This window comes from Hymenobacter cellulosivorans (assembly GCF_022919135.1).
In the GTDB taxonomy this organism is placed as follows: domain Bacteria; phylum Bacteroidota; class Bacteroidia; order Cytophagales; family Hymenobacteraceae; genus Hymenobacter; species Hymenobacter cellulosivorans.
This window is the reverse complement of the sequence record NZ_CP095049.1, coordinates 1665318-1722988: the sequence shown is the minus strand read 5'-3', so window position 1 is coordinate 1722988 and position 57671 is coordinate 1665318. Positions and strand designations below refer to the sequence as shown.

Annotated in this window: 55 protein-coding genes and 1 pseudogene (2 of these 56 cut by a window edge); 22 read left to right on the top strand and 34 right to left on the bottom strand. The window is 55.9% G+C overall.

Annotated elements, in window-relative coordinates:
- Both MUN80_RS07420 and gldB read right to left on the bottom strand, forming a co-directional pair.
- Nucleotides 1-936: the 5' portion of a glycosyltransferase family 4 protein gene (locus MUN80_RS07420; protein WP_244721742.1), read on the bottom strand. Its footprint begins 267 nt before the window's first position; only the first 936 of its 1203 coding nucleotides appear in the window; the start codon lies at nt 934-936; its stop codon lies off the left edge, out of view.
- 102 nt (nt 937-1038) lie between these two features.
- Nucleotides 1039-2058 (bottom strand): gliding motility lipoprotein GldB, encoded by a 1020-nt coding sequence (gldB, locus tag MUN80_RS07415; protein WP_244721739.1) that lies wholly within the window; start codon nt 2056-2058, stop codon nt 1039-1041.
- Between the two features lie 85 nt (nt 2059-2143).
- Between gldB and MUN80_RS07410 the strand changes: the two genes are divergently transcribed.
- A complete protein-coding gene (locus MUN80_RS07410; RefSeq protein ID WP_244721736.1) occupies nt 2144-2812 on the top strand; it encodes a porin family protein in 669 nt (222 codons plus the stop codon).
- 166 nt (nt 2813-2978) lie between these two features.
- Here the strand turns inward: MUN80_RS07410 and MUN80_RS07405 are convergent, their stop codons facing one another.
- From MUN80_RS07405 to MUN80_RS07395, 3 genes are all read right to left on the bottom strand, one after another.
- Nucleotides 2979-4589 (bottom strand): Rne/Rng family ribonuclease, encoded by a 1611-nt coding sequence (locus tag MUN80_RS07405; RefSeq protein WP_244721727.1) that lies wholly within the window; start codon nt 4587-4589, stop codon nt 2979-2981.
- Nucleotides 4590-4912: 323 nt separating this feature from the next.
- A complete protein-coding gene (locus tag MUN80_RS07400; protein WP_244721724.1) occupies nt 4913-5773 on the bottom strand; it encodes a tetratricopeptide repeat protein in 861 nt (286 codons plus the stop codon).
- Between the two features lie 113 nt (nt 5774-5886).
- Nucleotides 5887-6192 (bottom strand): HU family DNA-binding protein, encoded by a 306-nt coding sequence (locus MUN80_RS07395; protein WP_100338688.1) that lies wholly within the window; start codon nt 6190-6192, stop codon nt 5887-5889.
- 194 nt (nt 6193-6386) lie between these two features.
- On the opposite strand from MUN80_RS07395, the gene mutY reads away from it, so the two are divergent.
- From mutY to MUN80_RS07365, 6 genes are all read left to right on the top strand, one after another.
- Nucleotides 6387-7478: an A/G-specific adenine glycosylase gene (gene mutY, locus MUN80_RS07390; protein ID WP_244721721.1), complete on the top strand. Its 1092-nt coding sequence runs from the start codon at nt 6387-6389 to the stop codon at nt 7476-7478.
- Nucleotides 7479-7573: 95 nt separating this feature from the next.
- Nucleotides 7574-8005 (top strand): single-stranded DNA-binding protein, encoded by a 432-nt coding sequence (locus MUN80_RS07385; RefSeq protein ID WP_244721718.1) that lies wholly within the window; start codon nt 7574-7576, stop codon nt 8003-8005.
- A gap of 168 nt (nt 8006-8173) precedes the next feature.
- On the top strand, nt 8174-8770 hold the full coding sequence (gldD, locus tag MUN80_RS07380; RefSeq protein WP_244721715.1) for a gliding motility lipoprotein GldD: 597 nt from the start codon (nt 8174-8176) through the stop codon (nt 8768-8770).
- A gap of 105 nt (nt 8771-8875) precedes the next feature.
- The gene (recG, locus tag MUN80_RS07375; RefSeq protein ID WP_244721712.1) at nt 8876-10969 is read left to right on the top strand and encodes an ATP-dependent DNA helicase RecG; all 2094 of its coding nucleotides are present in this window, start codon (nt 8876-8878) and stop codon (nt 10967-10969) included.
- A 681-nt stretch (nt 10970-11650) separates the two neighbouring features.
- The gene (locus tag MUN80_RS07370) at nt 11651-13102 is read left to right on the top strand and encodes a hypothetical protein (protein WP_244721700.1); all 1452 of its coding nucleotides are present in this window, start codon (nt 11651-11653) and stop codon (nt 13100-13102) included.
- Nucleotides 13103-13316: 214 nt separating this feature from the next.
- Nucleotides 13317-14765, top strand: a complete 1449-nt coding sequence (locus MUN80_RS07365; RefSeq protein ID WP_244721698.1) for a T9SS type A sorting domain-containing protein — start codon at nt 13317-13319, stop codon at nt 14763-14765.
- A 99-nt stretch (nt 14766-14864) separates the two neighbouring features.
- Here the strand turns inward: MUN80_RS07365 and MUN80_RS07360 are convergent, their stop codons facing one another.
- The 7 genes from MUN80_RS07360 to MUN80_RS07330 form a co-directional block, all read right to left on the bottom strand.
- Nucleotides 14865-16652 carry an acyl-CoA dehydrogenase FadE gene (locus MUN80_RS07360; protein ID WP_244721696.1) on the bottom strand — a complete coding sequence of 596 codons (1788 nt, stop codon included), beginning with the start codon at nt 16650-16652 and terminating at the stop codon, nt 14865-14867.
- Nucleotides 16653-16848: 196 nt separating this feature from the next.
- Nucleotides 16849-17172: a 50S ribosome-binding protein YggL gene (locus tag MUN80_RS07355; RefSeq protein ID WP_244721694.1), complete on the bottom strand. Its 324-nt coding sequence runs from the start codon at nt 17170-17172 to the stop codon at nt 16849-16851.
- Nucleotides 17173-17285: 113 nt separating this feature from the next.
- Entirely contained in the window at nt 17286-18464 is a 1179-nt protein-coding gene (locus tag MUN80_RS07350) for an acetyl-CoA C-acyltransferase (protein ID WP_244721691.1), read from the bottom strand.
- A 46-nt stretch (nt 18465-18510) separates the two neighbouring features.
- Complete coding sequence (locus MUN80_RS07345; RefSeq protein ID WP_262922048.1) at nt 18511-18879, bottom strand: four helix bundle protein; 369 nt, start codon at nt 18877-18879, stop codon at nt 18511-18513.
- Nucleotides 18880-18920: 41 nt separating this feature from the next.
- On the bottom strand, nt 18921-21329 hold the full coding sequence (locus MUN80_RS07340; RefSeq protein ID WP_244721686.1) for a 3-hydroxyacyl-CoA dehydrogenase/enoyl-CoA hydratase family protein: 2409 nt from the start codon (nt 21327-21329) through the stop codon (nt 18921-18923).
- Between the two features lie 143 nt (nt 21330-21472).
- A complete protein-coding gene (locus tag MUN80_RS07335; RefSeq protein ID WP_100338677.1) occupies nt 21473-21949 on the bottom strand; it encodes a MarR family winged helix-turn-helix transcriptional regulator in 477 nt (158 codons plus the stop codon).
- 145 nt (nt 21950-22094) lie between these two features.
- Complete coding sequence (locus tag MUN80_RS07330; RefSeq protein ID WP_244721683.1) at nt 22095-23873, bottom strand: AMP-dependent synthetase/ligase; 1779 nt, start codon at nt 23871-23873, stop codon at nt 22095-22097.
- A 232-nt stretch (nt 23874-24105) separates the two neighbouring features.
- On the opposite strand from MUN80_RS07330, the gene MUN80_RS07325 reads away from it, so the two are divergent.
- The 5 genes and pseudogenes from MUN80_RS07325 (at nt 24106) to MUN80_RS07305 (ending at nt 27534) form a co-directional block, all read left to right on the top strand.
- The gene (locus tag MUN80_RS07325) at nt 24106-25254 is read left to right on the top strand and encodes a formimidoylglutamase (RefSeq protein ID WP_244721681.1); all 1149 of its coding nucleotides are present in this window, start codon (nt 24106-24108) and stop codon (nt 25252-25254) included.
- Nucleotides 25255-25434: 180 nt separating this feature from the next.
- A complete protein-coding gene (locus MUN80_RS07320) occupies nt 25435-25668 on the top strand; it encodes a cytochrome b5 domain-containing protein (protein WP_244721678.1) in 234 nt (77 codons plus the stop codon).
- Between the two features lie 48 nt (nt 25669-25716).
- A pseudogene (murQ, locus tag MUN80_RS07315) lies at nt 25717-26516 on the top strand (N-acetylmuramic acid 6-phosphate etherase).
- Between the two features lie 22 nt (nt 26517-26538).
- The gene (locus MUN80_RS07310) at nt 26539-26802 is read left to right on the top strand and encodes a hypothetical protein (RefSeq protein ID WP_244721675.1); all 264 of its coding nucleotides are present in this window, start codon (nt 26539-26541) and stop codon (nt 26800-26802) included.
- 165 nt (nt 26803-26967) lie between these two features.
- On the top strand, nt 26968-27534 hold the full coding sequence (locus MUN80_RS07305) for a hypothetical protein (protein WP_244721672.1): 567 nt from the start codon (nt 26968-26970) through the stop codon (nt 27532-27534).
- An 80-nt stretch (nt 27535-27614) separates the two neighbouring features.
- Here MUN80_RS07305 and MUN80_RS07300 read toward each other — a convergent pair whose 3' ends face one another.
- From MUN80_RS07300 to era, 3 genes are all read right to left on the bottom strand, one after another.
- Nucleotides 27615-27893: a hypothetical protein gene (locus MUN80_RS07300; protein WP_244721669.1), complete on the bottom strand. Its 279-nt coding sequence runs from the start codon at nt 27891-27893 to the stop codon at nt 27615-27617.
- A 169-nt stretch (nt 27894-28062) separates the two neighbouring features.
- A complete protein-coding gene (gene der / locus MUN80_RS07295) occupies nt 28063-29385 on the bottom strand; it encodes a ribosome biogenesis GTPase Der (RefSeq protein WP_244721665.1) in 1323 nt (440 codons plus the stop codon).
- Between the two features lie 161 nt (nt 29386-29546).
- Entirely contained in the window at nt 29547-30446 is a 900-nt protein-coding gene (era, locus tag MUN80_RS07290) for a GTPase Era (RefSeq protein WP_244721657.1), read from the bottom strand.
- A gap of 197 nt (nt 30447-30643) precedes the next feature.
- Here era and hemH point away from each other — a divergent pair, with 197 nt between their 5' ends.
- Nucleotides 30644-31687 (top strand): ferrochelatase, encoded by a 1044-nt coding sequence (hemH, locus tag MUN80_RS07285; RefSeq protein WP_244721655.1) that lies wholly within the window; start codon nt 30644-30646, stop codon nt 31685-31687.
- A gap of 138 nt (nt 31688-31825) precedes the next feature.
- Here hemH and MUN80_RS07280 read toward each other — a convergent pair whose 3' ends face one another.
- The 4 genes from MUN80_RS07280 to glmM all read right to left on the bottom strand — a co-directional run bounded on the left by MUN80_RS07280 (nt 31826) and on the right by glmM (nt 35971).
- The gene (locus MUN80_RS07280) at nt 31826-32344 is read right to left on the bottom strand and encodes a PRC-barrel domain-containing protein (RefSeq protein WP_244721654.1); all 519 of its coding nucleotides are present in this window, start codon (nt 32342-32344) and stop codon (nt 31826-31828) included.
- A 54-nt stretch (nt 32345-32398) separates the two neighbouring features.
- Nucleotides 32399-33061: a hypothetical protein gene (locus MUN80_RS07275; RefSeq protein ID WP_244721653.1), complete on the bottom strand. Its 663-nt coding sequence runs from the start codon at nt 33059-33061 to the stop codon at nt 32399-32401.
- Nucleotides 33062-33275: 214 nt separating this feature from the next.
- Nucleotides 33276-34418, bottom strand: coding sequence for a cysteine desulfurase family protein (locus MUN80_RS07270; protein WP_244724845.1), 1143 nt, complete (start codon nt 34416-34418; stop codon nt 33276-33278).
- Nucleotides 34419-34576: 158 nt separating this feature from the next.
- Entirely contained in the window at nt 34577-35971 is a 1395-nt protein-coding gene (gene glmM / locus MUN80_RS07265) for a phosphoglucosamine mutase (protein ID WP_244721652.1), read from the bottom strand.
- A 144-nt stretch (nt 35972-36115) separates the two neighbouring features.
- Between glmM and mazG the strand changes: the two genes are divergently transcribed.
- The 9 genes from mazG (at nt 36116) to MUN80_RS07220 (ending at nt 44284) form a co-directional block, all read left to right on the top strand.
- Nucleotides 36116-36961: a nucleoside triphosphate pyrophosphohydrolase gene (gene mazG / locus MUN80_RS07260; protein ID WP_244721651.1), complete on the top strand. Its 846-nt coding sequence runs from the start codon at nt 36116-36118 to the stop codon at nt 36959-36961.
- A 267-nt stretch (nt 36962-37228) separates the two neighbouring features.
- On the top strand, nt 37229-38101 hold the full coding sequence (locus tag MUN80_RS07255; protein ID WP_244721650.1) for a MotA/TolQ/ExbB proton channel family protein: 873 nt from the start codon (nt 37229-37231) through the stop codon (nt 38099-38101).
- Nucleotides 38102-38169: 68 nt separating this feature from the next.
- Entirely contained in the window at nt 38170-38793 is a 624-nt protein-coding gene (locus MUN80_RS07250; RefSeq protein WP_262922047.1) for an ExbD/TolR family protein, read from the top strand.
- A 13-nt stretch (nt 38794-38806) separates the two neighbouring features.
- Nucleotides 38807-39328, top strand: a complete 522-nt coding sequence (locus MUN80_RS07245; RefSeq protein ID WP_244721644.1) for an ExbD/TolR family protein — start codon at nt 38807-38809, stop codon at nt 39326-39328.
- Nucleotides 39325-39690, top strand: a complete 366-nt coding sequence (locus MUN80_RS07240; RefSeq protein WP_244721643.1) for a hypothetical protein — start codon at nt 39325-39327, stop codon at nt 39688-39690. Before MUN80_RS07245 ends, MUN80_RS07240 begins: the two co-directional genes overlap by 4 nt.
- On the top strand, nt 39690-40154 hold the full coding sequence (locus MUN80_RS07235; protein ID WP_244721642.1) for an energy transducer TonB: 465 nt from the start codon (nt 39690-39692) through the stop codon (nt 40152-40154). Before MUN80_RS07240 ends, MUN80_RS07235 begins: the two co-directional genes overlap by 1 nt.
- A gap of 226 nt (nt 40155-40380) precedes the next feature.
- Nucleotides 40381-41202 (top strand): energy transducer TonB, encoded by an 822-nt coding sequence (locus tag MUN80_RS07230; protein WP_244721641.1) that lies wholly within the window; start codon nt 40381-40383, stop codon nt 41200-41202.
- A 507-nt stretch (nt 41203-41709) separates the two neighbouring features.
- Entirely contained in the window at nt 41710-42630 is a 921-nt protein-coding gene (locus MUN80_RS07225; protein ID WP_244721639.1) for a PstS family phosphate ABC transporter substrate-binding protein, read from the top strand.
- 52 nt (nt 42631-42682) lie between these two features.
- Nucleotides 42683-44284, top strand: a complete 1602-nt coding sequence (locus MUN80_RS07220; RefSeq protein ID WP_244721637.1) for a tetratricopeptide repeat protein — start codon at nt 42683-42685, stop codon at nt 44282-44284.
- A 67-nt stretch (nt 44285-44351) separates the two neighbouring features.
- Here the strand turns inward: MUN80_RS07220 and MUN80_RS07215 are convergent, their stop codons facing one another.
- The 15 genes from MUN80_RS07215 to MUN80_RS07145 all read right to left on the bottom strand — a co-directional run.
- Nucleotides 44352-45416 carry an RluA family pseudouridine synthase gene (locus tag MUN80_RS07215; protein ID WP_244721635.1) on the bottom strand — a complete coding sequence of 355 codons (1065 nt, stop codon included), beginning with the start codon at nt 45414-45416 and terminating at the stop codon, nt 44352-44354.
- An 80-nt stretch (nt 45417-45496) separates the two neighbouring features.
- Entirely contained in the window at nt 45497-46120 is a 624-nt protein-coding gene (locus MUN80_RS07210) for an OmpH/Skp family outer membrane protein (protein WP_244721633.1), read from the bottom strand.
- Nucleotides 46121-46169: 49 nt separating this feature from the next.
- Nucleotides 46170-46859 (bottom strand): OmpH/Skp family outer membrane protein, encoded by a 690-nt coding sequence (locus MUN80_RS07205; protein ID WP_244721631.1) that lies wholly within the window; start codon nt 46857-46859, stop codon nt 46170-46172.
- 44 nt (nt 46860-46903) lie between these two features.
- Nucleotides 46904-49420, bottom strand: a complete 2517-nt coding sequence (gene bamA, locus MUN80_RS07200) for an outer membrane protein assembly factor BamA (RefSeq protein WP_244721629.1) — start codon at nt 49418-49420, stop codon at nt 46904-46906.
- Between the two features lie 9 nt (nt 49421-49429).
- The gene (gene uppS, locus MUN80_RS07195) at nt 49430-50176 is read right to left on the bottom strand and encodes an undecaprenyl pyrophosphate synthase (RefSeq protein ID WP_244721626.1); all 747 of its coding nucleotides are present in this window, start codon (nt 50174-50176) and stop codon (nt 49430-49432) included.
- A gap of 69 nt (nt 50177-50245) precedes the next feature.
- On the bottom strand, nt 50246-50995 hold the full coding sequence (gene porG / locus MUN80_RS07190; protein WP_262922046.1) for a type IX secretion system protein PorG: 750 nt from the start codon (nt 50993-50995) through the stop codon (nt 50246-50248).
- Between the two features lie 42 nt (nt 50996-51037).
- Complete coding sequence (locus MUN80_RS07185) at nt 51038-51679, bottom strand: DUF6089 family protein (RefSeq protein ID WP_244724844.1); 642 nt, start codon at nt 51677-51679, stop codon at nt 51038-51040.
- A complete protein-coding gene (locus tag MUN80_RS07180) occupies nt 51607-51945 on the bottom strand; it encodes a hypothetical protein (protein ID WP_244721620.1) in 339 nt (112 codons plus the stop codon). Before MUN80_RS07180 ends, MUN80_RS07185 begins: the two co-directional genes overlap by 73 nt.
- A gap of 128 nt (nt 51946-52073) precedes the next feature.
- Nucleotides 52074-52967 (bottom strand): NAD kinase, encoded by an 894-nt coding sequence (locus tag MUN80_RS07175; RefSeq protein ID WP_244721617.1) that lies wholly within the window; start codon nt 52965-52967, stop codon nt 52074-52076.
- A 37-nt stretch (nt 52968-53004) separates the two neighbouring features.
- Nucleotides 53005-54423 (bottom strand): BamA/TamA family outer membrane protein, encoded by a 1419-nt coding sequence (locus tag MUN80_RS07170; RefSeq protein ID WP_244721614.1) that lies wholly within the window; start codon nt 54421-54423, stop codon nt 53005-53007.
- A 130-nt stretch (nt 54424-54553) separates the two neighbouring features.
- Entirely contained in the window at nt 54554-55222 is a 669-nt protein-coding gene (locus MUN80_RS07165) for a CBS domain-containing protein (protein ID WP_244721612.1), read from the bottom strand.
- A gap of 92 nt (nt 55223-55314) precedes the next feature.
- Nucleotides 55315-56094: an alpha/beta fold hydrolase gene (locus MUN80_RS07160; RefSeq protein ID WP_244721609.1), complete on the bottom strand. Its 780-nt coding sequence runs from the start codon at nt 56092-56094 to the stop codon at nt 55315-55317.
- The gene (locus MUN80_RS07155; RefSeq protein ID WP_244721606.1) at nt 56078-56719 is read right to left on the bottom strand and encodes an anthranilate synthase component II; all 642 of its coding nucleotides are present in this window, start codon (nt 56717-56719) and stop codon (nt 56078-56080) included. The genes MUN80_RS07160 and MUN80_RS07155 overlap by 17 nt, the downstream gene beginning before the upstream one ends.
- Before the next feature lie 103 nt (nt 56720-56822).
- On the bottom strand, nt 56823-57344 hold the full coding sequence (locus MUN80_RS07150; RefSeq protein ID WP_244721603.1) for a CvpA family protein: 522 nt from the start codon (nt 57342-57344) through the stop codon (nt 56823-56825).
- 96 nt (nt 57345-57440) lie between these two features.
- A protein-coding gene (locus tag MUN80_RS07145; RefSeq protein WP_135396193.1) for a GatB/YqeY domain-containing protein crosses the window boundary here: on the bottom strand, nt 57441-57671 show its final stretch. The gene runs 234 nt beyond the window's last position; the window shows 231 of its 465 coding nt (coding positions 235-465); the start codon falls outside the window, past its right edge — the gene reads right to left on this strand; the stop codon is at nt 57441-57443.

Genomic DNA, 57671 nt, shown 5'->3' with positions numbered 1-57671 from the left:
TTTGGCTGGGGAGTTGGCATCCAACACGGGCAGATCGAGAAAGGATACCACGGAAATATCGGCCAGCTTAAACCAGCTAAACACGGCGTGCCGGGGCTGAGGTGGCACCAGCCGAATAGCCGGGCAGCGCCGAGCAGCGGCCCGCACCAGGGGCTCGTGAAACCCCAGACCCATAAATAGCCATGCCACGCCGGGCTGCGCCAGAGCCAGGGCCTCGGCGGCGGCTACCAACGTCGGAATATCATTGGCCCGCCCGAAGGTGCCCGCGTAGAGAATAACCTGCTTACCCTCCAGCCCGGACTCGGCACGCAGCTTGGCTACATTCTCGGGAGTGGCCAGCGCGGCCAAATCCAAATCAGTACCGTTTAGCACCGTCGTGATTTTGCTGGGCGCAATACCCCGGTTTTCGACGTAGCGCGTCATATCCGGCGACAAAGGCAGAATGTGGCGGGCACTGTGGTACAGGCTTTTTTCGAGGGCAAACAACCGGTTTTGGGCCCAGCGCGTGGGCACAGCTCCCATAGCAATAGGAAAGGACGGCCACAGATCCTGCACCTCAAACACCCACGGCACACCGCGCCGCTTGGCTACTTGGGCCGCAGCCCAAGCAGCTGTTAGGGGCGTGGAAATGCCCCAGATAACGTCGGGCCGCTCCAACTTCAGGCCTTCCCGCACGGCGTAAGCAGCATACTGCCCAAATGACAGCACCCGCCGGGCTACACCCATCTTGTTTTCGTAGGGCACCTCAGCGGCCCGCATTTCTACGCCCTCCGGCAACCACGGATACGCCTGCGTCAGGCGCTGGGCCTCCCAGGTGCGGGTGGTAATAAGCGTAACGCGGTGCGACTTCGCTAGGTGGGCCAGCAAAGAGTAATGGCGGCTCGTTGCCGGACAGTCAGGATTAGTGTGGTACTGGCTGAAAACGGCAATGTGCACGGCAGAAATGATGAGTGGTGAATGCTGAAGGCTGAATTATGGAGGGGAGTGCTACTATAAAATCGGTCTTCCCATTCACCATGTAGGCTACAGCATTTAAAATTACTTTCGCTTCGGCCGGTAGCGCGACTCATTCAGGATGCGCTGCGGGTCTTTCTGGGCCATGAGCTGGGCCAGGGTCACGTTGGGGTGGTCGGCCATGTACTTGCGCACGATCTGCCAGCCGACCCAGGCCCCTACCCGACCGGGGCAGGTTTTGTCGATTTCGGGCACGTTGGGCCGCTCCCCAATATACTTCTGGATGGTAAACGGGCTGGTGTTATAGAGCAGGTTCTTCTCAATGAAGTGCGCCCAGACCTTGCCTTCGTTGAATTGCAGGTTGGCCATTTCCGGTCCTGTAAAGCCAATGAGCAACGTATCGGCAGTGCAGGGCAGCACTTTCTCGGCGAAGTACAGCGACTTACCAAACTGCACCATCTCGCTGAGCATAGTCTGGTCGGTGAGCTTTTTCTGGTTGTACTTGCTGGAAATGGCCAGCGCCGCTGTGGGAATCAGGTAAGCCGGCTCATAGCGGCGCAGAATGTACTCGGGCACGTTGGGCCGGTAGCTGGCTTTGGGGCCGGCAAAAAAGTCGATGCTAAGCACCATCAGGCTGTCATTCACAAACAAATCCTGGCTCAGCCCGCTCACAAAAGTCTTGACCGGCGGCACCTGGAAAGTTGGGAAATAGTAGCGCACGTGCTGAAATAACTGCTTCAGTTGCCCCTGCAACGACTGTGTGTCCTTAAACGCAGCTTCCGATTCCTGCCCTAGCTTCTGCAGGCCCGCGTTGGTCGACAAGCTTACCAGCTTTTGGGCCAGGATATCTTCCGACGGAAACTGCTTGCGCCCCAGAAAATACGTCGTAAACTGCGGCTGTTGCCGCAGAAACTGCTTGGCTTCAGCCACGGTCCTAATCTTGAAGAACGGTTGCTCCAGCCGCTCTAGCTGCACGGTTACGGGCACTTTGGCCACTTCCGGGTCGGCTGAGCAGGTTTCGTTGGACGTGCAGCTGCTGAGCAGCAGGCCAGAGCTCAGAAAACTGAACAGTAAACGGCGTAGGTAGGCAGGAATGTAAGTCACGCTTCTATCTTTAGGGCGAAAATAGCCAAAACGAAACGCCACTAGGCTGTCTTTCGTCTAAAGCCTGACTCTTTTCCTCTTTCTTATGAAAAAATTGCTTCTCGCACTGCTGACGTTGGGTGCGTCGGCGGGCACGGCCTCGGCGCAAGTTGAAATTGGCTTAAAACTTTCTCCTTCCATCACTTACTTGCGCACCGACTCGCCTTCGGCCCTAAACTTCCGCAACGACAAGAGTAAGCTCAGCCTCGGCGGCGGCCTGGTGGTTGACTACTTTTTCGGCCAAAACTACGCCTTTAGTAGCGGGCTAATGCTGACGGGCAAAGGTGGTACCATCCGCTACTACGATGCCAATACCAGGAATGATGAGACGCAGAAAATCAGTCTGCAATACCTGGAAGTGCCCATTACGGTGAAGTTGTTCACCAACGATGTAGCCACCGACACCAAGCTGTACTTCCAGCTGGGCGGTTCAGCCGGCGCGCTGATTGCGGGCCGTATCAATGACGGGAAGCGTTACATCGCGCCCGGCGCCAAGGAAAGCGAGTCGATTAAGCACTTCATCGTACCGGACGCCGCCGTTATTATCGGCGCCGGTGCCGAGTATCAGGTTGGCCAAAGCACCAAGGTCTTCGGCGGCCTATCCTACCACCGCGGCCTAGTCAACATCGATAAGTATTTCGACAAAGACTATGGCTTCCAAGATGTCACGCTGAAAAACAACGAATTCGCCCTGGATTTAGGCTTGAAGTTTTAGCTAATGTGCTAAAAGGCGGGTCATTGCGAGCAGGGCGAAGCCATCCGCCCTCTGCGAAGTACGCCTGACCTTTTATCAGAAAGCCCTAAAGAGAAAAAGCCCCCGCTGCTCAATCCAGAACAGCGGGGGCTTTCTTCTTATCAGGAAGGTTTTCGCAGAAAAACCGTCAATCAGTAATTTCTTCCACCTCCCGGTCCTGGAGGCGGCTCATGGCGGCGGCGGGGGAATGTATTTCGATTTCCTCACCCCGCTCATCCTCGATGCGGTAGTCAGTCAAGCCCAAGGAAGTATCCTTCATGATCTTGACCCACTTATAATACTTCAAATACCACTTCATCTGCTTCGACACCAATCCCTTGGTGTAATAAGCGTGCAGGAAGGGGTGCACGTACAGCGTGATGCCCGACTGATTTTGGGTAACCAGCAGGTCCTCAATGCTGTTGTCGATTTCGTCCGTTACGAGGATAGAGGCCGAAATCTTGCCCGTGCCGCCACAGGTGGGGCACACTTCACCGGTTACAATGTTCTCGGCGGGGCGTACGCGCTGCCGCGTAATCTGCAGCAGCCCGAATTTGGTAATCGGTAGGATCGTGAAGCGCGCTTTGTCGTTCTTCATGATGTCCTTCACGGCATCTTCCACCTTCTTGCGACTCTCGGGGCTCTTCATGTCGATAAAGTCGACGACGATGATGCCGCCCATGTCGCGCAGGCGCAGCTGCCGCGCTACCTCCTTGGCCGCCAGCATGTTGATCATGAGGGCCGTAGCCTCCTGGTCACTTTCCTGGTTGCTCTTGTTACCCGAGTTGACGTCGATAACGTGCAGGGCTTCGGTGTGTTCAATCACCAGGTAGCCACCGCCGGGAACCGTTACGGTCTTGCCAAACAGTGTTTTAAGCTGCTTTTCAATGCCCACGTGCTCAAACACTTTCACCTTACCGGTGTGGAGCTTGAGCAGACCGAGCTTGTCGGGCGCAATTTTCTGGAGGTAGCTGCGCATCTCCTCGTACATCGGCGCCGAATCCACTGTAATGGAGTCGAAGCTTTCGTTGAGCATATCGCGCAGCATGGAGCTGGTGCGGCCCAGCTCGCCCAGCACCTTGTCATTCGGCTTAGCCGAGCGCAAAGACTTGAAGAGCTGTTCCCAGTTGGCCGTCATGCTCTGCATATCCCGGTCGAGCTCAGCCACCTCCCGGCCTTCGGCCACAGTGCGGATAATCACGCCGAAATTGTCGGGCTTGATGGAGGCAATGAGCCGCTTGAGCCGCTCCCGCTCCGTCTTGCTGACGATTTTCTTGGATACGCTAATGGTATTCGAAAAAGGAACCAGTACCAGGTAGCGGCCCGCCATGGAAATATCCATGCTCAGGCGGGGCCCCTTGGTCGAAATCGGCTCCTTCACAATCTGAACCAGCAGCTGCTGGCCCTTCTTGAAGACGTCGGCGGCCTTGCCGACTTTGTCGAGCTGCCCGTCGAACTGGAAGTTCTTGAGCGCCCCGACGGTAATTTTCTGCGATTGTACGCCTCTGCTCCACTTCAGCAGCGAAGGGAAGTTCTCCCCTAAGTCGCCGTAGTGCAGAAACGCGTCTTTTTGATACCCGATATCGATGAACGCGGCGTTCAGACCGGGCATAACTTTCTTGACCGTGCCTAGGAAGATGTCACCAACGGAATAGTTGGTGTCGTTGCGGTCAAAGTGGTATTCAATGAGCCGCTTATCCTGGAGCAGGGCAATCCGTTCTCCTTCCTGAGTAGAATTAATGACTAATTCGTTACTCAATGGGTCAGATAAGTTAAGAGAGCACCAAGTTTAGCCGCAGCCCTATCCCCCGAAACCGGCAAAGGGAAGCCAGTGCACAAGGCACCAGCTTCCCTTCTTAGCCACGGGAAAAGCGAACTTTTAGCCACTCTCGAGATACTCTACGTGAGAGATAGACGGCTCAGCCTAACAGGGTTAGTTGGCCGCCAGCAAACCCGAAAAGGGCTTACTTCTTCTTGTGACGGTTCTTGCGCAGACGCTTCTTCCGCTTGTGAGTGGCAATCTTATGACGCTTTCTCTTTTTACCGCAGGGCATGTTGATGAGGTTAGGGTTGTAAAAAAACTTAATTCAATTTTTGCAATTGCTCGTCCACCGAAGCCGTAAAGCCGGGGTCCGTGCTCAAGCTTTTGGCCTTGGTGAAGGCCTTACGGGCATCTTCTTTGGCGCCGGTCAGGGCCAAAGATACGCCCAAGTAGAACTGTCCGTTGGCGTTTTCCGGATTTACCACCGTCAACTCCCGGAACCGCTCCACTGCTTTGTCGTTCTGATTACTCCGCAACGAAAGGATACCCAGGTTATAGATAGCCTCTTCGTTTTTGGGGTCAGCAGCCAGCACTTCGCGCAGCAGGCTCACGCCCGCTACGGGGTTGTCGCTGGCCATCAGGGCCATACCCAGGTTGGTTTTGGCCTTGAGGTTGTCCGGGTTGTTTTTCAACACCCGCTCGTACAGCTCCCGGGTTTTAGCGCCCAACGACTTGGCGCGCTCCTCGGTCGTTGCGAAGCTGAAAGCTTCGTAGTACGCATCGGCGGCACGCTGCAAGGTTTGTTCGCCGGGCCGGGCCACGGCAATCTGCTCGAGGTAGTAGCCGGCACTGTCGAATTTCTCGACGGCGCGGTACTTGGCGGCCAGATCGGTGGCTAGCCGCAGCTTCGCTCCCGGGTCACGCTCGGCCGAGTACTTGGCCAGCAAGCCGCTGATTTCGCGGCGCTGCTCCGGAGCTACCGCCATGTGCGGCTGCTCTGGGGTAGCACCGGCTGGCACACTGCCTTCTACGGAAGCCGTAGAGGGAGCGGCCGCGCCGTTGTCGCGGTTGGCAGTACGGGCCGCCGTCTGCTGGTTCAGCTCGTTTTTGCCTTCCTTGGGTTTTACAATTCCCTTCGGCAGCAAAAACAGGCCGGCCACCAGCACCAGGGCGACGGCCAAAACAAGAAGTTGATGCGAAGAAGGACGTGCAGCCATGTGGAAAAAGCAGGCCGCCGGGCTCCCAAACTTGGAATCCCCGGCGGCTCGGCCGGCAATGTTACGAAGAAAGAAAATTAGGCCTGAGCCGTCTCTTTGATCTTCTTGCTGTTTTTGATCTTACCGATGAAGGTCTTCGACGGCTTGAAGCTCGGGATGAAGTGCTCGTCGATGATGATCGAAGTGTTTTTTGAGATGTTACGAGCGACTTTCTTTGCCCGCTTCTTGTTTACGAAGCTACCGAAGCCACGCACGTAGATATTGTTGCCATCGGCCATCGAATCCTTTACCACTTTGAAAAATGCTTCAACGGTAGCCGATACGTCGGTCTTCTCAATGCCGGTCTTGTCGGCGATTTCGGCGATTACTTCTGCTTTAGTCACGCTGGTATGTGTACTAAGGTGTGAAAAATGTATGCTGGGCAAAACTCCCGATTCAACACGTAAGCCCTTGCCCGGTAGGCTGTTCGCTTAAGAATTCGGGCCACAAAGGTAGCCCCCTTTTTTGGTTTTGCAATACTTTTTACGCAATCCATTTAGCGTCCCATTTGTTCTTCAAACCTCTATATATCAAATCTTTGCCTCTTTCCGTTCTCGCCCCTGCCCACCCCTATTTTGCCCAGGCTCTCTTGGAATGGTACCCGCGCCACCGCCGCGACCTGCCCTGGCGACACACCCGCGACCCCTATTTCATCTGGCTCTCAGAGGTTATTCTGCAGCAAACCCGGGTCAAGCAGGGCCTACCCTACTACCTCGACTTTAGCACGACCTATCCGACCGTACACGATCTGGCCGCAGCACCCGAGGATGAGGTGCTGCGCCACTGGCAGGGCTTGGGCTATTATTCGCGGGCCCGCAACATGCACCACACGGCCCAGCAGGTCGTGCGCGAGTACGCGGGTGTGTTTCCCAATACATACAACGAGTTGCTTAAGCTGCGCGGTGTGGGGCAATACACGGCTGCTGCTATTGCCTCGTTTGCATTTGGGGAGAAAGTAGCGGTACTAGACGGCAATGTATACCGGGTGTTGGCCCGAGTATTTGGTATTACCTCCGACATAGCTGCCCCGGCGACCCGTAAGGAGTTTCAGGCGCTGGCTGACACCCTGATTCCGGCTGCGGCTCCCGACGAGTTCAACCAGGCCATAATGGAGTTTGGGGCCATTCAGTGCACTCCCGTGAAGCCCGATTGCCTGTTTTGCCCGCTGCAAAGCCAATGCTACGCCTTTCAGCACGGCATGGTACAGGAGCTACCGGTCAAGAGCAAGGCCAAGGCGGGCCGCACCCGCTACTTCCATTATATAGTATTGCGGCACGGCGACACGCTGTATCTGAAGAAGCGCACTACTAAAGACATCTGGCAAGGGCTTTATGATTTTGCCCTAACTGAAACTGAGGCCGCCGAGTTGCCGGCAGTGGAGCTGGCGCAGGCAGTACAAGACCTCGGCGGCACAATTGATACTGCCCGCGCAGAAGAGCCGGTTTTGGCCTTACGGCATGTGCTGAGTCATCAGAAGGTGGAAGCCCGGTTCCATTCGGTACAGTTGGTGCAGCCGTTGTCAGCTACTGCCTTGCAGGCTTCGGGACTGGCGCCATTCACCGCGGCGCAGGCTCACGATTTGCCAAAGCCCGTGCTAATTGCTAATTACATTGACAAATCCTGGAAATAAAAACTAAAATATTTGGTTATATAATCATGATTGCCTATTTTTATAAGAGGTAAAGATATTCTATCCACAACCTTTAACTACTTAACAACCAAGCAATGGCTGGCATCAACAAAGTAATTCTGGTAGGCAACCTGGGCAAAGACCCCGAGGTTCGGCATTTGGAAGGCGGCTCGAGCGTAGCTCACTTCACGCTGGCCACCAATGACTACTACAAAGACAAAACCGGCAACCGCGTCGAGCGGACCGAATGGCATAATATCACGGCTTGGCGCGGCCTGGCCGAAATGGCGGAGAAGTACCTTAAGAAAGGTCAGCAGATCTATGTGGAGGGCAAGCTGCGCACCCGGCAATACCAGGACAAGGACAACCAGACGCGCTACATCACCGAGATTGTAGCCGACGAAATTTCCATGTTGGGCGGCCGGCCCCAGGCTGATGGACAGGCAGGCAACGGTCAGGGCAATGAGCAGCCCGCCGAAGCCCAGACCTTCCGCCAGGAGCCCGAAATTGACCAACTGCCTTTCTAGCGGTTCGCCACAAGCGTTTTTCTAAAGCCCCGGCACGTCGCCGGGGCTTTTTGCGTTGGTTCTAAATCCCGTGGGCCTAGACCCTAGCCCCTAACGCGGTCTGCTTCTCTGCTGCCCACGTAGCCGATTCTGGTTACCTTTGGAAACAGTAAATCTGCCTTGTGCTACATGCCTGATTCTTCTCTTTTGCGCGGTCTGAGTGCCGTTCTGGCCTTTGGTCTCCTGCTGGCTGGCTGCTCGTCGCCGGCTGATTATACGCCCAAGCCCAAGGGTTATAACCGGATTGACCTGCCCACTGCTACCTACCAGCAGCTCGGGCCCGGACACCCGTACACATTCGAGTATTCTCGGCAGGCCAAGGTATTGCGGGACTCATCGTATCTGGCCCAGCCGCACTGGATTAATATTTACTATCCCCAGCTGCAGGCCAACGTCCAGATTACTTACATGCCTATCAAGCAGGATAAGAAACTGTTCAACAAACTCCTGGAAGACGCGCGCAAGCTCACGGCCAAGCACCAGATCAAGGCCTCGGCCATCGACGAAAGCGTCATCAAAACCCCTAGCGGCTTGCGAGCAGCAGTTTTTGAGCTCTCGGGGGAGGTACCCAGCCAGTTCCAGTTCTATACCACCGACAGCACTACGCACTTCTTCCGCGGGGCCCTGTACTTCCGCTCGGCTACGGCCAACGACTCTCTGGCCCCGGTTATCGATTACGTGAAGAAGGACGTGGTGCACATGCTCAACACCCTGAAATTCAAGTAGTCATTTGACATTTATCGATTCACATTTAACAAGCCTGCTTGCACCTACAAGGCGCAGGTAACCGGGGAGGAATTGTTGAATGATAGATGTTGACTGTTAAGTGAAATGAGTTTTTTCAATACCAAAATCGAGAGTTTGCGGGGCGTGGGCACCCAACGTGCCACGCTGCTTCAGAAGGAGCTGCAGATCTTCACCTATGGTGATTTGATTCAGCGCTACCCCTTCCGCTACCTGGACCGCACTCAGTTTTATAAGATTGAAGATTTGACCGAGGACTTGCCCTACGTACAGGTAAAGGGCGTATTGCGCAACCGCGAAGTCATCGGCGAAGGCCCCAAAAAGCGCATCGTAGCGAAGGTCTCGGATGGCAGTGCCGAGCTGGACCTGGTCTGGTTTAAAGGCGTAAACTACCTGGAAAAGGTAATTAAGAACCATCAGGAGTACATCGTTTTTGGCAAGCCTACCGTGTTCAACGGCCGGCCCCAGATGGCCCACCCCGACCTGGAGGAGGTCTCGGAAGCTAAGCCCGGCCAGAGCTACCTGCAGCCGGTGTACAACACTACCGAGAAGCTCAAGAACTACCACCGCATCGACAGCAAGGCCATTGCGCGGATGACGAGCGACTTGCTTAAAATCGCGCTGCCCTATGTGCAGGAGTCGTTGTCGCCGGACCTGATCCGGCAGTACAACCTGATGGGCAAGGCTGATGCTTACCAGCAAATTCACTTTCCGCAGAGCACTGAGCTGCTGCAGGCAGCCCGGTTCCGGCTTAAGTTTGAGGAGCTGTTTTACGTGCAGCTCAAGCTGCTGCGCCAGCGCGACCAGCGTAAAGTAACCCTGGCCGGCCAAATCTTTAAGGAAGTCCCGACCCTGGTCGACTTCTACAAAAACCACCTGACCTTTGACCTGACTGGCGCCCAGAAACGGGTTATCCATGACATCTACAAGGATTTTTGTGCCGGCAAGCAGATGAACCGCCTCTTGCAGGGCGACGTAGGCTCGGGTAAAACCATCGTGGCCTTCATCAGCATGCTCATGGCCGCCGACAATGGGGCCCAGAGCTGTTTAATGGCGCCCACCGAAATTCTGGCCGACCAGCACTACGTGGGCCTCAAAGCCTACGCCGACCAGCTCGGCATCAAGCTCGGCAAGCTTACGGGCAGCACCCGTACCTCAGAGCGGCGCGTGTTGCACGAGCAGCTGCGCGACGGGACCATGCACATGCTCGTCGGTACCCACGCTCTGCTGGAAGACGTGGTGCAGTTCCGCAACCTGGGCCTGACCATCATGGACGAACAGCACCGCTTTGGGGTGGCCCAACGCTCGAAGCTATGGCAGAAAAACCCCCACGTGATACCCCACGTGCTGGTTATGACGGCCACGCCGATTCCGCGGACCCTCGCCATGACGCTCTACGGCGACCTAGACGTGTCGGTGATTGACGAGCTGCCAGCGGGCCGCAAGCCCATAGTAACTGTGCACCGCTATGATGCCAACCGGCTGAAGGTATTCCAGTTTCTGCGCGACCAAATCAACCTGGGCCGCCAGGTTTACATCGTGTATCCGCTGATTGAGGAGTCGGAAACGATGGATTATAAGGATTTGACTGACGGCTACGAAAGCGTGGCCCGAGCTTTTCCAGAGTTTGAAATCAGCATCGTGCACGGCCGGATGAAGGCCGAGGAGAAAGATTACGAGATGCAGCGCTTCGTGAAGCGCGAAACTCAGATTATGGTGGCTACCACCGTAATTGAGGTGGGCGTCAACGTGCCCAATGCCTCGGTTATGGTCATTGAAAGCGCCGAGCGGTTTGGTCTTTCCCAGCTTCACCAGCTCCGGGGCCGGGTGGGCCGGGGCGCCGACCAGAGTTACTGCATCCTGATGACGGGCTACAAGCTTAGCAAAGACAGCCGCATCCGCATCGAAACCATGGTGCGGACCAACAACGGCTTCGAAATTGCCGACATCGACCTGAAGCTGCGCGGCCCCGGCGACCTGATGGGCACCCAGCAAAGCGGCGTGCTGGATCTACTCATTGCCGATCTGGCCAAGGACGGTCGTATTCTAACAGAATCAAGAGCCGCTGCTCAGCAACTACTGAGCGAAGACCCGAGCCTGAGCCAACCGCAGAATCTCAATATCCGGCGTCATATTGAGTCGTTGCCTGCTACGGCCGTCAATTGGAGCCGCATCAGCTAAGGACTCCTACGGCCCAACTCAAACGTTTGCACTAGGCACAAAAAAGGCGACTTAAGTAAGTCGCCTGCCGATATTATTCGAATGCTTCCGCGGATCGAGCGGAGGAAGCAGGAGCCGTAGCCTGCCACAGTCGGCTACCACCACCATGCGGGGTATTCTCTAGCCTTACCTGTCGGGTGAAAAAAGAGGCTGGCTGTACGGGAGTTTCGGCCTGAACACGTTTTGCAGTAGCAAGCGGCGTAACGGATTCTTTAGCCAACTTACCAACGACAATCAAGGCGAAAAGCAGGACGAATTTTAGTAGAAATTTCATAGTGTTGGGAGCTAGTCAAGAGGCGGCGCGAACAAAGCAATTTTTGAGCCAAAAAACTGGAAAGACCGAGCGAGAAGACTTTTTTTTGCTCCTATGAACTGTTCAGCCGGAGAAACCATTGTATTTGAATTTTACAATATTTCCTGAGCGCGTCGAGGCTGTTGCTCTTCGTTATTTTTGGCAAAGTAACGAAGTCGACACCTCAAAAACGACTATCAAAACGTTATGATAGCGTGAACAAATCATGATGACCTGGGCCGTTTGCCGTTGGGGAGCGTGGCCTTTACGAGAAGCGGCCAGAGTTGGATACCTTTGGAGAGTACATTTTTTTGTTCATCACACCTTTTCATCCTTAACTATCTTTTTCCGTGCGGTTTACATTTTCCCTTTCCGTTGGTGCGCTAGCACTCGGTCTGCTGACCACTCCCACGGCCGTCGTAGCTCAAAAGGTGAAGTCGGTACCGTTCAGCTATTTGCCCGAACAGGCCGAAGACCGTTATAACCAACGCGTAACGCGCAAAATGCTGCCCGTGACCGGTGGGGGTTTTGTCATTCTGGCCCACAAATCGGCCACGCAGTATGCTGTGGAGCGCTACGATGCCGATTTGAAGCAGCAATGGACGGCCGCCATTCCCGTAGCGGAGGGGGAAAGCGTGGAAGCTTTCGGCCACGGCTCCGAACAGGCCTTCGTGGTAATACACCAAAAGGATAATGCTAATCAAAGCCTTTCGGCCGTGCTGGTTGATTTGCGCAACGGCCAGAAAACGCCCCCTAAAAAGCTGATTGATGCCTCTGCCCGCGACCGGCGCCCCGGCGTGGCTATTTCCCCCGACGGCTCCAAGCTGGTAGCCTTCCGCTACCTCACCCGTGAGGTACAGATCCGAGCCATCAGCGCCACGGTCTACGATCAGAAGCTAACCAAGCTCAAGGACCGTACCTACGACTTCCACGACCTGGGTGACTTCTTCTCCCCCACCGTGCACGTCGGCAACGACGGTACGCAGTACGTAGCCCTTATCAGCGACCAGATGAAGAAGCTCACTGTGCGCCGCTACCTCAACGACAAGCCCGAAACCAAAATCATGTCGGTAGCCGTGGGCGGCACGTTTGGCGGCAAGGCCGTGACGGTGTTCGACGCCAAGTTTGGCCTGCAGCCCGACAATACGTTGTACGCCGCCGCCATTTGCACCGAGCGGGAAAGTGGGCAGTACTACAGCCTGAAAGTCGTCAAGTTTGACTTCGCCGGCGAAGGCGACATGAAATTCGCTCCCGAATTCCGCTTCACTCCCGAATATTTGGCGGAGGTCAACAAAGCTGGCCAGACCAGCGCTAAGCGGTTGGAAGACGTGTACCTCGCTGAATTGCTACTCACGCCCGAAAAGCAGTTGGTCGTTATTGCCGAGAAGAAGTACGAAGAAGGTGGCGACGAGTCGCCGGTGCACGCCCGGGAACTGCACGTGTTTGGCTACAACGAGTTTCAGAGCCCGACCTGGCATACCATTATTGCCAAAGACCAGGTAGCGCCACCTACGGAGTCTTTCACCGGTATTGGATTCCGCGCCACCGTATTCGGCTCGGATGTGCAGATCCTGACGCAGGAAAAAATCAAGGGCAAATCGGACCTGTACGTGCGCCAGGTAAATGCCCAAACTGGCGTGGTATCGGCGCCCAAAGGGCTTAGCCTAAGCGTCGCCAATGACCAGAACCTGGCTTACGTAAAAGACTTCACCGGCTGGCTCGACGCCAAAACCATCATCGGCGTAAGCCGCCCGAGCAAAAAGTCAGCAGCGCTGATGCTGAACAAGATTGTGGTGAAGTAAGGTTCTTTTGTTAGCGGTGTCAGCCGGCCCTTTATAATTCACTTTTCCCAATCTAATAATTCTGCTTATGCACACACCTACTTTTTTAGCATGCGCGCTCCTGACGTGCAGCGGCCTCCAAGCGGCTTATGGACAATCCTACGTTCTGGACCCTACTTTTGGCACGGCGGGGAGAACCGCAATTCTATTTCCGACGGCGGCAAATACGGATGTAGTGACCAGCCTTGCGCTGCTGTCCGGCGGTAAACTGCTGGTGGCGGGTGAGAATAACAAGATGTTTGGGCTGGCGCAGCTCACGGCTACCGGTCAGCCAGACCTTACTTTTGGCACTGCCGGTACCGCCACGACTTCTTTCACCAGTAACAGCCCCAGCTTTACGGTACAGTCGGCGCAGGCAACGGCACCCTTGGTACAGCCCGATGGCAAGATCTTGGTCGGAGGCCAGCTTGCCACCATGCTTACCACGCCCCCCATATCTGGTCCCAGAAGGAAAGCTTGTGCCCGCTTTCAGCCTGACGGTGCTCTCGACAACACCTTTGGCACGAGCGGCCGGCTTCTCAATGATGCCAATACGGGCAGCCTAAGCACCTATGTGAATGCACTAGCCTTGCAGGCAGACGGGAAATTCTTTAGTGTCAATTACCGCCTTAACGTTGGTGGCAACTCAGAGATTACTACCATTGAGCGGATATCGGCGGCTGGCACCTACGACAACTCGTTTGTCCACAACTACCCGATGACCGGCAACGAAACCAGTAATACGACAGCAGGAAGTAGTAAAATAGCATATACTGCGCTTGTTGACAACGCTGGCCGCTTGCTCACAGCTGGTGAGCACTTTGTTTCTAACCAGAATTACGTGGGCCCGAATGGGGCCGCTATTGTTCGCTACCTGGGCACTGGCCAACCCGACCCGGCCTTCGGCACCAATGGCATTACTATTCTGGACCGATCGGCGGGCGGCCTAAGAATCGCTTGGAAAAAAATGCTGTTGCAGGCCGACAACAAGATTGTGGTGGCTGGCCTGGAAAGAAATGATAGTATCGCCATAGCCCGCTTTACCGCAGATGGCGTGCTTGATACGTCGTTTGGGAAGAAGGGCCTGCTCAAAGCGGCTACGGGTAGCACCAGCAACGCAGTATTAGGCCTGAACCTGCTGCCTACGGGCGAAACTCTGGTCGGCCTGCGCACGGCTACCAACGACTGCCGTATCTTCCGGTTTTCAGCTACTACCCCCACTTTTACTGCTTCTACCATCTCGCTAGCAGGTTTTAGCCCGGCAGCTATGGTTCTGCAGCCCAATGGTCGGGTAATAGTAGCGGGCACCCAGACCGACGGCAGCGGCAACAAGTCGTTTGGCGTCGCAGGCCTGGCATATTCTCCAACCTTGAGCAGCCGCACTCCGCTGGCTAGCAGCTTTTCCCTGTATCCCAATCCGGCCACTCAGACCTTGACGCTGCACCTCTCCGGGCTGCCGGAAACCCAGTTCCTCAAGCTCCAGGTGTTCGACCTGCTGGGCCGGGAAGTCCTGACCTTGCCAGCCACCCGCATCGTAGCCGGCGAAGTGCCGATTCCCTTGCAGGCCGTACGGTCGGGCAGCTACACTCTCCGCATTCAGGGGCCCGATTTCACCGTCACCAAGCAGTTCGTCCGGGCCGAATAGCTTGGCTACTTACCAAGTTCTGAACAACAAAACACGAAAAAAGGCCGCTCCTACTTTAGGAGCGGCCTTTTTTATGCAAACAAACCAATTCTTACGCTACTAAAAGCTGTACTCGTTGGCGGCAATCAGCACGTCGGCTACGCGGCGGCGGGCTTCCTTGGCGTTGTAGAGGTCAGCTTTGGTGAAGCGCTTCAGGCCCATGGCCAGCAGTTTCTGCTCGTCGCCCTCGGTCATGGTGCCGATGGCGTCTTTGCCGAACTTGTTTACCTGGTCTACGGTGTCGTAGAGGTAGATGCGGGCAATGTCAATCTGGGGAGCTACTGCCTCCTCGCCTTTCACGCCGGCTTCTTTCTCCACGCGCAGAATGGTGCTTTCGGCGGTGTAGACCTTGATAGCCATGTCGGCAATGTTCATCAGTACTTCCTGCTCTTTGGCCAGGGAGTTCATGTACTTCTGCACGGCTGTGCCAGCAACCATTAGGATGGCCTTCTTCAGCTTGGCAATGGTCTTTTTCTCGGCAGCGAACAGGCCGGTTTCTTCCTCAACATTAAAGTCCGGAATAGCCATCAGCTCCTGCTGCACGGCCTGGGCGGGACCCATCAGGTCCAGCTCGCCTTTCAGGGCCTTCTTCAGGATCATGTCAACGGCCAGCATGCGGTTGATTTCGTTCGTGCCCTCGAAGATGCGGTTGATGCGCGAATCCCGGTAGGCGCGGTCCATGGGGTAGTCGGCCGAGAAGCCGTAGCCGCCATACACCTGCACGCCTTCATCTACTACGTAGTCGAGTACTTCCGAGCCTTCTACTTTCAGAATGGCGCACTCCACGGCAAACTCGCGGGCGGCACCTAGCAGGGCTTCGTTGTGGCTCTGACCTTTGCTGAGCAGTTCCTGCTCCATGCGGGCAATGTCCATACCGGCGCGGTAGATAGCCGACTCAACGGCGTAAATCCGCACGGCCTGCTGGGCCAGCTTGTACTTGATGGCGCCAAACTTGGCAATCGGCATCTTGAACTGTACCCGCTCGTTAGCGTAGCGGATGCTCAGCGTCGAAGCCATTTTGGTAGCACCCAAGCAAGCAGCGGCAAGCTTGATGCGGCCAATGTTGAGAATGTTGAAGGCAATGAGGTGACCCTTGCCGATTTCACCCAGCACGGCCGACTTCGGCACTTTCACGTCCGACAGGAACACCTGCCGGGTCGACGAGCCTTTGATGCCCATCTTGTGCTCCTCGTTGCCGAGGCTCAGACCGGGCGTGCCTTTCTCCACGATGAAGCCGGTGAACTTGTCACCATCCACCTGGGCGAATACCACGAATACGTCGGCGAAACCACCGTTTGTAATCCACATTTTCTGGCCGTTGAGCACGTAATGCTCGCCGTCTTCGGTCAGAATGGCTTTGGTTTTAGCACCCAGCGCGTCGGAGCCCGAGCCGGGCTCGGTGAGGCAGTAGGCCCCCATCAGTTCCCCGCTGGTCAGGCCGGGCAGGTACTTGGCTTTCTGCTCGTCGTTGCCGAAGTACAGAATGGGCAGCATGGCAATGCCGGTGTGGGCGGCAAACGCAACTGGGAACGAGTGGCCGCCGCCCACGCCTTCCGTCACCCGCAGCGAGGTTGGGAAGTCCATGTTCAGTCCGCCGTACTCTTCCGGAATGCTCACGCCGAACAGGCCCAGCTGACCGGCTTTTTCCATCAGGCCGCGCATCAGGCCTTCTTCGTGGTTGTCGAGGCGCTCCAGCAGGGGCTGCACTTCTTTTTCCACGAAGTCCAGCGCGGTCTGGTGCATCATGTTCTGTTCCTCCGAGAAGTCGGCGGGGGTGAATACGTCTTGGGCGTCGGTTTCCTTGATGATGAATTCGCCGCCTTTTACAAGCTTTTGGGATACTTCCATGGCCAGGGTGAGAGTTGGGTTAAGGAATGTTTTATGTCGAAAGTCTGAGGGCGAAGTGCTCGGCTTGCCTACTATTTATAACGTCAGGCGGCCCGAATACATTCGTACCGAAATATACGTAATTATGTTATGCTTGCCGAGTACTTTGCCTGAAAAAAAGAAGCCCCAGTGCACTGAGGCTTCCGACTCCACTTAGTTACTGGTCGCGAAACGGGCCGTAGTAGGCGTCGGTCAGCTCGGAGCTGGTAGCCTCGGCTACTTCGGGCCGGGCCTGCAGCCACTGCTGGAGCTGGTCGCGCTTTTCCCGGGCCTGCTCTTCGGACAGCCGCTTCACGGGCGTGGCGGCAAAATCATCCAGGGCTCCGCCGATAATCAGCTCAAAGGCTTCAATCTGCTCGAGCAGCACGTCCGAGAAATCCAGGTAGCTGTCGGGCTTGTCGTCGGTGAGACGGTAGGACACGTTCCAGCTGAATTCCTTGAATTCCTGGCGGTGGGTTTTCTTACGCAGGCGTTTTTTCATGACCTAAGCTAAGCAAGAACTTCGACTCGGACCGGGCGCGGCCTGAGTTTTCCGGTGGAGAAGCGCTGCCACGCTTTCCGACCAGCACCCGGTCCGGGTCGAAGCTGGGAGAGTTATTTCAGCAGCTCGTAGATGCCAGCTACGCCCTGGCCGCCGCCCACGCAGGCGGTTACCATGCCATACTTCTGGCCTCGGGCCCGCAGCTCGTGGAAGAGCTGGATGCTGAGCTTGGCGCCCGAGCAGCCCAGTGGGTGGCCCAGGGCAATAGCACCGCCATTCACGTTCAGCTTGCTTTCGTCGATGCCCAGCTCTCGCACCACGGCAATGGACTGGGAAGCAAAGGCCTCGTTGAGCTCAAACAGGTCGATGTCGTCGAGCTTCATGCCGGCCTGCTTCAGCGCCTTCGGCACGGCTTTGATCGGGCCCATACCCATGATGCGCGGGTCGATGCCTTCGGTAGCGTAGGTTACCATGCGGGCAATGGGCTCCAGGTTAAGCTCCTTCACCATGCGCTCCGACATGACAATCACGAAAGCCGCACCGTCGGAAGTCTGGGACGAGTTACCAGCCGTAACGGTGCCGTTGGCAGCAAACACGGGGCGCAGCTTAGCCAAGGCTTCTACCGAGGTATCAGCGCGGGGGCCTTCGTCGGTATCGACTACAAACGAACGGGTTTTCTTCTTGCCCGAAGCCTGGTCAATATAGGTTTCCTCGACGGTAATGGGCACAATCTGCTCCTTGAACTTGCCGGCCTCAATAGCCTTGATGGCCTTTTGGTGGGAGTTGTAGGAGAATAGGTCCTGGTCTTCGCGCGAAATTTTGTAGTCGTTGGCTACAGCTTCGGCCGTCAGGCCCATGCCCAGGTAGTAGTCGGGGTGTTTTTTCGACAGGTTGTAGTTCGGAACCGTCTTCCAACCCACGGTGGGCACCATGCTCATGCTTTCGGTACCACCGGCCACGATGCAGTCGGCCATGCCGGCGGCAATTTTACCAGCGGCCATGGCAATGGTTTCCACGCCCGAGCCGCAGTAGCGGTTTACAATCAGGCCCGATACGTTCATGGGCAAAGCCAGCAAAGAAATCAGGCGGCCCATCTGCAGGCCCTGCTCAGCTTCCGGCACGGCGTTGCCTACAATCACGTCGTCGATGCGCGTGGGGTCGAGGGCGGGCACGGAGGCTACCAGGTGTTTGATGACGTCCGCGGCCAAGTCGTCGGGACGGGTGAAGCGGAAACCGCCACGGGTGGCTTTACCAACGGCAGTGCGGTAACCGGCTACGATATATGCATTCATGATCTTAGATGTTAGAGGTGAGAACTCAGAGCTTAGACTCGGGTGGCTAGTTCTCAGGTTGAAGACTTTTCTGGAAGCCGTAGAGCATTCGTTGCAATTCGGCTAACTCATCAAGTACTGACTGTAAGCGGGTTTCATCAAGATAACCGAATTCAGCCGCCAAGATGAGCTGGGTTTCTAACTCGTAAGCCGAGCCAGTAGCAATTGACAAGAACTGACTGAAGTCTTTGGTTGAGCCTCTACCTGACCCTTCTGCAATATTGGAAGGAATAGAAACTGCTGCCCGGCGTATCTGAGACGTCAGACCAAATCGTTCGTCACTTGGGAAAGCTGCAGAACACTGGTAGGTCAACTTGGTAATCAGCATCGCCTTCTGCCAAATCTTCAGCTCCCGAAAACGATGCCGACTTACCATACCAGAACAACCGCTAAGTTCTAAGCTCTCAGTTCTGAATTCTAATTGCGCAGCGGTTTGCCGGTGGTCAGGATGCTCTGGATACGCTCCAGGGTTTTCCGCTCGCCGGTCAGGCTCAGGAAGGCTTCGCGCTCCAGATCCAGCAGGTACTGCTCGCTCACGTTGGCCGGCGACGACAAATCCCCACCAGTCATGACGTAAGCCAGCTTGTTGGCAATCTTAACATCGTGGTCGGAAATGTAGTTGCCTACCCGCATAGCGTGCACCCCGGTCAGGAACATGGCCAGGGCCCCTTTGCCGTGCACCTTGATGTCGGTTTTCTGCACGGGCTGAGTGTAGCCGGCCTCGGCCATGGCAATGGCTTCAGCCTTAGCGGTGGCAATGAGGCGGTTGTTGTTGACTACCACTTCGTCGCCGCGGCGCAGGAAGCCCAGGTCGAAGGCCTCGGCGGCCGAAGTCGACACCTTGGCGGTGCTAATGGTCACGAAGGCGTTGCGGAGCAGGTTGAACTCGGGCTCCCCTTCCTCATACTTAGCGGCCGTGCGCAAGGTCATTTCCTTGGTACCACCCCCGGCCGGAATCAGACCCACGCCGAATTCTACCAGTCCCATGTAGGTTTCGGCGGCCGCTACCACCTTATCGGCGTGCAGGTTCAGCTCGCAGCCACCGCCCAAGGCCAGGCCGTGGGGCGTGCCCACCACCGGAATGCTGCTGTAGCGCATGCGCATCATAGCATTCTGGAACTGGGCAATCATCATGTTAATCTCGTCGTACTCCTGGTCGAGGGCGTACATGTACACCAGACCCAGGTTGGCGCCGGCTGAGAAGTTGGGCGCGTCGTTGCCGACGACCATGCCGCGGAAGCCCTTCTCGGCAATGTCCACGCCCTTCATCAGGCCCTGAATGACGTCGGAGCCCAGGGTGTTCATCTTGGAGTGGAACTCCACGTTTACAATACCGTCGCCGAGGTCGAGGACCGAAGCCCCGGCGTTTTTCCAGATGACTTTGCCCGTGGCGCGCAGGTTGTCGAGGATAACGAAGTTCTCCACGCCCGGAATGGTCTGGTAAGACTTCGACTCCAGGTCGTAGAACTGCTTAACACCCTGCTCATTCACCTTGTAGAAGGTCGAATTGCCAGCGGCCAGCATTTCCTCAATCCAGGGAGCTACGTTTTTGCCGTGGGCCTGAGCCAGCTCCAGGCCTTTCTGCACGCCCAGGGCGTCCCAGGTTTCGAACGGACCCAGTTCCCAGCCGAAGCCGGCGCGCAGGGCGTCGTCAATCTTGTAGAGTTGGTCGGTGATTTCCGGAATCCGGTTCGAAACGTAGGCAAACAGGCTGCCGAAGCTCTGGCGGTAGAAGTCGGCAGCTTTGTCTTTGCCGGCTACCAGCACCTTGAACCGGTCCGCTACCTTGTCAATGGCCTTAGTAGCTTCCAGGGAAGCAAATTTCACCTTCTGGCTGGGCTTGTACTCCAGCGTATTCAAATCCAGGGCGTGGATTTCGGACTTACCGCCCGCGCCCTTCACTTTCTTGTAGAAGCCCTGGCCGGTTTTGTCGCCCAGCCACTTGTTCTCACCCATTTTCTTGACGAAGTCGGGCAGCACGAATACGTCCTTGGCTTCGTCGTTGGGCAGGCCCTGGGCTAGGCCATTGGTTACGTTGATGGTCGTGTCCAGACCAACCACGTCGGAAGTACGCAGGGTAGCCGACTTAGCGTGGCCGATAACCGGGCCGGTCAGCTTATCGACTTCTTCCACCGTCAGGCCCAGGCGCTGCATGGTCTGCATTACGTCGAGCATGGCGAAAACGCCCACGCGGTTGGCAATAAAGCCGGGCGTGTCCTTGGCCAGTACGGTGGTTTTGCCCAGGTACAGGTCGCCGTAGTGCATCAGGAAATCCACCACCGACTGGTCCGTTTCCGGCGTCGGGATGATTTCGAGCAGCTTCAGGTAGCGGGGCGGGTTGAAGAAGTGAGTGCCGGCGAAGTGCTTGCGGAAATCATCCGAGCGGCCTTCAGCCATCAAATGAATCGGAATACCCGAAGTGTTCGACGTAATCAGGGTGCCGGGCTTGCGGAACTGCTCGATGCGCTCAAACAGGCTCTTCTTGATGTCGAGACGCTCTACGACGACCTCAATGGTCCAGTCGCAGGTGGCAATGTCCTTCAGGTTGTCGTCGAAGTTGCCCGTTTTGATGCGCGACACGTCGGCCTTGCGGTAGAGCGGCGAGGGGTTCGACTTCACGGCCGCGTCGAGCGAGGCGTTTACGATGCGGTTTTTCACCGCCGCCGCGTCGAGCTTGAGGCCCTTCTTTTCCTCGTCGGGAGTCAGCTCCTTGGGAGCAATATCGAGCAATAACACCTGCACGCCGATGTTGGCGAAGTGCAGCGCAATGCGCGAGCCCATCACACCGGAGCCCAATACGGCTACTTTTTTGATAATACGATTCATTCGGGAAGGAATGAGGTGGGTGAGAAATGAAAGATTCAGGTGGAAACTTCGCGTTCAACTACTCGTCATGCCGAGTTAATTAGAACACGAAGGCCCGCTATTTGGGTTGCTATCCGAAAGCAAAACACTCCGAGCCCGCGCCGTTAGGCGGCGGATTCGGAGCGCAGGGGTTTCAGCTTAAAATCGTCGAAGAGGGTTTTCCCCTCAATCATGCCCGTAATCTGGCCCACGACCTTGAACATGACTTCCAATTGGGCCTGGGGGATTTTCTCCCGCACCTTCTGGTTGAAATGCCGCACGGTCTGGCGCGAAACTTCCTTTTTGCGCAAACCTTCCTCGGTCAGGAAAATGCGGACCGAGCGTTTGTCCTGGGTATCGGCTTGCTTGTAGATCAGGCCCTTCTCTTCCATGCTGCGCAGAATGCGCGTCAGGCTCCGGGTTTCGAGGCCCAGCAGGGGCGCAATTTTGGTAGCCGGAGTACCGAGTTCCTGGTCTATATTGAGCAGGACAAAGCCGATGCTGGTGGTAATGTCGTGCTTGGCAGCCTGCGTATTGTACATGCGCGAAATGGCGTGCCAGGCAACTTTGATGTTATAATCGACGGTTTCTTCCGGTGTCATGGGTGTGGCGAAGTCCGGTAAACATACAAAGAATATGTTATGCTTGCATACTAAATAATTAGAAAAAAAGTTTGGGGCCAGTGCTCATTTCCATTCCGGAGACGGTCAGCAGCCCCAAACTTTTCTCGGCAGCCCTACCTGCCGTTTACCGGTGTGCCTCCTGCTGGTAGAGGCTCTCGATCAGATCCTTGTTGTTCTCGGTGATGATCTTGCGCTTTACCTTCATGGTGGGTGTCATCTCGCCCGTTTCTACGGTCCAGAGGTTGGGCAGCAATACGATTTTCTTGACCTGCTCCCACTGAGCGAAGCTTTGGTTGTACTTCTTCACCAGATCCTCGTACATCTGCACCACCTTCTCATTCTTGATGAGCTCTTCGTTGGAGCAATTGCAGTCCACGTTATTGCGCTTGCACCAGCCTTTTAGGTCGTCGAAGGAAGGAATGACGAGGGCGGCAGGAAATTTCTGGTCGGCCCCTACCACCATGCACTGCTCTACCAGCGGCGACTCTTTCAACTTGCCCTCAATTACCTGCGGGGCAATGTACTTGCCGCCTGAGGTTTTGAACATCTCCTTCTTCCGGTCGGTAATCTTGAGGAAGCGCCCATTGACAAACTCGCCGATGTCGCCGGTGTGGAACCAACCGTCGGCGTCGATTTCCTTGGCTGTCAGGTCGGGCTTGTTGTAGTAGCCCTTCATCACGGAGGCTGACTTGGTCAGAATCTCGCCGTCTTCGGCAATTTTCACCTCCATGTTGTCGATGAGTGGGCCGACGGTACCAATCATGTTGTTCTCGGGCTCAAAGCCGCCCACGGCAATAACCGGGGAGGTTTCCGTCAGACCGTAGCCTTCCATCACCCGGATACCCGCTGCCCAGAACACCCGGGCCAGCCGGGGCTGCAGGGCGCCGCCACCGGATACGATGCATTTGAGGTTGCCGCCCAGCGCCTCACGCCATTTATTGAAAATAAGCTTGTTGGCCAGAGCCAACTGGGTATTGTAGAAGAAGCCTTGGTCTTTCTGAGTATCGTACTTCAGGCCCAAATCCAGGGCCCAGAAGAACAGGTTTTTCTTGACGCCATCCAGCTCGTGGCCTTTAGCGACAATCTTATCATACACCTTCTCCAGCAGGCGGGGTACGGTGGTGAAAATCTGGGGCTTCACCTCGCGCAGGTTGTCGGCAATGACCTCCATGCTTTCGGCGTAGTAGATGCTCACGCTGTTGATCATGTAGAGGTAAGTTACCATCCGCTCGAAAATGTGGCAGAGCGGAAGGAAACTCAGGGCCTTGTCGTCCTTCGTGACGGGCACAAACGGCTGGGAGTTACGACAGTTGCTCAGAATGTTGTCGTGGCTGAGCATCACGCCTTTGGGGTTGCCGGTAGTGCCGGAGGTATAAATCAGGGTGAGCAGGTCGTCGGGCTGCACAGCGGCGCGCAGGGGCTCCAAGGTAGCCGGGTCACCTTTTTTGCCCATTTCCAGCAGCTCGCTGAAGTGCCGCACGCCCGCCACCTTGTCGAAGGTGAAAACGTGCTTTACCTCGGGCAAATCAGCCGTGGCTTCCTTTACTTTGGCGTAGAGCTTAGCATCCGACACGAATACGGCCTTAACGCCGGCGTCGGTGAAGATGTACTTGTAGTCTTCGACCGTAATGCTGGGGTACATCGGCACGGTAGTACCGCCAATCTGAGAGATACCGAAGTCGGCAAACATCCACTCGGGCCGGTTCATCGAAATGATGGCCACTTTATCATCCTTTTTCAGGCCCAGCGCCAGCAGGCCCAGGCTGACCTGGTTGGCATGGTCCAGGACTTGCTGGGTGCTATACTTTTGCCAGGAACCATCAATCTTGGCGGCCAGAGAGTCGGCTTTGGGGGCAGTGGCAAGTTGGTGCGAGAGAATATCAAACGCGCGGCGGACTTCCATGGAGAGTAGGATGCTAAGGGTGGGAAAAGCGGAAAAGAGGGCAAAAAAAGTCTGCTTCTGTAACGCTAGAGAGGGCAAAGGCGTCTCGAATAATCAGCCAAGACAGCTTAAATAAATAGATTTTTTGGCATAATGCCTATTACGGACCAGCTCGGGGCGAAGGTTGACGCCGAAAAACTGGAAGGGCTAGCGGGTTTTGCTTAGTTTTGTCTGCCTGCACTGTCCGCGCCCGATGAATCTGGCCATCTTCTTTGATCCGCTCCGCGAGGAGCTCACTGCCGCCTCGGCAGCTTCTACCACGCTAGCGAATTACGCTACCCGTTTTCTGGACTCGTTTCCGGACTGGCGGGCGGCGGACTTGGCCCTTATCGGGCTGAACGAGTGGCGGGGCAGCGCCGGTGGGGAGCCTGCCGTACACGGGGCCGACGAAGTACGCCGCCGCTTCTATCAGCTGCAAAAAGGCACCGGCAGCATGCGCCTGGTCGATTTGGGCAACCTGCGCCCCGGCCTAACGCTGGAAGACACCTACCTGCGCCTGCGTGAAATCGTGGCCGCGCTGCTGGAGCATAACACCGTCCCGATTCTGCTCGGCGGCAGCCAGGACTTGGATTACGGACAGTTCCTGGCCTACGAAACCCTGGAACGGCCGGTCAGCTTTGCCATGGTCGACTCGCGGGTAGACATGGCCGAGCACGACACGGCCCCGGCCGAGGATTCGCACCTGCGCCGCATTCTGATGCACGAGCCCAATTTCGTGTTCAACTTCGCCCAGCTGGCCCACCAGCAGTACCTGGTGGCCCCCGATGTGCTGGCGGCCCTGGAAAAGCTCCATTTCGAAACCCTGCGCCTGGGGCAGGTGCGCGACGATATCCGCCAGGCCGAACCCTTGCTGCGCCAAGCCGACTTTGTGAGCTTCGACGTGGCCGCCTTGCGCTGGAACGATGCCCCAGCTTACTACCCCGCTAACCCGTTCGGCCTTACCAACGAGGAAGCTGCCAAGCTAGCTTGGTACGCGGGCCATAACGACCAACTCAGCTCCTTCGGCCTCTACGGCTACCGCCCCGACCACGACACCCACGGCCTGGCAGCCTGCGCCCTGGCTACGATGCTGTGGTATTTCATTGAGGGCTACTACCACCGCCGCAACGAAACTGACTTCCAGAGCCGCCGCTTTATCCGCTACGCCGTGGGGCTGCCCGGCTCCCCGGCCAAGCTGGTGTTCTACAAGGCCAAACGCACCGAAAAGTGGTGGCTGGAAGTGGAAAGCCTAGCCGACAGCGCCATCAAGCGGATTGTGCCGTGCAGCTACGAAGACTACTTCAAAGCCGCCCAGGGTGACCTGCCCAACCGCTGGATTCTCACTCAGGCATTACTTGGCTAGTTGCTCGTTCGTAGTTGTTAGTTGTTTTTCGTCCGTGCTTCGCGGCATTCTTAATTCAGAAGTCAATTGATGAACCCGCCGTCCGATTCAGAAAACCAACAACAAGCAGCTCCAAACAACGGACTAACAACTAGCGACCAACATCTAACAACGAACCTCCCCGAATACACCCTGGCTCAATTGGCATTGCGCAACGGGCAGGACCGGGACGAAATCTGGGTGGGTTATAATGGCCTGATCTACGACGTGACCCGCTCCCGTCTCTGGCGCCGTGGCAACCACTACGAGCACTGGGCCGGCCAGGATCTGACTAAGGAGCTCCAGAAAGATGCGCCTCATACTGAGCACGTTTTCGACAAGTTTCACGCCATTGCCCGCCTCAAAGCGCCTACCTCTTCCACTTTGGAACGTTGAAGTCAGTTCAGCATAAAACTCACCACTTCACCATTTCACCATCTCACCTTGGGTACTACCGAAAGTCCTTCCCAGTTCAACAACCTCGAAACGCTCTCCACCCACGAGCTGCTGGTCGGCATCAACAGCGTGGACCAGACGGTGCCGCAGGTCGTAGCCCGGGCCCTGCCCCAGATTGAGGCCCTGGTGGAAGCCACGGTGGAGCGGCTGCAACGGGGGGGCGGCTGTTCTACATTGGGGCTGGCACCAGCGGCCGGCTCGGTATCCTCGACGCTTCGGAGTGCCCGCCTACCTTCGGCGTGCCCCAGGGCCTGGTTATCGGTCTTATTGCCGGTGGCGACACTGCCATCCGCAAAGCCGTCGAAAATGCCGAGGACGACGCCCAGCAGGCTTGGCGCGACCTCCAGGCCCACGACATCAACGCCAACGACATGCTCGTCGGCATTGCCGCCTCCGGCCGCACTCCCTACGTCATCGGCGGCATGGCCATTGCCCGCCGCCACGGCATTGCCACCGGCTGCATCGTTTGCAACCCCGAGTCCTCCATTGCCGCCCTCGCCGACTTCCCCGTCGAAGTCATTACCGGCCCCGAGTTCGTTACCGGCAGCACCCGCATGAAGGCTGGTACGGCCCAGAAGCTAGTGCTCAACATGCTTACTACCGCCACCATGATCCGTCTGGGCAAAGTCAAAGGCAACAAGATGGTTGACATGCAGCTCAGCAACCTCAAGCTCGTGGACCGCGGCGAAAAGATGATAATGGACGAGCTCGGCATTGAGCAGCCCGAAGCCGCTGAGCTACTTAAGAAGCACGGCTCCGTGCGGGCCGCAATTGAGGCGCAACGGTAATTCGTTGTTCTGACCACGTACCATGATTCAAAGCTTTGGCCTGCGGGTTATGCTTTCCTGCCTGTTGCAACTTGTGTTGCATGTGCTGTATTATGAGCCGCTGTCCTTCGTAGCCTTAAAAGCTCTCTACCTCCTGATAGTTCTGGCCAATACCGTAGCCCTACTTATCTATACCTATCAGGCTTTCCAGCGCCAGCGTCCAATACTGGCTGGGGCCGCGGCCCTGGCTTCTTTTCCCGCACTACTGCTTGGTATACTGTTGTTTGGCACGCTACTGAGCAAGTAGCTCAACTGGTGCCCTAATTTTGGCTCAGCTTATCGGTGATTGACCCAACCCAATAGCCAGGTCAACACAATTAGGGCTTGCGCGTTAGAATGAGCTGCTGCCCCGGAGCTTTTTTGGCCGGTGGTTGTTACCTGTCTACTCATTCATTCCAACCACTGCCCGCCCGTGCATACCATCGAGCCCCACTATAACTGGATAGAGCAGTATTCCGCTTCTGAGGACCCCCGCTCCCCCTTGTTCGAAGCTGAAAACAACCTCAACGCCTTCACCAATACGATTTACGGGTACTACATTCACCCGCAGTGGGACAGCCTCGAATCCGATACGCTGTTCCTCAAAATCCTCTTTGTCGACTACGACGAGGGCATCGGCATCATTGAATTCATCGGCGAGTGGAACGACGCCATCGAAAACGACATCATGAGCCTTAAGCGCAATATCATCGATTTGATGGTGCACGAAGGCATCCGCAAATTCATCCTCGTCGGCGAAAACGTATTCAACTTCCACGGCTCCGACGACTCTTACTACGAAGAGTGGTTCGAAGACGTGGAAGACGGCTGGATTGCCGGCGTCAACTTCCAGGAGCACGTTATCCGCGAAATGCACCAGTTCAATGTGGATAACTACGTCAACTTCGGTGGACAACTCGATGACCTTCCCTGGCGCACCTACGAGCCCCGCCGGCTCTTCACTCTCGTCGACGGTATTCTGCGGCGGCGGCTGGGATAGCTGCTCTTACCGCAATACCCATAAAAAAAGGAGGCTCCCTGAATCAGGGAGCCTCCTTTTTGCCTTTTCAGGCAGCGCAATTACTGCTGGGTCGTGGTAGCGCCGGCAGCGGGAGCAGGCGTAGCCTGGCTAGCACCAGCGTCAGCGGCATCTTCCATTTTGTCAGCCTGAGCTTCGGTAGCGTTTTCTACCGAGTCAGCACCAGCTTCGTTGCCAGCATTTTCCATAGCGTCAGCCTTAGCTTCGCCAGCTTCTTCTACTTGCTCAGCAGCGTTTTCCTGAGCGTTTTCAGTCTTGCTGTCGCACGAAGCGAAGGTGAACGAAGCAGCAGCCAGGGCGAGGAACAGAACCTTTTTCATGGTCAAGGGAAAAAATGGGGTTGTGAGAATCAAGTCAGATATTCTTAAATCAGGCTTCGGGCGTATTGCAGCTCGGCGCTAGATTCGGACCTTTATACTCACCTCCCCGGAAGGTAACCCGACAGTAGAAAAATTTATTCTGCGTTTTTCCAACGCCTTAAATATCAGCTTACTTCTTCCGGAAAATAATACCGATGGGCACGCCACCGAAGTCGAAATTCTCCCGCAGGCGGTTTTCCAGGTAGCGGGTGTACGACTCACTCACGTACTGCGGCAGGTTGCAGAAGAAAGCAAACACCGGGTTATGCGTGGGCAGCTGGGTTACGTACTTGATGCGCACCATCTTGCCCTTCGTGGACGGCGGTTGGTGCTCCTCAATCACGCGCAGCATCACCTCGTTGAGTTGGGAAGTCGGGATTTTTTTAGTCTTATTCTCGTACACCTGAATGGCCGTTTCAATGGCCTTGTGCACGCGCTGCTTGGTGAGCACCGAGGTGAAGATGATGGGCGGATAGGCAATAGGCGCTATCTTCTCATAAATCTGCTCCTCGATTTTCTTGGTCGTGTTGGTTTCCTTGTCTTCGACCAAGTCCCACTTATTGACCAGAATCACGATGCCCTTGCGGTTCTTGTCGGCCAGGGCGATGATGTTCACGTCCTGGGCTTCCACGCCGCGGGTAGCGTCGAGCATCACGATGCAGACATCGGACTCTTCCATGGCCCGGATGGAGCGGAGCACGGAGTAGAATTCGATATCCTCTTTCACCTTGGTTTTGCGGCGCAGACCGGCCGTATCAATCAAAATGAACTCGTTGCCGAAGGCGTTGTAGCGCGTTTTGATGGCGTCGCGGGTTGTGCCGGCAATATCAGTCACGATGGTGCGCTCCTCGCCCAGCAGCAAATTTACCAGGCTGGACTTGCCCACGTTGGGGCGGCCAACCACGGCAATCTTGGGCAGGCCTTCATCCTGCACTTCCTCCCATGGGTCTTCAAAGTGCGAAACTACGGCATCAAGCAAGTCGCCGGTGCCGGAGCCGCTTTGGGAGGAGATGGTGAAGATGTCACCGTCGCCGACGCCCAGGGCGTAGAACTCGCCGGCCGCGTGGGCCCGGGCGTTGGTGTCAGCTTTGTTGCCGACCAGGTAAATCGGCTTTTTGCCCTGGTAGCGGCGCAGTACGTTGGCAAACTCCTCATCGAGGCCGTGCATGCCCGCGTCCACGTCAACCATAAATAAAACCACGTCGGCCTCATCAATAGCCAGCTTTACTTGGCGGCGGATGCTTTCCTCAAATACATCGTCGGAGCCGTGCACGTAGCCCCCCGTGTCGATGACGGTGAAGTGCTTGCCGATCCACTCGCCGTAGCCGTAGTGCCGGTCGCGGGTTACGCCGCTTTGGTTGTCCATAATGGCCTTGCGGTGACCCACGAGGCGGTTAAACAGGGTGGATTTGCCCACGTTGGGGCGGCCCACAATTGCAATGGTATTCTTCATGCGTCTGACTCCAGCCGCCGGCCCGACCAGTTTCGGCAGTGCCCGGAGTAGTTAAGTAAATGTGAGGTCGGAATTTCTTTTAGAACTCAGAAGTGAGAGCTCAGAACTTAGAATTAATAATCGTTTAGTCTAAGTTCTGAGCTCTCACTTCCGAGTTCTATCTATTGGCTGTACCCGAAGCGGTTTAGGGCTTTGGGGTCGGTGCGCCAGTTTTCGTTGACTTTGACGTGGGTTTCGAGGAAGACTTTCTTTTGGAAGAATTTCTCCATTTCCTCCCGGGCCCAGGTGCCGACTTTCTTCAGCGCCTCGCCTTTGTTGCCGATGATGATGCCTTTCTGGCTAGCCCGCTCCACGTAGATGGTGGCCCGGATGCGGATAATATCCTCTTCCTCCTTGAATTCCTCGATGCCAACTTCGCAGCTGTAGGGAACTTCCTTTTTATAGAGTTTGAAGATTTTCTCCCGAATCATCTCGGCGGCAAAGAAACGCTCCGGCTTGTCGGTGAGTTCATCTTTGGGGTAATAGGCCGGGTGCTCGGGCAGGTAGCCCAGAATCAGATCCAACAGCTCACCGGTACCAAACTTTTCGAGGGCCGAAATGGGCAATACGCGGGCTGCATTAGGCAGCTGTTCGCGCCAATACTCCACCTTGGCTTCTACTTCGGCCTGGTCGGCTTGGTCGATTTTGTTGACCAGCAGCAAAATCGGGGTGTCGACCATCTTGCGCAGGCGCTCTACTACGGGCTCCTCGTCGTGCTTTTCGTAGATGTCGGTCACGAACAGGATAACGTCGGCGTCTTCCAGGGAGCTGTACACGAACGACATCATGGCGTTGTGCAGCTCGTACTTGGGCTGGATGATGCCGGGCGTATCGGAGTAGACCAGCTGGAAATCGTCGCCGTTCAGGATGCCCAGGATGCGGTGACGCGTGGTCTGGGCCTTGCTCGTGACAATGCTGAGCCGCTCGCCCATCAGGGCGTTCATCAGCGTCGACTTGCCCACATTGGGCTTGCCGATAATGCTCACAAAGCCAGCGCGGTGCGGTTTAGGTTCGGGATTCACAGGATTTTCTAAATAAGTCTGCAAAGGTACCGCTTTATAGGCAGATGCACATCGTTTAGTCTTAAATCAGACAACCAGCCTCTTACCTTCTGGCTTGACTCCTGCTCATCTTACTAGGTGCCAGTGGAAAAATACGGGCTTCCTCCCAAACCCTAGAGGCCCTACCTTTGTCTATGACGGACGACCGTTCTTTTTCTATGCCAACTCCCGCCTCTCCGCAGCGCCGTATCGGCGTGCTCCTCGTAAACCTGGGTACGCCCGACTCTCCGAAAACGCCTGACGTACGCCGCTACCTCAACGAATTTCTCACCGACGGTCGGGTTATCGACATGCCCGCCGCTGTGCGTTATCCATTGTTCCAGGGCTTGGTGGTGCCCTTGCGCGCACCTAAGTCGGCCAAGATTTACCAGCAGCTCTGGGATGAGCGCGGCTCTCCCCTCCTTTACCACGGCCTAGACTTGCAGAAACTGGTGCAGGAAAAGCTCGGTAAAGACTACGCCGTGGCTTTTGGTATGCGCTACCAGAACCCCAGCATCGAAAAAGCCTTGGAAGAGCTGCGCGAAGCAGCCGTCGACCGGATTATCGTGCTGCCGCTGTTTCCGCAGTACGCGGCGGCCAGCACTGGCTCGGTCCAGGAAAAGGTGATGGAAATTGTGAGCAAGTGGTGGGTAGTACCCAGCATCAGCTTCATCAGCACCTTCACCGATGACCCCGGCTTCATTGGCACCTTCGTGACCTTGGGCAAGCAGGAAATGGCCAAGCACGACTATGACCACGTCGTATTCAGCTACCACGGCATTCCAGAACGCCACGTGCTCAAGGGCAGCCACAACAACTACTGCAAGCTGGGCACTTGCTGCAATAGCTACAACAAGAACAACCGCTACTGCTACCGAGCCCAGTGCTACGAGACTTCACGGCAGCTAGCGGCCGGCCTGGGCCTGAGTCCTGAGCAGTACACAACCACCTTCCAGAGCCGTCTGCAAAGCCGGCTCCGTGACCCGTGGCTACAGCCCTACACCGACGAAGTCCTAAAAGAGATGCCCGCCAAAGGCATCAAAAACGTGTTGGCCTTTAGCCCCGCATTCGTGGCCGACTGCCTCGAAACGACGATTGAGGTCGGCCTGGAATTCAAGGAAATGTTCGAGGAAGCCGGCGGAACCCACTGGCAACTGGTGCCCAGCCTGAACTCGCACCCGCAGTGGGTGGAGGGCGTCGTGAACATGATTCACCGTAATTAACTTTAGTCAGGCCGTTTGCGAGCCTAACTCTTAAACGAGTCATACTGGATGTAAGAAGCTGCGGATTGCCAGCTGCTCCCACCCAGTATGACTCGTTTACGGGTCAGGCAAGCCTTAATTAAGGCTCAATAAACAACGCTAAGCCTCCGGGTCGCGGCGGCGTAGGCCTTCGTGAGCAGCCGGTCGGCGGTTGTGGTAGAAGCGTTGCTCGTTGTAAGAATCCTGGTCGTAGAAACTACCGGAGCGGCCTTCGGGCAAAGGCAGCTTCAGACTGCGCAGCATAGCCTCCTCATACTCCCTGGTAATGCGGATTTCCTCGTAGGGCGGATAATCCAGCACGGCTTCCTTATTTAAGGAAGGCACAAATACATTGTCGCCCTCCTCGTCTAGGGCCGCTACGCCCACCGGAATCAGGATGTGACGCTCGTGACGGTTCACGTTCAGCGACGAATCAAGCTCCACGTCGAGGTAGCGCACCTTCAGGGCCTCTTCCTCCACTATCAATTCAGAGACGTCGCCAAACTTGGCACCGTCGCCGCCGCGCACAGCCCAGCCACGTACATCGGGGCTGCCGTCGGCCACTTCAAACTCAGTCAGGTCGCGCAGGCGGCGCAGGTGCATGCCTTCGGCAGAGGGTATGGGAGAATTCGGCTCCATGAGTCGGGTTAGCAAGCAGGTGAAACGGGTAAATTGGGGTGCAGTACCGGTACACTAGGGCGCGGGCTCGTCGAGCGTCTGCAGGATGCCGGCAGCCTTGGTGAAAAAGGCCTGCAGAGCGGGCTGGTCGGCAGGCGTAGTACGCCCCGACAAAGACCGGGCTTGTTCTCCGAGCTCAGCCACGGGTTTTTCCAGGTCGGGGTAGCCTTTTTGCTGAATAGCCTGCAGCAAACCAGCCACGGCCACAAAGCCCGGCCGCAAACTGGCATTAGGTTCCGAGCTGCGGCTGATGGCACTGGTCAGGTCGTTGCGCCGCTCGGCTACGGTGGCGTCGCCGCGCAGGTCATCCCGGTCGGCCAGGCTGCTGAGCGAAGCCGTGAGCATCTGCAGGCCGCGGCGGCCGTAGTCCGGACTGTCGGTTTCGGCGGTAGCAAAGGTTGCCAGCTCATCGGCTGTAACCGGGCCTTCGGCGGCAGCCATATCGGCTACCGCGGCTGCGTCGCCATCAGCTAGAGGCGGGGCCGTTTCGGCCTCAGCTGCCGAGTCGGCAGCAACGGGGGCAGCACTGGTTGTTGCCGCAGGGGCTTGCTCGACTGGTTCGGCCGTATCAGAGCGGAACAGGAAGTAGCCCACCACTGCCAACACGATGAGCACGAGCAAAACCAGGAGCCAGGGACTAGGAGAGGACTTTTTACGCTGAATATTAATGTCGGCCATGAGAGTCGGAAGCTGCTTTTGCCAGTGAGTACGCAAGGACGGCAAAATAGATAGGCCACCGCTATATAGCAGCTGCCTTACGACCTAAACGACAGGCTCCGCACGACTCAACCAGCTAGGATAAAGCCCAAAGCCCCACTTGCGCTTTCCCCGGTTCGGGAAAACACAAGCGGGGTTTCGTAATAGCTACCTGACGCAGGCAGCAAGCTCGGGGCTAAGCGGGCACCTTACGGTACATCTTGGCGAGTTGCTCTACGGCGTAGTCCACTTCTTCAGCAGTGTTGTATTTGCTCATCGAGAAGCGGATGGCGCCCCGCTGCGGGTCGCAGCCCAGGGCCGTCAGCACGTGCGAACCCGCATCGGCACCGCTGCTACAGGCCGAGCCGCCCGACACCGACACCCGGCTGATGTCCAGGTTGAAAAGCAGCATTTCGCTCATCGCCGACGGCGGCAAACTCACGCTCAGCACCGTGTACAGGCTCTGGTCGGCATAGGCAGAGAGTCCATTGAACTGCACATCCTCAATTTCGCTGGTCAGGCGCGAAATAAACCGGTCTTTCAGGCCCTGGATGTGCTGCTGATGGGTGTCCATGTCGCGGTAGGCAATTTCCAGAGCTTTAGCCAGGCCGATGATACCGTACACATTTTCGGTGCCGGCCCGCACATTGCGCTCCTGGGAGCCCCCGTGAATTAGCGGGGCTACGTGCACCTCGGGACGGCGGTAAAGAAAGCCCACCCCTTTCGGGCCGTGAAACTTATGCGCTGAACCCACCAGAAAGTGGTTCTTCAGCTTCTGTACATCGTGCCGGTAGTGGCCCATGGTCTGCACCGTATCGGTGTGGAAAATGGCCTGGTGCTGCTGACAGATGTTACCAATAGCTCCGATGTCGTTCAGGTTGCCAATTTCATTGTTGGCATGCATCAAGCTCACGAACGAGCGGCCGTTGGTTTTCAACAGCTCATCCAGATGCTCCAGATCCAGGCGCCCCTGCTCGTCGTGGCGCACGTAGCTGAGCGTAATGTCGCCGGACTTCTCCAGCGCCTGTAGGGTGTGCAGCACAGCGTGGTGCTCTAGCTTGGAGGTCACGGCGTGGCGCAAACCCAGCGTCCGAATGCTGCCGAAAGCTGCGTAGTTGTCGCCCTCGGTGCCGCCCGAAGTAAAGGAAATTTCGGCCGGGGCAGCGTTTATCAGGTGGGCAATGGTCTTACGGGCATTCTCGATGGCTGCCCGCACCTTGCGGCCGTGGCCGTGGATGCTGCTGGGGTTGCCGTAGTGCTCGCGCAGGAAGGGCAGCATAGCATCCAGCACTTCCGGATCGAGCGGGGTTGTCGCCGCATTATCAAAATACACAGCCATGGGTGTGGCAGTGGAGGCGTGCGAATCGGGGTGGAGAGGCATACGCGCAACTAAGGTGGAGGGAGGAGGTATAGCTACTGAGAGAATATAGCCCCACAAAAATAAAGGATTCCAGCGTGGCAGCCGGAATCCTTTATAAATGGAGGCAAAAAGCGCTTCTAGCTCTTCTGGGAGATAATCTCCTTGATGTCAGCAATAATCTTGTTGGCCAAGTGGTCGGCCGTGGCGTTGGAGTCCGATTCGGCGTAGATGCGAATGATAGGCTCCGTGTTGGACTTGCGCAGGTGCACCCACTCCTTGTCAAACTCGATTTTCACCCCGTCGATGGTATTTACCGGCTGCTTGGCGTAGCGCTGCTGCATCTGCACCAGTACCTGGTCGGTATCAATTTCGGGCGTCAGCTCAATCTTGTTCTTGGAGATGAAGTAGCCCGGATACGAAGCCCGCAGGCGCGTCATAGTCAGGTTCGACTTGGCCAGGTGGCTCAAGAAAAGCGCAATGCCCACCAAGGAGTCGCGACCGTAGTGCAGTTCGGGGTAGATAATACCGCCGTTTCCCTCGCCACCGATAATGGCGTTGGTTTCCTTCATCTTGGTCACTACGTTCACCTCGCCCACGGCGGCGGCGGCGTAGTTGCCGCCGGCTTTTTCGGTCACGTCGCGCAGAGCGCGGGTACTGCTCAGGTTGCTGACGGTATTGCCGCCCCCGCTCTGCTGCAGTACGTAGTCGGCCACAGCTACCAGGGTGTACTCTTCCCCGAACATGCTGCCGTCCTCGTTTACCAGGGCGAGGCGGTCCACGTCGGGGTCCACCACAATGCCCAGGTCGAAGGAGCCTTTTTCCAGTACCCGGGCAATGTCGCGCAGGTTTTCGGGTAGGGGCTCGGGGTTATGGGCAAAGTCGCCGGTGGGCTCACAGAACAGCTTTTCCACTTTCTCTACGCCCAGGGCTTCGAGCAGCATGGGCACCACAATGCCGCCGGTGGAGTTGACGCAGTCGATAACGACGCGAAACTTCTTGGCCTTGATGGCCTCCACATCGACCAGCGGCAGGGCCAGAATGGCTTTGATGTGCTTCTTGAAGAAGGTGTTGTCGGTCGAGTACTGTCCCAGCTTGTTGACCGGAGCAAAGTTGAAAGACTCGTTGTCGCCCAGGGCCAGCACAGCCTGCCCTTCCTCGTCGGAAATGAACTCGCCCTTGTCGTTGAGCAGCTTCAGCGCGTTCCACTGCTTAGGATTGTGCGAGGCCGTGAGGATGATGCCACCGCCGGCTTTTTTGGCGGGCACGGCTATTTCCACGGTTGGTGTCGTGCTCAGGCCCAGGTCGATTACGTCGATGCCCAGTCCGCGCAGGGTACCTTCCACCAGCTTACTGACCATCTCGCCCGAAATGCGTGCGTCCCGACCGATGACAATCGTGTTGTTCTGCGTTTTTTCCAGTACCCAGGTGCCAAAGGCCGCTGCATACTTCACTACGTCAATGGGGGTCAGGCCTTCGCCGGCTGCGCCGCCGATGGTGCCCCGGATGCCGGAAATTGATTTGATCAGTGCCACAAGCAAGGTTTGTTTTGAAGTGCAAAAGTAGAGAAATGGCCCTGCTTTTCTACGAAAGTATTTCTTGGGGCCTTACCAGCCCGGCTTGCCCCCACTTCTACATACGTATAGCCCACCCGGCTTGGGTGCCGTATATTTGACGTAATGGAAACACAACCCTCAATGCCCAACCGGCGCGCCGAACAGCTGGCCGCCTTCGGCCGTTTGCTCGACGTGCTGGACCGCCTGCGGGCCGAATGTCCGTGGGATAAGAAACAAACCATGCAGAGTTTACGTCATCTCACCATTGAGGAGACGTACGAACTCTCTGACGCCATTCTGCGCGACGACCTGGCGGATGTGAAGAAGGAACTCGGCGACGTGATGCTCCACCTCACCTTTTACGCCAAAATAGCCTCCGAGACGGGCCATTTTGATATTGCGGATGTCCTCGACGCCCAATGTGAGAAACTCATCTTTCGTCACCCGCACATTTATGGCGACACGACTGTGAACGACGAGGAAGACGTGAAACGCAATTGGGAGCAACTCAAATTGCGGGAAAAAGGCAACTCCTCGGTGCTAGGCGGCGTTCCTACTTCATTGCCGGCCCTGGTCAAAGCCATGCGGATCCAGGAGAAGGCCCGTGGGGCCGGTTTCGACTGGGAAAAACCCGAGCAGGTATGGGAGAAAGTGCAGGAAGAGTTAGGAGAATTCGGAGTTGAGTACGCACACACTGACCCCGAGCAGCGTAATCAGGAGCGGGCTGCCGCCGAGTTTGGCGACCTACTTTTTTCCTTAGTCAACTTTGCCCGATTCGCGGGCATCAATCCGGAAGAAGCCTTGGAACGCACCAACCGCAAGTTCATTCAGCGCTTCCAATACCTGGAAACCGAGTCGGCCCGCGACGGTCACCGACTGGCCGATTTGAACCTGGCTCAAATGGACACGTACTGGGAGCGAGCCAAAAAACTCAACTTAAATCAGCAAGAAACCGACGAGCAGAAATAGCCTTTTTTTAAGGCTCTACCCGTTTTAAAGCGTTTAAACGCATTTTTCATTTGGCAGCACGTAGGTTTTTATTTAGGTTTGCCAAGGATACTCCGAATTCCTAACGGCCCCGCGCACGAGCAGACCCACACTTTCCGTTCTCTGAACGGGCCCAGTGTGCGGGTGAGCGGGGCGCTGCTGTCTTCGGGCTATCCGGCTTACATTTTCTTCACTTTTTCACCTTAAGAGTTCAACCTTTCACCACCAACCCACTAATTCTCCGGAACAATGGAACAAAAGAATGCCATGAATAAAAACGTGCGGCCCGCCGCTCCCGCTGCTCCTCAGGGCGAAGCGAAAGGCGGTTCCGCGTTTGCCGCCATCGTGATTCCACTGGCGTTGATCGTATCGATTATCATCTACAAGTTTGTTTTTGGTAGCCCCGGCAACTTCCAGGGTGGCAATCCTGAAAATAACCCCCTGCCCGGTAACTACCTCGGCATTATTTACAAAGGTGGTGTTATTGTACCGATTCTGCTGACGCTGTTCCTGTTGGTAATCACCTTCTCGATCGAGCGTTTCCTGACCATCAGCAAGGCTAAAGGCTCGAAGAGCATCGAAGCTTTCATCCGCAACGTGCGTCAGAAGCTGAATGTAAACGACATCACCGGCGCTCTGGCCGCCTGCGACCAGCAAAAAGGCTCGGTTGCTAGCGTAGTAAAAGCTGGCCTGGGCAAATACCAGGAGATGGCTCGTGACCGCAGCCTCGACAAAGACTCGAAAATTGCTGCCATTCAGAAGGAAATTGAAGAGTCGACGGCTCTGGAACTGCCCATGCTGGAAAAGAACCTCGTTATCCTGTCGACCATCGCTTCGGTAGCTACCCTGATTGGTCTGCTCGGTACGGTATTCGGTATGATCAACGCCTTCTCGGCTCTTGCTAACGCTGGTGCTCCTGACGCAGTAGGTCTGGCCAACGGTATTTCGGAAGCTCTGATCAACACGGCTCTGGGTATCTTGACCTCGGCCCTGGCCATCATTGCCTACAACTTCTTCACCAGCAAGATTGACGAGCTGACCTACAGCATCGATGAAGCTGGCTTCAGCATTATCCAGACGTTTGCTTCGCAGCACGGCGAAAAAGAAACTTATACTGCTTAGTCCGCGGTTTACGCACTAAAGCAGCGTTTCTAAACGTTTCTGAATAAAGCTCTTTAACCACGCTCGCAATGCCAAAAGTAAAACCTCATAGAACGTCCCCCTCGTTGGATATGACTCCGATGGTGGACTTGGCATTCCTGCTGGTGACCTTCTTCATGCTCACCACCAAGTTTGCTCCCGAGGAAGCTGTAGTGGTGGATACGCCCTCATCTACTTCCGAAATTCGCCTGCCGGAAAGCCATGTTATCACCATTTCGGTGGACAAGGACAAGCGGGTATTCTTCGGAATGGATGATGCTAAACCCAAGCTGGACCTGTTGACCCGGGTAGGTGCTAAGTACGGAGTAAGCTTCACGGCTGCTCAGGCAAAGACCTTCTCCAACCTGTCGAGCTTTGGCGTACCGGTACAACAGCTTCCCGACTTCCTAAGCCGCGACAACGAGCAGCGCAAAGCCCTCAGGCAGCCTGGCATTCCTGCCGACTCTCTGAACAACCAGTTTATCGACTGGGTGGTAGAAGCGCAGGCTGCTAGCCGCAAGGAGTTCGGTAAGCCCGCTTACATCGCCATCAAAGGCGACGGTAACGCGGACGTACCAACCGTGAAGAAAGTCATCCAACTGCTGCAGGATAAGAACATCAACCGTTTCAACCTGATTACTGACTTGGAGTCCAAGCCGGTAGCCGGGAAATAACCGACGCAGAGAAATGGCAGAAATACAACAACAAGCCGACTCCGGTAAAGGAGGTAAGAAGCGGGCCAAGAAAATGTCGACCAAAATCGACATGACGCCGATGGTGGACTTGGCCTTCCTGCTCCTCACCTTCTTCATGCTGACGACAACCTTCAGCAAGCCGACCGTGATGCAGCTCAACATGCCCGTAAAGCCAAAAGCCGAGGACGAAAAATCTGAGATTAAGGCTTCGAATGCTTTCACGGTACTGCTGGGTGAGAACAACAAGATCTATTATTATGATGGCTTGTTGTCTGCTGATGTGAAGCCTGAGCTGGTAGCTTCGAGCTACGACGCCAACGGTATCCGCAAAATCTTGCTGCAGCGCCGTCAGGCCAACCCAGAAGTAGTTGTGCTGATCAAACCCGTTGACAAGTCCAATTACAAGAACATGGTTGACATCCTCGACGAGATGAACATTACCGACCAGAAGAAATACGCTCTGGTTGACATCTCGAAGGCTGATGAGGACCTGATTAAAACTTCCGGGCTATGATGGATAACACGCAATTGGCTCAGGCGTCTTTCAACGACATCGTCTTTGAAGGCCGCAATAAAGCCTACGGAGCTTACGTGCTCCGGCGGTTGTACAACAAGCACGTTACCCGAGCTCTTCTCATCGCCGTTGCCCTTCTGGCCCTGATGGTAAGCTTCCCGCTCATCGCGCGGATGTTTGCCAAGGAAGAGGTGGTAAAGGACGACAAGATGCTCAAGGTAAACGAGCTGATGGAGGCACCGCCACTGGACGACACCAAGCCGCCACCACCCCCACCGCCACCAGAGGCTCCGCCACCACCGCCGCCGAAGCTCTCGACCATCAAGTTTACTCCCCCGTCGTTAAGAAAGACGAGGAAGTAGTGAAGGAAGAGAAGATTCCGGATCAGGAAGAACTGGAGGACAAAGTAATTGCTACCGAAACCGTAAAAGGTAACACCGACAATCCCGCTGACCTCACCGGTCTTGGGGATGAAGGTGCTAACAAGGTAGTAGAAGAGGTAGTAGAGAATAAGGTCTACACGTACGTAGAACAGATGCCTACTCCTCCCGGCGGTATGGAAGGTTTGCTCTCTTATCTGGGCAAAACCATTAAGTACCCTGCTTTGGCCCTGCGCAACCAGGTTGAGGGCAAAGTGTTCATCAGCTTCGTGGTAGGCCCAACGGGTGGTATCACGGATGTGAAAGTAACCAAAGGCATCGGTGCCGGCTGCGACGAAGAAGCAGTTCGCGTTATCAAGGCCATGCCCGCTTGGACGCCCGGTAAGCAGAATGGCCGTCCGGTAAGTGTTTCGTACACGGTTCCGGTAACCTTCGCTATCAAGTAGTACACCTGCTTTTCAGCTTCGGCTGACGAGCAAAAGAAGCCCGAATTGAGCAGCTGCTTGGTTCGGGCTTTTTCGTGCAAAAAAGAATTCGGCTAGCCGCATACTTTTCTTGTACAATACTCCGTTTTAGAGTTGAAAGCCAGGAAGATGTAGAGACGATCCGTGAGACAATGGCTTGGGTAATGCGTGCCTGTGAATACCGTTTCACCTTTAGCCCATATGTCCCATGAACACCACCAACCTGCACACCGCCTCGCTTGATGAAATCATCTTCGAGGGCCGCAACAAAGCCTACGGTGCCTTCGTCCTGCGCCAGCTCTACAACCGCCATCTGGCCCGCGCCTTGGCTATCACGGTAACCTTAGCCCTGCTGTTGGTTAGCATTACGCTGGTTATGCAACGGTTTTTCCCCGCTGCTTTGCCTAGTATTCCCCAAATTGTGGAGAAGCCCGTTGATTTGACGTACATCGCCCCACCCAAGCCGCCAAAAGCTATTGCAACGCCTAAGCCGACCATAACCCAGCCGCAACCCGTAGTAGTGACACCCCACGCCGATGTAGCTCCTAGAGTGGTAAAAGATGACTTGGTCACCAAGCCCATGGTTACCACCGAGCCTTCCTTGATAAATGACAATACCCTAATTGAAGGCAAGCCAGGTGGAGATGCCATTAGCGGTCCTAGCTCTACCGTACCTGGCACTGATTCGGGCACGACTACGGCTCCTCCTCCTTCTAAGCCCTTTGTGCATGTGGAAGTAATGCCTGAATTTGCCGGTGGCATTAACGCGCTGCGCAAGTACATGCAAAGCAACCTTCGTTACCCTAAGCAGGCTTTGGCTAATGCCGTGTCGGGTAAAGTATTTGTTTCGTTTACGGTGCAAGCTGACGGTTCTATTTCTGACGTGCAGGTGCTTAAAGGGCTAGGGTATGGCACCGACGAGGAAGCAGCCCGCGTGGTTAGCAGCATGCCTTCCTGGACGCCGGGGCGGCAAAATAGCCGCCCAGTAGCGGTACGTTACACGATGCCAATCACCTTTCAGTACCAATAGAGTGTTCTAAAAGCTAGGGTGCTTGCGGCCTCTGCCTCAGCCTGTTAATCAATTTAGCATTCTATATATAGCCAAAAATCAACCGGTATGCGTTATACCGGTTGATTTTTGGCTTTTTTTGCAAACTACACCCTTGGCTTACGAAGGAAGCTTGATGGCTGAACGAACGAGAGCATGGTAGTTTTACGTTCTAAGTACAGAACTCCTTCTTTTGACCATCTATGTTTGACCGTCCCACTACCGAAGAACGCCTGAACCGGAGCTCATCCCGGGGGCTGGTACCGTACTTCACGTTGGTAATGGCCCTTGTGTATACCGGCTTAGGTATTATGATGTGGCTTCCCCAGGCCAATGTGTTTGCGCTGCCAACTACTACCCGCCGAATTTTAGGCGCGGTATTCATCTTTTACGGAATCATTAGATTTGTCCGCACCTACCGCCAACACTTTCAAAGCAACCGAAACCACAATGCGCGCTAAATCACACTCAGCCGGCTTCTCTCTATTGTTGAGCGGCCTTTTGTTGGCTGGCTGTAACCAGTACCAGGGCCCAGTGGAGGACACGTCCGACACGCCCACCAGCGGCACCTTGAGCATCAGCGTTGATGAGACGTTTGCCCCTATCCTGCAGTCCCAGGTTGATACGTTCCAGAAACTGTATCCTGCCGCACGGATTACGGCTTCTTATAAGCCCGAAGCGGAGGCTATGCAGGACTTGATGAACAACAAGGTACGCGTAGCCGTTGTAACCCGGCAGCTGAATGCTCAAGAACAGGCTGAGTTTCAGCGCCTGAAAATTGTTCCCCGCATTGCCCGCCTCGCCGTCGATGGCCTCGCCATCGTAGTTCATCCCAGCAACGCCGACTCCCTGCTGACCGTGGCCAAGCTCCGGGATATCTTCACCGGCAAGCTGCAGCAGTGGCCCGAGGTAAGTGGCAAGAAAGGTCTGGGCGAAATCAACGTGGTATTCGACACCAACTATTCCAGCACCACGCGCTTCGTGCAGGACTCTCTAACCAAAGGCGCGCCGCTCACCAAGCGGGTTTTTGCGGCCAAATCGAACCCTGCTCTGCTTGATTACGTTGCTACTCATCCTAATGCCATTGGCATAATTGGAGTAAACTGGATCAGTGACCGGGATGATGCGTCGGTACAGAGCTTTTTAAAGAAAGTGCGAATTGTGGGTGTTAGTGCCAACCCCACACCGCGAAGTGCCGACGATTACCTGCAGCCGTACCAGGCGTATCTGGCTCTAAAAACCTACCCGCTGCGCCGGGATGTATACTTAGTTAGCCGGGAAGCCCGCGCCGGGCTTGGCACCGGTTTTGCATCCTTTGCAGCGGGCAACAAAGGCCAGCTGATTGTCCTTAAATCGGGACTGGTACCGGCAACGGGCCAGATGCGTATCATTGATACCAACAAGCGCTAGCCCTGCTCTTTTGTCTTTCCATTACAAACGCTTTCCACCAAACATTTTGCTCATGAACTTCAAGCCCTGGAAGCTCTCGCTCCTCGCTGCCTTGTCTGTTTCCGGCTCCGCCGCTTTTGCCCAAACGACTCCCCAGAAATCGATTGAACTCGGCCGCTACAACGAAGCCCGCGCGGCTTTGCTCCGGCAAGGTGGTTCGAATGAAACCTCTTTTGAGCTGGGTCGTCTGTACCAGATGCGCGACATGCCCGACTCGGCGGCTTATTACTTCAACCGCATTTCGCTGAACCCCAAAGATGCTACGACAATGGTAGCAGCTGGCCGGGCTGCTCTGGCTCAAGGCAAAGCCGCAGAAGCCCAGATTCAGTTTGACAATGCCGTGAAGGCGACCAAAGGTAAAGATGCCAAGGTTCTGACCATGATTGCTCAGGCCTATGCCGAGTCGGACGTAAAAGACGTGTCGAAAGGCTTGTCGTACGTTGAGGCAGCTCACAAAGCCAACAAGCTAAAAGATGACCCTGCGCTGATGATTGCGCGTGGCGACATCTACCTGAAGCAGGAAAACGGCGGTGGTGAAGCTATGAACAGCTATGACCGGGCCGTAATGGCTGATGCAAACAACGTACTGGCTTACTACCGTAAGGGGCAGCTGAACGTTCGTTCGCGCAACTACAACGAAGCTCGTGACGCCTTCCAGAAAGCAATTGCCCTGGATGCTAACTATGCTCCGGCCTATAACGCCCTGGCTGAAACCTACTTCTATGCCGGTAAGTACGACGAAGCGCTGTCCAACTTCCAGAAGTACACTAGCCTGGCCGAAAAGTCGTCGGACACGGATGCGAAGTATGCTTCGTTCCTGTTCCTGACTAAAAAGTATCCTGAAGCGCTGGTAGAAATTCAGAAAGTATTGGCTCGGGAACCCAACAACCTGACCATGAACCGTCTGCAGGCTTATTCACTCTACGAAGTAGGTAAGAATGAGGAGGCCATTGCTGCTATGGATAAGTACATGAAGCTTGCTACCCCCGAGAAAATCATCAAGGAGGACAACGTGTACTACGCCAAAATGCTGGCTAAAGGCGGCAAAGGCGAGCAAGGTATTGCTATGCTACAAAAAGCCGTTGCTGCTGATCCTACCAACGTAGACCTGCAAAATGACCTGGCTACTGCTTACATCGGTGCCAAGAACTACCCGATGGCCATTGCCACCTACAAGACCAAAATGAAGGGTCAGGGCGGCTTGACGGACCAAGTACTGCTGGCGCGGGCCTATAGCCTGAACAAGCAATACGCCCAGGCCGATAGCCTGTACGGCTTGGTACTGACGGCTCGTCCGACCTACGCTCCTGGTTATTTGATGCGCGCTCAGGCCAACTACGGTATGGACCCGGACTCCAAGCAAGGCTTGGCCAAGCCTTACTATGAGAAATACGTAGAGGTGGCCAAAGCGGACCCTTCCAAGTATAAGGACGGTCTGGTAGAAGCCAACAGCTACCTGGGTTACTATTACTACCAGAAAGGCGACAAAACCGCTGCTCTGCCCTACTACCAGCAAGTTCTGGCCCTGGACCCAGGCAACCAGAACGCTAAGTCGGTAGTGGATAGCATGACTCGCTCGAAGACGGCTACGAAAGCGCCCGTTAAGAAGAAATAGGTATTATGCCTGACAATAAAAAAGCCTGCCTCACTATGAGGCAGGCTTTTTTATTGATTATTACTCACTAGGCGTGCTGAATAGCATACTGTTCCCAATTTTCTAGGGCAGCTACAAAGTCGGCGGGCAGTTCAGCTTCGAACTGCATCGTGTCGCCGGTAACAGGATGCACGAACCCCAGGGATTTAGCATGTAGGGCCTGTCGGGGCATTAGCTCGAATACCTTGTCGACAAAAGCCTTGTAAGAGCCCGTACGCTGCCCATAGAGCACCTTGTCGCCACCGTAGGTGGCATCGGAGAACAGCGGATGCCCGATGTGCTTCATGTGGGCCCGAATCTGGTGGGTGCGGCCCGTTTCCAGGTTGCACTGCAGCAACGCGACATGTCGGAACGTTTTGAGCACTCTATAGTGCGTTACAGCGTGTTTGCCCTGGTCACCGTCGGGATATACTGCCTGCACCTTCCGATCCTTCAGGCTGCGCCCAATATGGCCCGTAATAGTGCCTTGCGTTTCCTTTGGTATGCCCCACACCAACGCTAAATAGGTTCGCTCGATGGTATGATGGAAAAACTGCTGGGACAAGTGCGTCATGGCCCACTCCGTTTTGCCAATGACCAGAAGCCCGGAAGTATCCTTATCAATGCGGTGCACTAGGCCGGGCCTGATTTCGCCGTTGCGGCCGGTGGGCAGGTTGCTGAGGTGATAAGCAAGGCCGTTGACCAGTGTGCCGTTCCAGTTGCCAAAAGCCGGGTGCACCACCAAACCGGCGGGCTTATTGACGATAAGCAAGGACTCATCTTCGTAGCGGATGTCGAGGTCCATAGGCTCAGGCACCACTTTCACGTCGCGCGGAGGCTCGGGCAGCGTGATGGTAATGACGTCGAACGGCTTGATGCGGTAGTTCGACTTAACAACCTTCTCATTCACCTGCACGGCCTCGGCCCGAATGGCATTCTGGATCTTGGTCCGCGACGCATTCGAGAGGCGGTTCATCAGAAACTTGTCGAGGCGCAGCAGCTCCTGCCCCCGGTCGACGCGGATTCTGTGGTGTTCGTAGAGTTCATCCCCTTCTTCGTTTTCATCGTCGGGCAGATCAGGGTCGGGCAGTTGAGAGTCAAGCAAGGAAGTCATATCGGACACTTGAAAAATATTGGAAACAAGAAAGCCGGAGCATTGCGCTCCGGCTTTCGGTGTTGAAAAAGTGCGGGACCTTACTTTTTCGACTTCGTCTTGGTCTTGGTCGTGTTGTTAACAGGCGTAGCGGCCGGCGTGGTAGCGGCCGGAGCAGCTTTGGCAGCTGGGGCAGCACCGGGCGTAATACCCATTTTCTTCAGCACCAGATCCGAAATATCACCTTCCTTAGGGCCGTGCAGCAGCACCGGGCTGGCACCGTCCGAGTTCAGAACATAGGTATAGCCGTTTTCTTCGGCCACGGCATCAATGTTTTTCTGCAGCTTGTCCAGGGCAGGCTTTAGCAGAGCTTGCTGCTTCTGCTGCAGGCTCTGGTCGGCGCTGCGCTGAAACTCCTGGATGGAGTTCTGCAGGTTCGTTAGCTCTTTCTCTTTATCCTCCCGAACCACTGGAGTCATAGCCGAAGCGCCCTTTTGGTAAGCTTCAGCCTTGGACTGATAGTCGGCATACTTGCTTTTCAGCTGAGCTTCGAGCTGGGAGCTATAGGCTTTCAGATCCGACTCAATCTGCCGGCTCTCGGGCATCTGGCTCAGAACGTATTCTACGCTGGTATAGCCGATTTTCAGGGGGGCTTGCGCCAGTGCCGAGGTGGCCGTGCTGATGGTAAGAACGGCTACTGCTAGGGCAAGACGGAATTTGTTCATGATGTTCATTAAGGGGAAACTTTCAGAAAGTTAGGTTGCAAGGGCAAAGTTAATTTTTTCGAGTAGCTGGGCGCGTATTTGTTGCCTTGGTAGGCTGACGCGTTCGGCTGGCCGGGGCGGCACTGGCATCCGTGTCGGTAGCAGTATCGTCGCCGGCAGGCGTTTTCGGGGTCGTCACGGTCCGAACGGCACCCTTCTGGCCCGGCTGGTTCCGGTCTTCAGATGCTAAACCCAATTCCTCCATCACAAATTCCGTATAGTCGTGAGTTGGATTGGTATAGAGCATCGTCAGGTCGCCAGCTTTGTCGAAAATAATGGCTAGCTGCTTTTTCTTGGCCACTTTCTCAATGGCTTCGAACACCTGGTCCTGCACGGGCTTGGTCAGTTCCTGGCGCTTTTTGAACAGTTGGCCTTCGTACCCGAAGATTTTATTCTGGTAGGCCTTGACGTCCTGCTCCTTCTTCAGAATCTCATCCTGCCGCTTTTTCTTCATGGGCTCGGTCAGGAGCACTTCTTCCGCCTGGTAGTTGCGGTACAACTTATCCAAGTCCTTTTTCTGGCTCTCGATATCCTTCTGCCAGTTAGCCGACAACGTATTCAGTTCCTGCTGCGCCTGCGAGTAAGCCGGCATCTTGCTCATAATAAACTCAGAGTCGACGTAGCCGAATTTCTGGGCCAGCGCGGCGGGAGCCGATAAGAGCAGGAGCGCGCCCAGCAGTAGGGATTGGAGCTTTTTCATGTCAAGTAGATAGAGAGTAACGGGCGGGGCAGACCGCCAAAGACTTAGCGAATCTGCTGACCGATGATGAAGTGGAAGTGGCCTTTGTCCTGTACAGCCTGCCCGGAAGTGTATCGGGGTACCGTGTCGAAACCGTAGCCGTAGTCGAAGCCAAGCAAACCGAATGCCGACATGAAAATCCGGGCACCTACGCCGACCGACCGGTACAGCTTGTAAGGGTTGTAGTCTTTATAAGCTTCAAAAGCATTACCGGCTTCAGCGAAGCTCAGGATGTACACCGTGGCCGCTGGATTCAACGACACTGGGTAACGCATTTCCAGGACGTATTTATTGTAGGCTACCCCACCACTGGAGTTGGGATTCTGGATGGAGTTAGCGTTGTTGGGGTCATCGTAACCGCGCAGACCCACATATTCGGTGCCCACCAGGAAGTTAGACGAGCCCCCGTAGCCTAGGCCCGAGCCGCCCAGCTTGAACCGCTCAAACGGACCGATAGGCCGGCTGGAGTTGTAGGTACCGATAAAGCCGAAGTGAGCCCGGGTGTTCAGCACCAGCTTACCTACAATGGGCGTAAACCACGAGGCGTCGAACATCCATTTGTGGAATTCCACCCACTCGTTTACGCTCGGGTGCGAGCCTTTGAAGATAGAATAAGGCGGCGTCAGGTTCACACTCAACGACAGCGAGGAGCCCCGACGGGTATAAGTCGGGTTGTCAATGCTGTTACGCGACAAAGTCGTGTTGAAAGTAATGTTGGTTGCGTTGCCCGTGCCATTGCTGAAACCCTGAATGTAGGGGTAGTTCTTCAGCTTGTATTGGCTCACCGACAACGAGTTGCTCAGCGTGAAATAGTCATCCGGCACGCGCAGGCGTCGGCCCAGGCCCAGCGAGGCGCTGTTCACCTTGATAGACTGGTCATTGTTAGCGTCGAGGCTGGTACCCACACGCTGAATGCTCTTGTTCAGGCTAAAGGACAGCGAGTTAGGCTTGCGGCCACCCAGCCAAGGCTCCGTAAAGGAGAAGGAATAGGCTTGGTACTGCAAGCCATTGGCCTGCACGTTCAGGGCCAGACGCTGGCCGTCACCGGCCGGAACCGGCGTCCAGTTGCGCAAACTTCCGGCTTTGCGCAGCGAGAAGTTGTTAAATACCAAACCTACCGTGCCGATAAAGCCAGCGTAGCCGCCCCAGCCGCCCGAAAGCGTAATCTGGTCGGAAGGCTTCTCAACTACGGTGTAGTTGATGTCCACGGTGCCATCGGCCTGGTTGGGCACGGGGTTCAGGCCAATCTTTTCCGGGTCAAAATAACCCAAAGTAGCAATCTGGCGCTGGGAGCGGATCAGCAACTCACGGTTAAACTTGTCGCCGGGCAGGGTCTGGAGTTCCCGGCGCAGCACATGGTCACTGGTTTTGGTGTTGCCGGCAATGTTCACCTCTTTGATACGGGCCTGCACACCTTCGCTGATGCGCATCTCGATGTCGATAGAGTCGCCTTCTACCTTGGTTTCAACCGGCTCAATCTGGAAGAACAGGTAGCCGTCGTTCATATAGAGCGAGGTTACGTCCTGCCCCGTTGGGTTGTAGTTCAGGCGCTTATCCAGCGTTTCTTTGCTATACACACTGCCTTCCTTGATACCCAGCACCGAAGCCAGCGTCTTGGAATCGTAGAGGTAGTTGCCGTTCCAGGTGATGTGGCGGAAGTAGTACTTTGGGCCTTCATCCACCTTGATCCGCAGCGCCAGACCTTCGTCGGTGCGCAGTAAGGTGTCGGATACGATGGCGGCATCCCGGTAGCCCTGGGAATTATAGAATTCGAGCAGTTTCTCCTTATCCGCTTCGTACTCGGCCTTCTGGAACTTGCCCGAGGTTAGGAACTTGTAGGATTTGCGCTCCTTGGTTTTCTTCAGCTTGCCCTTGAGCTTCTTATCCGAAAAAGCCTCGTTACCTTCAAAAGCAATATCCTTGATCCGGATTTTACTGCCCTTGTCTACGTTGATATTCAGCACCACGCTGTTCGACAGGCTCGAGTCGGGCTTCTGCGTGATAGTCGCTTTGGCGTCCAAGAAGCCCTTGTTGGTGTAGAACTTACGCACCTGATCCTTGGTATTGTTCAGCAGGGCGTCGGTCACCACTTTGCCCCGGATCAGCTTGATCTTGTTTTTCAAGTCATCGGCTTGGCCCTTGCTGATGCCGGTAAACTCGAACTTCGACAAGCGCGGGCGCTCCTTCAGGTTGAAGTCCAGATATATCTTATTGCCTTCAATGCGCGAAATCGATACGCTTACGTCACCCAGAATGCCCTGCTCCCAGAGGCGGCGGATGGCCTTGCCAATTTCTTCACCAGGAACCGTCACCGGGTCCCCGATTTTCAAACCTGTCAGCCCGATAAGCGTATTAGTATCTAGATAGGAAGCCCCACTCACGGTAATTCCACCGAGTTCATAGCGTTTGGGCTCCTCACTACCAGCCGTAGAAACCTGGGCCCACGCCTCGGACGCGGAAGCCGCTCCACCGAGAGCAAGCACCGTTAGCAGCAGGAGAAATTTATTCTGGAAAGGAATCATTCGAAAAACTTACGAAACGGTTAGCTGCTCACTGGTTTTGCCAAAGCGCCGTTCCCGGCGCTGGTAGGCCTGAATGGCGTCGTAGAGGTGCTCCCGCCGAAAATCCGGCCACAACACCTCCGTAATATAGAGTTCGGTGTAGGCGAGCTGCCACAACAGAAAATTGCTGATGCGCTGCTCCCCACTGGTCCGGATTAATAGCTCCGGATCGGGCATGCCCGCCGTAGCCAAGTAGCCCGCAATAGTGTTTTCGGTTACCTGCTCTGGTTGCACAACTCCCCTGGCGACATCGGTAGCCAGCCGCTGAGCGGCCTGTGTCAGGTCCCACCGGCCGCTGTAGCTCAGGGCCAGCACCAAGGTCATACCCGAGCCAGCTTTGGTGAGCTCAATGGACTCGCGCAGTTCCCGCTGGCAGGACTCGGGCAAACTGGCAATGTCACCAATCGACTGGAGCCGAATGTTATTCTTGAGCAGCGTAGGTGTTTCCTGCCGAATGGTATGAACCAACAGCTGCATCAGGGCCATTACCTCGTGCTTGGGGCGCGCCCAGTTCTCGGTAGAAAAGGCGTAGAGCGTCAGGTAGTGCACCCCCAGCTCAGCGGCCCCTTCCACAGTTTCCCGAACGGCGGTAATAGCACTTTGGTGCCCGAAAATGCGGAGGCCACCTTTTTTTTTGGCCCAACGGCCGTTACCATCCATGATGACGGCAACGTGGGCGGGAATATTCTGAGTGTCTAGTTCGGACCGGGCGGCCATCAGTACTTTTTGCGTAAAGAGGCTGCAAGTTACGCAAATGGTTGCATTAAGCCCCCGCCCATCCGACTTCTACCGCAGCAACTTAGGATTCGCCTTATAAGAGTCGGGGCAGTTGATTTTATAGAAAGTATAGGAAACGCTGAATCCGTTATAGAAATACCAGTCTTGGTCGTGCGTGTTGACCAACAATGGGTTTTGGGTTCCCAAATGGTCCAGCTCGTCGGTGAAGGCTTTACGGGCTCCGGCTTCCAGGCCTAGGTTCCAGCGCGGCGACAAAGCCAGCTTAAAGCCAATACCGGCGGGAATAGCCAGGCCCAACGTACTACCGTCTTTTTCAAGCTGCTCCAAATCAGCATTGGTAACAGTGCGGGTGCGAGCCAGAAAACCTGCCACGCCTACGAATACATAAGGCGTAAAGTGGACTTTCTCCTTGCGGTTACGGTAATCGAAGAAGTTATACTCGACGGCGGCCGCAGCTTCCAGGATGTTTCCTTTGACGTTGGTCTGCCGGTACGCGGGTAACGGTGCTACGTTTCCATTTACCCCCTGCACGTTGGCATCATCGGCGCGCACTAAGCCCCAGAGAAAGCTGCCGCGCAGCGTAATAGGAGCTGACACATCCTTGCGGTAGAAGATGGTAGCGGCGGGCCGGTTATTGCTGAACTTATATGCTGGGGCTAATTCCCCTTTATATACCATTCCTCCAATCCCAATACCTAGTTCACTTGTGTTCTGGGCGGCGGCGGAGAAAGCAAAAAAAACACTCCCTGCTTGCACAAGGCAAACAAGGAGTGTTTTGAAAGGATTCGAATGCGTCATTAGACTAGCTGTAAGTTGGACTCGACAGCCAGCCGGAACGGGCTATCGGAATTTGGGGCTTTTAACGCGCGGGGCGAGAATGTAGTTTACGTTGAGACCCGTAACGATGTACCAGTCCTTTTCATTGCCCTTACCGCGCATTTCACCGGGAGCATTGAAGTTCGTGTAAGGCGTGTTAGGCGTGATATCATCGGTGCGGGTGATGGCGCCACCAAAGTAACGAGCTTCTGCACTGCCGAGCGTGCTCGGATTTACATAAGTACCGCTAACATCGTCCAGGTAGTCGGTGAAGGTTTTGCGCCAGCCGATTTCGAGGCCAATATCAAAGCTTTTGTTGACTTTGTAACGAACACCACCACCAAAAGGAATCGAAAGGCCGGTCAGGCTGTAGTCAACACCTTCCGTACGCAGGGGCTGCAGGTTCACATAAGAGCCTTCCGATAGGCCCGCGGTGTTACCACCGCGGATCAGGCCCTTGGGGTTGTGGTGAAACACGCCGATACCAGCAAATACGTAAGGAACGAAGTCCGGACGCTTGATATAGTTGTTGCGGTTGGCAATCAGGTCGAATACACCCACAGCCGACACCTCAAGGATGTCGTTGCGGAAGTTCATGTTGCGGTGGTAACGGAAACGAGCGTCTGGATCCGACTTGTCGGCAGCTTTCTCGTCGTCGCCGGTGATGCGGCCATAGGCGAAGGCAACCCGAGCCGAAATCCGGGGGCAAAGCGGTGCGTGAAGTTTACGCCGATGTTGGGGCGGGTGGCCGCAAATCGTAAGCTAGGAATGCTGGCTTTCGGTACGATGTCACCGAAGTAGTTCATCGCATTGATGCTTACGCCGACCGAGTTGTACTGCTTCCGCTTACTGAACTGTTGCGCACTCGCCTCTGTGGCGACCAGCGAAACCACTAGCAGCAGAGCCAAGATGTTGGTGAAGAGTTGCTTCATATTGAGCGAGATTAAGGATATGCGAAGAAGGTGAGCGTCGTTCGAGTCGTAAGGACACGAGTTCAGTTAGTGACAAAAGTAGAGGTTGCCGGGAACTTAAAAAAGAAACACAAGAAAAAGTCAATGTATTAGAGCAAGATACCCGCCGGATTACGCTTGTCGAGACCCCAGTTCAATTTACTACGCAACGTAGTCAGAAAGTTAACATGGTTGAGCTTGACTAAGCGAACGGCAAAATTCTCCCGGCGAACCGCAATCTGAATACCGGCGTCAACGGCTACCGAGCGCGAATCGAGGGACAGCAGGAAGTTATTGCTGCGGCCCTCAATCTCGAAGGAAATCACACTACGGTCGGAGACGATAAGCGGACGGACGTTCAGATTGTGCGGACATACGGGAGCAATGATAAAATTGTTGGTTTGGGGCAACATTACTGGTCCGCCGCAACTCAGGGAGTAGCCGGTGGAGCCCGTCGGCGTAGCAACAATCAGGCCGTCGGCCCAATAGGAGTTGAGATACTCGCCGTCGATATACGTGTGGACCACAATCATGGAGGAGGTATCACGCTTCAAAATCGAAAACTCATTGAGGCCGAAGTTAATACCATCGAAAACTTCCGGATCGGTTTCGACCCGGATCAGGCTGCGCTCCTCCAAAACGAAGTGGCCTTTAAATAGGGCATCAATGGCCTGGGCGATACGCTCCACGGTGATAGTGGCCAGAAAACCCAGCCGGCCGGTGTTAATGCCCAGAATTGGAATTTGCAGGGCGCCTACGTAGGTAACCGTGTCGAGCAGGGTACCGTCGCCGCCGATGCTGAAGACAAACTGCACATCGCGCAGGGAGTCGCCGCGCCGGAATGTGCCGATGCCTTCCGGCAGGCGCAGACGGTTGTCGAGGTAGGTGTGGAACGACTCGACGATGATTACTTCGGTACGGCGCGCCACGAGGTCGTCGAGCAGAGCCTGCAGAAACGGCAGGGTTTCTTCGTCGAAGGGTTTGCCGAGAATCGCAATTTTCATAACAAAAACATAACCAGCCACCGGCGACTTACCGGGGCTAGATGGGAAATTCGGTGCGCAGAAAAAACCCGCCTTGCCCTAGAACATTGCGGGTATACTCCAGGGTAATAACCCGGTCGTAATACGTGACCAGGTGCAAACCGATGCCAGCAGCAGCCTGCAACCGGTTTGGCAACCGGCTGCCGCGCTCAGCCCCGCGGCTGGCCACGTAACCGGCGTCGGCAAAGGTATTTAAATAGACTACTAAGGGAATGCTATTGATTTTGGGGTTATCGATGCCACCAAGCTTGAGGCGGCCCGCGTCCCAGAGCCGGTACGAAATACCCTGTTGCACCAGGCCGTAGTGGCGGCCATCCACCACGTACTGGTCGTAGCCCCGCACCAACTCACTAAAGCCCAGGGCGCGGTTGTCGGCGTAGGCCACCCGCTCACTGACCCGGACTTGCCCCTGCACGCTGGCGCTGTAGTAGAAATCATGACCCAGCGCTACATATTTGGATACCTGGGCCCGTAAGGTGGTGATGGGCGGAGCCTTCGTGACAAACAGGCGCTGAATCAGACTTAACTGCAGGTAATGGCCCGTGAGCGGATAGGCAAAGGTGTTGCGGTGGTTGAAAATAGTCGTCAGGGCCACATCCACGTAGTCCCGGCGGCTGCCGCTGAGGTAGTAGTCGGGATTGCGGCGTACGATGGAGTCAGAAATCGTTTCGCGGTGATACGACACGTCAAGTAGCGTGCGGCGCTGCACAGTGTAGCGCCAACGCAGACCAGCCGTGACATAGCGCCGCTCGATGGGAAAGCCGGTATCATCCCGGAAGTTGACTAGCTTATCCTCGACGGTGGCATAATCCAGGGAGTGGCTGCGGAAGTACGACCCTCCTACCCCGAAGCCCAGGCGCCGAAGCTTGCCGTAGCCGGGCGTATCGTAAAAGAGCTCATACTTGCGGTTGAAGCCTAATTGCAGGTTGCCCCGGATTTCCTCGTTACGGCCCCGAAAGTTTTTGCGCTCCACGTGCAGACCGTAGTCGACCCGGCGCCAGCGGTCGGGCCGGTCGAGCCAGGACCGGAAGTTACGGTCGGCCAGCGACAGGATGGGAATGGGAAAGGTGTACCACCGCTCCTGCACGCTGAAGAGGATGGTCAGCTCACCGTTGCGGCACACCGGTTGCACCAGCACGTGGTGGAAAAGCTGCAGGTTGAACACGCGCAGGCGGTTGGCTTCGAGACAGCGGGCCAGGGTGGCGGCCTGCAGCGTGTCGCCTTCGCGAAAGTCCAGCTCGGCCCGCAGAATCCGCTCCTTGGTGACTTCATTGCCCACAAACAGAACAGAGGCCACGCGCAGGACTGGGTAGCCAGGACACTGCGCCAAGATCAGGCTGTCCAGTGGGGCCCGGCGGACAGAATCAGGCAGCGTGGCGGCCGAGGCCGGAGCAACAGCCCAGCACCCCAGCAGCAACAGCAGCAGGAAAGAAAAGCTGAACGCAGCGCGGTGAAGGTTGAATTGCCTAGGTCCGGACTCACTGGCCGGGGCACAATCGGGCCGAGCCACGGGGTCAGAATTCAACGCTCGGGCAGTAATTGTTCACCTACAGGCTTAGGTATTTGAGCAGACCATCGAAACGCTCCTGCTCGTTTTCGCCAACCTCCCCAGCCCCGCTGAACTGGGCGGTAATAACGTAGCCAAACCGCTCAAGCGTGGCCGTAATGCGGGCCATATTAGGGGTATTGAGCTTCAGCGTCAGGCGAATTTTGTAGGGGTCGTGCTCGTCCTGGGCTACGTGGGCACTGAGGACCTTGGCGTTGTTTTCCTCTACGTAGCGGCTAATCTGGGTCAGAGAGTAGTCCCGCTCATCCATGGACAGCACCAGAATACCGCCCTGCCCCGCAGCTATCGGCAGCTGGCCGAACGCGGCCAGCGTGTCGCCGACGGTAACCACGCCCAGGTACTCCTGCTTGTCATCAAGCACGGGCACGAGCTGCAGCTTATTTTGGATAGCCAGCTCCATAATGCTGTAAAAATGCTGGTCGCGCTGCACGTGTACGTCGGCAAAGCCAAACGTGACGTTGGTCAGCGGCTCGTCGGGCTGGTCATGGTCGAGCAGATCAGCTTCGGTAATCAGGCCGCGGTAGAGGCGGTTGTCGAGTACGGGCAACTGGCCAACGTGGAATTCTTCCAGCCACTTGGCCGCCTTCCCGGCTGAGTCCGACACCTTCAGCGGCGGAATCATTTGGTTGAGCAAGTCTTCAGCAATCATCGAATGCATGGGCAGAAAGAACTGAAAGCCAGAATTAAACTAGATGGGGTGGGCGCCAATAAGCGCCCAAGCGGGCAATTTGTTTGCGGTACTTACGTCAGGGCCGGCTCCAGGGTCGTGCGGCGCAGAAACTGCCGCAGCAACAGGTTGAAATCCTGGGGCCGTTCCATCATGGGCACGTGGCAGCAATGGTCCAGAAAATGCAGCTCGGCATTGGGCAGCAGGCGCTCAAACTCATGGGCCACCATCGGGGGCGTAATCGTGTCGTTCAGGCCCCAGACCAGCAGCGTGGGCACGGTAATCTTGGTGAGCTCCTTGCCCAGGTTGTGGCGCTGGGCTGAGCGGGCAATGTTGATGATGCGTAGCACCTTGGTGTTGGAATTGGTCACGTTGAAGACCTCATCGACCAGGTCCTTGGTAGCAATGCTGGGGTCGTAGAAGGTGTAGGCCACGCGCTCCTGCACGAAATTATAGTTGCCGCGCTTGGGGAAAGAGCCGCCCATCGAGTCTTCAAACAAGCCACTGCTGCCCGTGAGTACCAGACGCTGCACCATCTGGGGGTTGCGCAGGGCATATACCAGGGCAATGTGGCCGCCGAGGGAGTTGCCAAGCACCGTCATGGGCTCTTGCAGGCGCATTTCCCGTAGAAAGTCTTCCACGTAATTGACCAGTCCGGGCACCCCGGCCTGAGTCAGGGGCATGTCGTAGATGGGCAGCAGCGGGATAATCACCCGGTAGTCGGTGCCAAATTCCTGGATAACGTCCTGCCAGTTGCTCAGGGCTCCGAACAGGCCGTGCAAGAGCAGCAGCACCTCGCCCGAGCCTTCTTCTACATACTGAAAACCGTTCTGTTCCTTAATCTGCAATTCCATCTTCGGGGGAGATTTCGAGGCCGGCTAGGGCTGAGTGACCATCCTTCGCAATGATACAACACTTGACCCAATTGCGGAGAAGTGCCAGCCCGTGGGAAGTGAGCAGCGCTTCAGGATGAAACTGGACGCCGTACAAAGGGTAGGTACGGTGCCGGAATCCCATCAGTTCGTGCGCCGCATCGGTGGTGTAAGCCAGGGCCTCTAAATCGGGAGGTAATAAATTGACAATCAGTGAATGGTAGCGCGTGACAGCAAATTGCGGCGGCAGACCGGCAAACAGCGGGTCGGCCGAGGAGGCCACAGCTATGTCCGACACTTTACCGTGCATGGGCCGAGCTGCCCGCTGAAGCCGGGCTCCGAAGAACTCGCCCAACGCCTGGTGACCTAGGCACACGCCTAGCATAGGCACGCGCTGGTAGTATTCCTCGATAACCTGCAGCAAACAGCCCGCCTTGGCCGGTGTACCAGGCCCCGGCGACAGAACGATGCCGTCGAACTCATATTGCCTGATTTGCTCGAGCGACACGTCGTTGCGGACAACCTGCACGGCGGCCCCGAGCTGCTGAAAGTAATCCAGCAGGTTGAAGGTGAACGAGTCGAAGTTGTCGAGCAGCAGCAGGCGCATATATAGCGTACGGAGCGGTTTTCCGGCGCAAAGGTTGGCAGCGGCCCGCGCATTTCCCTTGGGCGGGCCCGTCAGTACCGTAACCGTCGACTTCGCCAGAAGGTTAGAACACTCCACGTAGCTGCTCGAGCAGCGTGGTAGCGAAGGGCAGCACGAAGCCCACGATTTCGAGGGCAAACGGGGTGGCCTGCTGCACTACGGGCAATACTTGCGAGTCGGCGACGACCGTAGGCGAAATAAGCTTGAGCCCAGCAAAGCCGATGCCGTGCAGCAGCAAGCTAATGCCTAACACCCATTTCAGGGCCCCGGCGGCCCCGCCCAGCAGGTTGTCGAGCATGCCCAGGGGCGTCAGGTGCACGGCCGTTTTAACCAGGCCGCCCGCCATGTGTACGCCCCAGGTGATAAGCACAAACACCAGCAGAAACGACACGATGGGCAACATTCCGAAAGCCTCACCCACGTAGTTGCGCACCAGCGGAACCGCGTCGTTGAGTAAGGCCAGTCCGCCGATAATGCCCAGCACGAAGGCCAGCAGCGAAGCCGTCTCCAGCACCAGTCCGCGCCGGAAGCCTTTGACGGCCCCCACACCCAGCGGAATCAGCAGCAGAATATCGAAGCCGGACATAATGTGAGGTGGTGACTGAGTGACTGAGTGAGTTTTTGTTCTGACTGCGCAAGTTGAACAACCAACTCACTTATTCACTCAGTCACTCATTCGCAGCTAGACATTCGTGTTGTTGAGCAGGTTGCTGACGACTTGAGAAATCATCTTGCCGTCGGCCTGGCCGGACAACTCCCGGGCGGCAACGCCCATTACCTTGCCCAGGTCGGAGGGGCCGGTGGCACCCACGCGCTGGATGATGCCCACGAGCTTTTCGACCAGATCAGCTTCTGAGAGCTGCTGGGGCAGGTACTCTTCGATGATGGCCAGCTCGGCTAGCTCGATTTCTTC

Coding starts and splice junctions, on each gene's coding strand:
- MUN80_RS07165 (WP_244721612.1), bottom strand. CDS start 55,222: ATGATTGCTGAAGACTTGCTCAACCAAATGATTCCGCCGCTGAAGGTG.
- MUN80_RS07230 (WP_244721641.1), top strand. CDS start 40,381: ATGAACACCACCAACCTGCACACCGCCTCGCTTGATGAAATCATCTTC.
- uppS (WP_244721626.1), bottom strand. CDS start 50,176: ATGGCCGCCCGGTCCGAACTAGACACTCAGAATATTCCCGCCCACGTT.
- MUN80_RS07210 (WP_244721633.1), bottom strand. CDS start 46,120: ATGAACAAATTCCGTCTTGCCCTAGCAGTAGCCGTTCTTACCATCAGC.
- MUN80_RS07220 (WP_244721637.1), top strand. CDS start 42,683: ATGAACTTCAAGCCCTGGAAGCTCTCGCTCCTCGCTGCCTTGTCTGTT.
- MUN80_RS07280 (WP_244721654.1), bottom strand. CDS start 32,344: ATGGAGCCGAATTCTCCCATACCCTCTGCCGAAGGCATGCACCTGCGC.
- MUN80_RS07325 (WP_244721681.1), top strand. CDS start 24,106: ATGAATCTGGCCATCTTCTTTGATCCGCTCCGCGAGGAGCTCACTGCC.
- MUN80_RS07345 (WP_262922048.1), bottom strand. CDS start 18,879: ATGGTAAGTCGGCATCGTTTTCGGGAGCTGAAGATTTGGCAGAAGGCG.
- MUN80_RS07175 (WP_244721617.1), bottom strand. CDS start 52,967: ATGAAAATTGCGATTCTCGGCAAACCCTTCGACGAAGAAACCCTGCCG.
- MUN80_RS07300 (WP_244721669.1), bottom strand. CDS start 27,893: ATGAAAAAGGTTCTGTTCCTCGCCCTGGCTGCTGCTTCGTTCACCTTC.
- bamA (WP_244721629.1), bottom strand. CDS start 49,420: ATGATTCCTTTCCAGAATAAATTTCTCCTGCTGCTAACGGTGCTTGCT.
- MUN80_RS07180 (WP_244721620.1), bottom strand. CDS start 51,945: ATGAAGCAACTCTTCACCAACATCTTGGCTCTGCTGCTAGTGGTTTCG.
- MUN80_RS07240 (WP_244721643.1), top strand. CDS start 39,325: ATGATGGATAACACGCAATTGGCTCAGGCGTCTTTCAACGACATCGTC.
- MUN80_RS07205 (WP_244721631.1), bottom strand. CDS start 46,859: ATGAAAAAGCTCCAATCCCTACTGCTGGGCGCGCTCCTGCTCTTATCG.
- MUN80_RS07330 (WP_244721683.1), bottom strand. CDS start 23,873: ATGGAAGTCCGCCGCGCGTTTGATATTCTCTCGCACCAACTTGCCACT.
- MUN80_RS07250 (WP_262922047.1), top strand. CDS start 38,170: ATGCCAAAAGTAAAACCTCATAGAACGTCCCCCTCGTTGGATATGACT.
- MUN80_RS07255 (WP_244721650.1), top strand. CDS start 37,229: ATGGAACAAAAGAATGCCATGAATAAAAACGTGCGGCCCGCCGCTCCC.
- MUN80_RS07385 (WP_244721718.1), top strand. CDS start 7,574: ATGGCTGGCATCAACAAAGTAATTCTGGTAGGCAACCTGGGCAAAGAC.
- MUN80_RS07150 (WP_244721603.1), bottom strand. CDS start 57,344: ATGTCCGGCTTCGATATTCTGCTGCTGATTCCGCTGGGTGTGGGGGCC.
- porG (WP_262922046.1), bottom strand. CDS start 50,995: ATGACGCATTCGAATCCTTTCAAAACACTCCTTGTTTGCCTTGTGCAA.
- der (WP_244721665.1), bottom strand. CDS start 29,385: ATGAAGAATACCATTGCAATTGTGGGCCGCCCCAACGTGGGCAAATCC.
- mazG (WP_244721651.1), top strand. CDS start 36,116: ATGGAAACACAACCCTCAATGCCCAACCGGCGCGCCGAACAGCTGGCC.
- MUN80_RS07335 (WP_100338677.1), bottom strand. CDS start 21,949: ATGACACCGGAAGAAACCGTCGATTATAACATCAAAGTTGCCTGGCAC.
- MUN80_RS07350 (WP_244721691.1), bottom strand. CDS start 18,464: ATGAATGCATATATCGTAGCCGGTTACCGCACTGCCGTTGGTAAAGCC.
- gldD (WP_244721715.1), top strand. CDS start 8,174: ATGCCTGATTCTTCTCTTTTGCGCGGTCTGAGTGCCGTTCTGGCCTTT.
- recG (WP_244721712.1), top strand. CDS start 8,876: ATGAGTTTTTTCAATACCAAAATCGAGAGTTTGCGGGGCGTGGGCACC.
- MUN80_RS07245 (WP_244721644.1), top strand. CDS start 38,807: ATGGCAGAAATACAACAACAAGCCGACTCCGGTAAAGGAGGTAAGAAG.
- hemH (WP_244721655.1), top strand. CDS start 30,644: ATGCCAACTCCCGCCTCTCCGCAGCGCCGTATCGGCGTGCTCCTCGTA.
- MUN80_RS07275 (WP_244721653.1), bottom strand. CDS start 33,061: ATGGCCGACATTAATATTCAGCGTAAAAAGTCCTCTCCTAGTCCCTGG.
- MUN80_RS07310 (WP_244721675.1), top strand. CDS start 26,539: ATGATTCAAAGCTTTGGCCTGCGGGTTATGCTTTCCTGCCTGTTGCAA.
- MUN80_RS07155 (WP_244721606.1), bottom strand. CDS start 56,719: ATGCGCCTGCTGCTGCTCGACAACTTCGACTCGTTCACCTTCAACCTG.
- MUN80_RS07410 (WP_244721736.1), top strand. CDS start 2,144: ATGAAAAAATTGCTTCTCGCACTGCTGACGTTGGGTGCGTCGGCGGGC.
- MUN80_RS07215 (WP_244721635.1), bottom strand. CDS start 45,416: ATGACTTCCTTGCTTGACTCTCAACTGCCCGACCCTGATCTGCCCGAC.
- MUN80_RS07355 (WP_244721694.1), bottom strand. CDS start 17,172: ATGAAAAAACGCCTGCGTAAGAAAACCCACCGCCAGGAATTCAAGGAA.
- MUN80_RS07340 (WP_244721686.1), bottom strand. CDS start 21,329: ATGAATCGTATTATCAAAAAAGTAGCCGTATTGGGCTCCGGTGTGATG.
- MUN80_RS07360 (WP_244721696.1), bottom strand. CDS start 16,652: ATGGAAGTATCCCAAAAGCTTGTAAAAGGCGGCGAATTCATCATCAAG.
- MUN80_RS07160 (WP_244721609.1), bottom strand. CDS start 56,094: ATGGAATTGCAGATTAAGGAACAGAACGGTTTTCAGTATGTAGAAGAA.
- MUN80_RS07270 (WP_244724845.1), bottom strand. CDS start 34,418: ATGGCTGTGTATTTTGATAATGCGGCGACAACCCCGCTCGATCCGGAA.